The following is a 55,653-nucleotide window of genomic DNA, read 5'->3' as shown; positions in this document are numbered from 1 at the left end:
GCGGTCCACCTGGTCCGGGTCGGCGACCTTGCCGAGCAGGAACATATTGCCCTCGTCGGGCGCGGCGCAGTTCATCGCGACCGGGCCGAGCGTCGACCAGCCCGCGGCCTCGTAGACCACCGCCTGCTCGACATGGGACAGGCCGAGCCCGCCGTATTCGACCGGGGCCTGGACGGTCAGCAGCTTCTCGGCCCTGGCCAGGTCGACGAGTTCGGCGCGCAGGTCGTCGGTCGGACCGTGCGCGGTGAGGCGCGGATCGCGTTCGAACGGCACGATCTGTTCGGCGACGAAGGCGCGAACTCGATCCCGCAGGGCGGCCAGATCTTCCGGGACGGCGAAGTCGATCATGCTGTGTAGTCTGCTCGCCCGCGCCCCGGTTCGGGCAATTTCGGCCCCAAGTGGCACCAAATTTCAGCGCGCGGTGGCCAGCCGCCGATTGCGGTGGCCGACGAACCGGCACACCAGATAGATGGTGAACGAGATTCCGGTGACGAACGTCGACACCGGCACCCCGGGCGCCAGCGACAACAGCAGTCCGCCCACCGCCGCGACCTCGGCGAAGACCACCGACAGCACCGTCGCCCGCAGCGGGCTCGCGGTCAGCTGCGCCGCCGCGGCGGCCGGGGTGATCAGCAGCGCCAGCACCAGCAGCGCGCCGACGATCTGCACGCCGAAGGCGGCGGTGATGCCGAGCAGCACCGCGAACACCACCGACAGCGCCCGCACCGGCACCCCGCGCGCCACCGCGACCTCGGGGTCGGAGCTGGCGAACAGCAGCGGCCGGTAGATCACCGCGAGCACGGCGAGCACGGCCGCGGTGCAGGTGACCAGCAGCGCGAGCCCGTCGTAGCCGACGCTGGCGACCTGGCCGGTGAGCAGCGAGAACTTCGAGCCGGCCCGGTCCGGTGCCAGCCACAGGAACAACACGGACAGGCCGAGACCGAATGAGAGCACCACCGCGATCACCGAATCACGTTCCCGCGCACGGGAACCGAGCCAGCCGAACAGGACGGCGGCGACCACCGATCCGGCGATCGCGCCGATCCCGACGCCGACACCGGCGAGCAGCGCCGCCGACGCGCCGGTCAGCGAGAGCTCGCTGGTGCCGTGCACGGCGAACGACATCTGCCTGCTGACGATCAGCGGCCCGATCAGTCCGGCGAGCAGCCCGAGCAGCGCGCTGGCGAGCAGCGCCTGCTGGACGAAGTCGTAGGTGAGCAGGTCGGCGGTGGTGCCGAGGTCGAACATCTGGTGCAGCACCTTGTTCAGCTTGTCCATCAGGCGGTACCGCCGAGCGCGTCCATGTCGTCGCCGGTGCCGACGACGACGAGCCGGTCCCGCACCCGCAGCACCTCGACCTCGGTGCCGTAGAGCTCCGAGAGCGTCGCCGAGGTCATCACCTCGTCGGGGGTGCCGATCCGGAATTCGCCGTCGACCAGGTAGAGCACCCGGTCGACCATCGGCAGGATCGGGTTGATCTCGTGGGTCACGAACAGCACGGCCGTGTCGTGTTCGCGGCGGCGCTTGTCGACGAGTTCGGCGACCAGCCGCTGATTGGCCAGGTCCAGGCTGAGCAGCGGTTCGTCGCAGAGCAGCACCGCCGGGTCGCCGACGAGCGCCTGCGCGACCCGCAGCCGCTGCTGCTCGCCGCCGGAGAGGGTGTCCAGCGGGGCGTGCGCGAATCGCTGCGCGCCGACCGCGGCCACAGCGGCCTCGACCTTGCGCGCCCGCTCCCGGCGGCCACGCCAGCCGAGTCCCCACCGGTGCCCGTCGACGCCGAGCCCGACCAGATCGAGGCCGCGCAATTGCACCCCGGCATCGATCGTCTTCTGTTGCGGCACATAGCCGATGCCCGGATTGCCGACCCCGGCCGGCGCCCCCGCGACCTCCGCGGTGCCCGAGCCCAGCTCCAGCAGGCCGAGCAGGACCCGCAGCAGCGAGGTCTTGCCGGAGCCGTTGGGGCCGAGGACGGCGATGAATTCCCCTGGCGCCACATCGAGATCGAGATCGCGCCACAGGGTGCGTTCGCCGAAGGACAGGCTCGCCCCGCGCAGCCGGATGGCCCCGCCGACGGGGTCGGCGGGGGCGATCGGCGCGGCGGGCGGGGCCGCTCCCTCGGTCGTGGACACGGCGATCAGCGCAGCGCCGCGGCGAGCGCCTTGGCGTTCGCGGTCTGCCACTGGATGTAATCGACCCCGGCGGGCAGGGTTTCGGTGACCTCGACGACGTTGACTCCCGAGCTCTGGGCGGCGGCCCGCAGGTCCTGGGTGATCTTGTCCTGGGTCTGGGTGTTGTAGATCAGCGCCTTGACCTGCTTGCCGGTGATCAGGTCGCGGGTGGCGGCGACGGCGGCGGGTGCCGGGTCGGTCTCCTGCTCGATCGCTTCCTGGAACTCGTGCGGGGTCTTGTCCTGCGCGGTCGCGGCCAGCAGCAGGTAGTGCGCGAGCGGCTCGGACTGGGCGACCGGCGCGTTCGGGTGCTGGGTGGCGATGGTGCCGGTGATGGTGCTGACGCCGATCAGCTGGTTCTTGAAGGCGGTCGCACGCTCGGTGTAGGCGGCGGCGTTGGCGGTGTCGACCTCGCCGAGCTGGGCGGCGATCCGGTCGGCGACCGCGGCGACGGTGGTGACGTCGTACCAGACGTGCTCGTTGTCGTCGCTCTTGTCGGTGCGCTGCTCGAACGCGTCGACGGTCCGCTTGTTCTTGCCGGAGATGGCCTTCTCGATGAACTCGTCGTAGTGCCCGCCGTTGAACACCACCAGATCGGCGTCGCTGATCTTGGCGGTGTCGGTCGCCGAGGTCTCGAACGAGTGCGGGTCGGCCGCGGGATCGCTGATGATCGAGGTGACCTGCACGTCCGGCCCGGCGACCGCCGTCGCGATGGAGCCCCACACATTGGTGGAGGCCACGATCGAGAGACCGTCGCTGTCCTTCGAGCTGCCCCCGCAGGCCGTGAGCACGACCGCGGCCGCCACTCCCGCCGTGAGACCGGCACACATGCGGGCGAATCGACTGTTCACGCGGTACTCCTGGCCGTGCTCGATCAGGCACGGCGAGCTGTGCCCTAGATCATAATGGAAATCGTTACCGTTTTACTTTAGCAGGAACGAGTACCCGGTACGAACCACACGGAAAAGCCGGGCTCGGAGTTCGAGCCCGGCTTTGGCGGTGATCCGTCAGACCAGGACGTCGGCGGGCTGGCTGAGCAGTTGGGCGCAGCGCAGCAGGCCGAGGTGGCTGTAGGCCTGGGGGTGGTTGCCGAGGGAGCGTTCGGCGACCGGGTCGTACTCCTCGCTCAGCAGGCCGGTCGGCCCGGCGGCCGCGACGAGCTGGGCGAACAGCGCTTCGGCGTCGGAGCGCCTGCCGATGAGCAGGTAGGCCTCCACCAGCCAGGCGGCGCACAGGTGGAATCCGCCCTCGCCGCCGGGCAGGCCGTCGTCGTGGTGGTAGCGGTAGACCGTCGCGCCGCTGCGCAGCTCGGCCTCGGTCGCGACCACCGTGGCGGCGAAGCGCGGGTCGGCCGGGTCGATCAGCCCGCTCAGGCCGATGTGCAGGGTCGCGGCGTCGAGGTCGGTGCCGTCGTAGGCGGCGGTGTAGGACTGCACCTCCTCGTTCCAGCCCTTCGCCTTCACCTCCTCGGAGATGGTGTCGCGCAGCGTCGCCCACTCGGGATCGACCGGCCGGTCGAAGCGCGCGGCCAGGGTCAGCGCGCGATCGATCGTGAGCCAGCCCATCACCTTCGAGTACACGTGGTGGCGCGGGTTGCCGCGGATCTCCCAGATGCCGTGATCGGGTTCGGTCCAGCGCCGCTGCACCGCCGAGACCATGGCGTGCACCAGTTCCCAGTCGGCGTCGGGCAGCGCCTTGACCGCCTCGACCGCGCCCTGACGTTCCCGCTCGTGCGCCATCGAGGTGATCAGGTCGACGATCGGCCCGAACACGTCGAGCTGCACCTGCATGTTCGCCGCGTTGCCGACGCGCACCGGCCGCGAACCGGCGTAGCCAGGCAGCAGGTCGATGACGGCCTCGGGCGGCAGCGTCTCGCCGTAGATCGTGTACAGCGGGTGCAGGCGCTCCGGGCCGGGCAGGGTGTCGAGGACCCGGTGCACCCAGCCGAGGAACTCCTCGGCCTCGGTCAGCGAGCCCAGCGTCACCAGCGCCTGCGCGGTCAGCGAGGCGTCGCGCAGCCAGCAGTAGCGGTAGTCCCAGTTGCGCACGCCGCCGATGTCCTCGGGCAGCGAGGTGGTGGCCGCCGCCAGGATCGAGCCGGACGGGCGGTGCACGAGCCCGCGCAGGGTCAGTGCGGACCGCTTCATCAGATCCGGCTTGAGCGGCGGCAGCTGCAGCCCGGCCGCCCACTGCGACCAGTACTGCTCGGCCAGCTGACGGCGCTGGTGCTCCGGCGTCATCGAGGGGGCCAGATCGGCGGTGCCGCAGCGCAATTCGAGGATCACCGGCGCGCTGGCCGGATCGACGACAGCGCGTGCCTGCTCGTTGGTGCCGTCGGAGGAGATCTCCCACTCCACGCCGGGCGAGCGCAGCACCATCGGATCGTTGGTGCCGCTGACCCGCAGGCCGTTGGGCACCGCTTCGATGCGCACCGGCACCTGGCCGAATTCCGGTCGCGGCGCGAAGGTCACGACGGCCTTCGCGTCACCGGTGATCACCCGGGTCAGGTCGGTACGGTCGGGGGCGACGTCGTGCGGCAGGTAATCGGTGACCTGCAAACTGGCCCAGCGGGTTTGGACGGTCATCGTGCCGTCCACGTACCGCTGCGACAGCGGCAGGCCCGCCCGCTCCGGCGCCACGGTGAAGTGGCCCGCGCCCGCGCCGCCGAGCAGGTGCGCGAACACCGCCGCGGAATCCGGCTCGGGGTGGCAGAACCAGGTGACCGTCGCGTCGGGGGTGAGCAGCGCGACCGAGCGCGGGCTGGCCAGCATGCTCAGCCGCTCGATCCGGGGCGCGCTGGCGCCGGCCAGCCAGGTCCGGCGCTCCTCCACCAGGAACGCCAGCGCGCGCGCCACGTCCTCGGTCGAGCTCACCCGCAGTTTGGCCAGGCTCTCGCCGTCGCCGACCTTGATGCCGACGTCGGGACCGGACAGCACCCGGAACGCCTTCTCGTCGGTGACGTCGTCACCGAAGAACACTGCGGCCGAGGCGCTTTCCTGATGCCGGATGGTGTCGAGCGCGGTGCCCTTGTCGGTGGGAATCACCGCGAGCTCGATCACCGCCTTACCTTCGGTCACCTGGACGCCGACCCAGCAGGCCGGGCCCTGGCGCACGGAATTCAGTGCGCGCCTGCCGATCTCGGGGCTGGCGTTGCGCACGTGCAGTGCGGCGCTGGCCGGTTTCGACTCGACGGTCACACCGGGGTTCTCGGCCGCGATCTGCGCGAAGGCGGTCTGGATCTCGGCGAGCAGTTGTTTGGCGTCGTTGTCGATCGCGTGCACGAAGCCGACGTCGAACTCCGAACCGTGACTACCGATCAGCTGCACCTCGACCGGCAGGCGCGACAGCGCGGCCAGATCGCGTAGTGCCCGACCGGAAATCACCGCGGCGGTCGTGTTGGCCAACCCCGCCAGCGCGCGTAAGGCGCTGACCGATTCCCGTTGGGGAAACGCTTTCGCGGGGTCGGACACGATCGGGGCAATAGTCCCGTCGTAGTCCGAGGCAACCAAGAGCCGTGGCACGCGCGCAACCGACGCCAGTGCACGGCGGACATCCAAGGGCAGATCCTGTGCGCTCACGCATCCAACCTAGTGATGGGAGGAGTTGATCAGGGGGCGCGAAAAACAATACTGCGTCAATTTTGCCGCGCGAGCGGCGCGGCGGGTTGTGCGCTCGGGTGTCGGCCGGTTGCTCGCGACCGCGCCGCTAATTCCGGGCCTTTCGCCCATCGGGGCGGACCGTGTTCGCCGAGCTCATCGGGCCCGCGGGCCGGTTGGGGAGGCCCGCGGGGCTGGTAGATGCATGGTCCCGCATATGCGACGTCGGCTATGCATCTTCTCAGGGGAAGACGCGCAGCCGACGCGTGTCAACGGGCGTGGGTGATTTGTGGTCTATCCGCGATCGCCCAGCAACAGGTCGACCGTGAGCTCGAGCCGTTCCGTGACGTCGGTCGCCGAAGCGCGGCGGGTGAGCCACGCGACGAGGTTGGACAGCCACACATCGGAGATGACCCTGGCGATGGCGAGCTGACGCTCGTCGGGCTCGCCGTCGCTCATCGCGCGGGCGAAGACCCGGTCCATCACCTTGCCGACCCGGTCGACCTCGGCGGCGGCCGAGGCGTCGGCGAACATGAACGCGCGCGTCATGGCCTCGGTGAGCAGCGGGTCGCGCTGCATCATCCGGGTGATCTGGGTGAGCAGGCCGTGCATGCGCTCGGACGGGCCGTCGCCGGGTAGCGGACGGCGCTTGCCCTCGAACTGCTCGAATTCCCTGGCCAGCGCCGAGACCAGCAGGTGCACCTTGGACGGGAAGTACCGGTACAGGGTGCCGACGGCGACATCGGCCCGCTCGGCCACCGCGCGCATCTGAACAGCGTCGTAGCCGCCCTTGGAGGCCAGCGACAGGGTGGCGTCGAGGATGCGCTTGCGGCGCTCCCGCTGCGCGTTGGAGCTCAGCTCGTCCTCGGACAGTGTCGTCACGGTGGGCGTGGGGGCCGGACTGTCCATCGTGGAAACCCTTTCGCTGCGAGCGCCTGAAAACACGGGCCAAGTGTAGGTCTCTTGACTTACACCCGGCCCGGATATTAGAACATGTTCTAGGAGTGGGAGCCACGCCGGAAGGGCGGTTTTTCTTGTGACCATCGCCACCACTGACGAGCATAAAGCCGCCGCGGAGTCGCTGCGGGGCTGGGCGAGTTCGGTCGCGCCGATTGCAACAATGCGGGCCGGCGGCGCCGGTAGCTGGCGCCAGTACTGGCCCGCGCTGACCGAGTTCGGCCTGTTCGAGGTCGCGCTCGACGAACAGCACGGCGGCCTGGGCGGCACCGTGGCCGACCTGGCCGTGCTGCTGGAACAAACAGCCGATGACCTGGTCGGCGGTCCGGTACTGGCCACCGCGCTGGCCGCGCTGATCACCCGGGGCGCGGTCGCCGAGGGTGCCCCGTGCGGCATCGCCGTGCCGACCGAGGAGCCCACCGCGAAGGCGGTCGGCACCGACGACGGCTGGACCGTCACCGGCACGTGGGACTTCGTCTACGGCGCCGACGCCGACACCCAGGTGCTGCTGCCCGCGAACACCGTCGACGGCGTGCGCTGGCTGCTGATCCCGTCGGCCGATGTGACGATCACCACGCTGGCGAACAGCGATCACACGGTGCCGCTGGCCCGCGTCACCGCCGCCGACGTGACCGTCGCGGCAGCGCGCGGCTTCGAGCCGGCCGCCGATGTCACCGACCTGTTCGTCGCCCTCGCGGTCGCCGAGCTGGCCGGCGTCGCCGGCTGGTGCCTGCGCACCGCGGTCGACTACGCCAAGGTCCGCGAGCAGTTCGGCAAGCCGATCGGCAGCTTCCAGTCGATCAAGCACATCTGCGCCTGGATGCTGTGCCGCACCGAGCTGATCCGCGCCGTCGCCGCCGACGCGGCCGCCGCGATCGACGAAGGCGGCGCCGAACTGCCGATCGCCGCCGCCGTCGCCGCGGCCACCGCGCTCGACGCCGCGGTCGACACCGCCAAGGACGCCATCCAGGTGCTCGGCGGCATCGGCTTCACCTGGGAGCACGACGCGCACTTCTACCTGCGCCGGGCCAGCGCGCTGCGGCAGCTGCTCGGCGGGTCCGCCCGCTGGCGGGCCAGGGTCGCCGAGCTCACCAGGGCCGGGCAGCGCCGCACCACCGGCGCCGAGCGCGTGCTCGGCGACGTGGCCGGCGATACCGCGCTGACCGCCGAGATCGCCGCCATCGCCGCGCTCTCGCTCGAGGAGCAGCAGCGCGCCCTGGTCGATGGCGGCTTCGTGATGCCGCACTGGCCGAAACCGTATGGGCGCGAAGCCGATCCGATGACCTGCCTGCAGATCGGCGAGCAGCTGCGCCGCGCCGACCTGACCACCCCCGACCTCGCGGTGGCCGGCTGGGCGGTGCCGACCCTGCTGCGCTACGGCACCGAGGCGCAGATCGAGCGCTTCGTCTGGCCGACCCTGCGTGGCGAGGTCACCTGGTGCCAGCTGTTCAGCGAACCGGGCGCCGGCTCGGACCTCGCCGCGCTGCGCACCACCGCCGAGAAGGTCGACGGCGGCTGGGTGCTGCGTGGCCAGAAGGTGTGGACCTCGCTGGGATCCGAAGCGAACTGGGGCATCTGCCTGGCGCGCACCGATCCGGCCGCGGCCAAGCACCGCGGGATCAGCTACTTCCTGGTCGACATGCACGCCGCGGGTGTGCAGGTGCGCCCGCTGGTGACGATCACCGGGGAGGCTCGCTTCAGCGAGGTCTTCCTCGACGAGGTCTTCGTCCCCGACGAGGGGCTGGTCGGCGCGCTGAACAACGGCTGGAAGATCGCCAGGACCACCCTGTCTGCCGAACGCGTCGCCATGGGCGGCGGCGGTATCGGCGGCGCGCTGGAGGCGCTGCTCGACCGTTTCCCGGTCGGCGGATGGGGAACCGAACTGCGGGAGGACCGCTTCGGCGAGCTCATCACCTCCTCGATCGCAGGCTCATTGCTGGAGCAGCGCATCGCGGTGGCGACGATGGCGGGCGTCGACGCGGGCGCCCAAGCCAGCGTCCGCAAGCTCGTCGGTGTCCGGCACCGGCAGGACCTGGCGGAGTACGCCCTGGAGCTTTCCGATCGAGAAGGCTCCCTGGAAGACGAAGCCCTGAAAGAATTCTTGCTCACACGCTGTCTCTCCATCGCGGGCGGTACCGAGCAGATCCTGTTGACCGTGGCCGCCGAGCGGATTCTCGGCCTGCCGCGCGATGCGGACAGTTAGCTCGATGAGGGAGGACGCCGTGGACTTCACCCGCGACGAAAGCGCCGACGCCGTAGCCGAGGTGGTCGTGAGCCTGCTCGAACGTGAGCAGGCCCGAGATATGGAATTGTGGCCGAGCCTGATCGACTCCGGCCTGCTCGCGGTCGCCGTGCCCGAGCAGTTCGGTGGCGACGGCATGGGCCTGCTGGAGGTGTCGGCCCTGCTCATGGAGCTGGCCACCGACGCCGTCGCGGTACCGGCGCTGCCGACCTTCGGGTTCGGCGTGCTGCCGCTGCTGCCGTCGCTGTCGGACGAACTGGCAGGCCGCGTGGTCGCCGAGGTCGGCAAGGGCACCGTGCTCACCGCCGCCCTGAGCGAGCCGGGCGCGCCGTTCACCACCACGCCGACCACCAAGGCGGTCCGCGACGGTGACACCGTGCGGATCACCGGCCGCAAGGTCGGCGTGATCTACGCCGAGCAGGCGCGCTGGATCCTGGTGCCCACCGACGCGGGCGTCGCGCTCGTCGAATCGGTCGCGCCGGGGCTCACGCTCCTGCCGGTCGAGGGATCGGCGGGCATCCCCGAGGCGACCGTGGTGCTCGACGACGTCGAGATCCCCGCCGACCAGCTGCTGCCCGCCGACGTGCTGCCCCGGCTGCACCGGTACGCGCTGGCCGCTATCGGCGCGGTCGCCGACGGCCTGCTCAAGGGGGCGCTCGCGCTCACCGCCGAGCACGTGCGCACCCGGGAACAGTTCGGCAGGCCGCTGGCCGAATTCCAGGCCGTGGCCCAGCAGATCGCGGATCTGTACGTGGTCTCGCGCACCCTGCACGTGGCGGCGGAATCGGCGTGCTGGGCCCTGGCTCAGGACGACGCGTCGCCCGAATACCAGCACCGTATCGACGAGGATCTCGAGGTGCTCGCCTACTGGGCGGCCGCCGAAGTTCCGCGCGCCATGCAGAAATGTCATCACCTGCACGGTGGACTGGGTGTGGATATCACCCACCCGATGCACCGCTACTACTCACAGGCCAAGGATCTCGCCCGTCTGCTCGGTGGCGAGGGCCTGCGCCTCGACCTTCTGGGAGCAAGATGTTCATCGATCTGACCGCCGAACAGCGGCGGTTGCGCGAGGAATTGCGTTCCTATTTCGCCGATCTCGTCACGCCCGAGGAACACGCCGAGATGGCGGTCAACCGGCACGGCGACGCCTACCGCGAGGTGGTGCGCCGGATGGGCCGCGACGGCTGGCTCGGCGTCGGCTGGCCGAAGGAATTCGGCGGCCAGGGTTTCGGCCCGATGGAACAGCAGATCTTCTTCAACGAGGCGGTGCGCGCCGATGTGCCGCTGCCCCTGGTGACGCTGCTGACCGTCGGCCCGACGCTGCAGAAGTACGGCACCGACGCGCAGAAGCAGAAGTTCCTGCCCGGCATCCTGTCCGGTGACATCCATTTCGCGATCGGCTATTCCGAACCCGAAGCGGGCACCGACCTGGCCGCGCTGCGCACCACCGCGGTGCGCGACGGCGACGGCGACTGGATCGTCAACGGGCAGAAGATCTTCACCACCGGCGCGCACGAGGCCGACTACGTCTGGCTGGCCTGCCGCACCGGTTCGGTGGAGTCGCGCCACCGCGGCATCACGATCCTGATCGTCGACACCAAGGATCCGGGCTACTCCTGGACCCCGATCATCACCTGCGACGGCGCCCACCACACCAACGCCACCTACTTCGACGACGTGCGGGTGCCCGCGGAGATGCTGGTCGGCGAGGAGAACCGGGGCTGGCGCCTGATCACCACCCAGCTCAATCACGAGCGGGTCAGCCTCGGCCCGTCGGGCAAGATCGAGCAGCTCTACGACCGCCTGCACGACTGGTCGGCGCAGCATCAGCTGCTCGGCGAGCCTGAGGTCCGGCGCGCGCTGGGCCGGGTGCGGACCATGGTGCGGCTCAACGAGTTGCTGAACTGGCAGGTCGCGGCCGCCGACCCGGCCGCGGCGCAGAACACCGTGATCGCCGACGCGTCGGCCACCAAGATCTTCTCCACCGAGTCGCTGCAGGAAGCGGGCCGCGTGGTCGAGGAGATCATCGGCCGCTTCGGCGATCCGGCCGAGCCCGGCACCGCCGAACTGCTGGGCTGGCTGGACCGGCGCACCAAGCAGAACCTCGTCGTCACCTTCGGTGGCGGCGTCAACGAGATCATGCGCGAACTGGTCGCCTCCGCCGGCCTGGAACTGCCGCGCGTCCCCCGATGAACAAGGAGCAGGGCGTGCAGGAAGCACTGTCGAAACTCGCCGCGGCGGGCGAGTCCGCGCCGCGGGCCGGGCGCGACCCGGTGAACCAGCCGATGATCCACAACTGGGTCGAGGCGATCGGCGACACCAACCCGATCTACGTCGACGAGGCCGCCGCCAAGGCCGCCGGTCACCCCGGCATCGTCGCCCCGCCCGCCATGGCCCAGGTGTGGACGATGAACGGTCTGCACGGCGTGCGCACCGCCGACGACCCGCTCGGCCTGGCCACGCAGCTGCTCGACGACGCGGGCTTCACCTCCGTCGTCGGCACCAACTGCGAGCAGACCTACCACCGTTACCTGCGGCCGGGCGAGGAGGTGACCGTCTCGAGCCGGCTCTCGGAGTTCAAGGGCCCCAAGCGCACCGGGCTGGGCGACGGCTGGTTCCTCACCTTCACCACCACCTGGTCGGTCGGTGACGAGGTGGTCACCGAGATGCTGTTCCGCATCCTGAAGTTCGTGCCCGCCGCGAAGGAGGCGCCCGCGGCGTCCGAGATCGCGGTCGCGCCCGCCGAGCGGGTCGGTCCGGTCATCTCCAAGGACACCGAATTCTTCTGGGCCGGTACCGAGATCGGCGAGCTGCGGATCCAGCGCCTGCCCGACGGTTCGCTGCGGCATCCACCGATCCCCGCCCTGTGGCAGGACAAGGCGGAGACCACCGATTACGTCGTCGCCGCAGGCACCGGCACGGTGTTCAGCTTCGTCGTGCACCACGCGCCGAAGGTGCCCGGCCGCGAGCTGCCGTTCGTCGTCGCCCTGGTCGAGCTCGACGAAGGGGTGCGCATGCTCGGTGAGCTGCGCGGCATCGAACCGGGCGAGGTCGCCGTGGGCGTGCCCGTCCGGGTCGCCTTCGAAAAGCTGTCCGACGGAACCGTTCTGCCCTACTGGGAGGCCGCGCAGTGACCGCCACGACCGAACCCACCGCTGTCGCGGTGGGTGACTCGCTACCCGAGCTGGTGATCCACGCCGATCCCACCTTCGTGATCAGCACGGCCCTGGCCACCAGGGATTTCCAGGACGTGCACCACGACCGCGACAAGGCGGTCGAGCGCGGGTCCAGCGACATCTTCGTCAACATCCTCACCGACACCGGTCTGGTGCAGCGCTTCGTCACCGACTGGGCCGGGCCCACCGCCCTGGTGAAGTCGATCGCGCTGCGGCTGGGTGTGCCGCTGTACGCCGGCGACACGCTGACCCTCTCCGGCACCGTCACCGCGGTGTCCGGCGCGCTGGTCACCATCGATGTGCGCGGCCGCGACAGCCTCGGTGAGCACATCACGGCGACCGCGGTGATCGCCCTTCCCTCTCTGGAGAACTCATGACGGGCCTGTCCGGGCATGCCGCCATCGTCGGCATCGGCGCCACCGATTTCTCGAAGGACTCCGGCCGCAGCGAATTGCGGCTGGCCGCCGAGGCGGTCAGCGCGGCACTGGCCGACGCCGGGCTCACGCCCGCCGACGTCGACGGCCTGACCACCTTCACCATGGACACCAACACCCAGGCCGCGGTGGCCAGGGCGGTGGGCATCCCCAGCCTGAAGTTCTTCAGCCACATCGGCTACGGCGGCGGCGCGGCCTGCGCGACCGTGCAGCAGGCCGCGATGGCGGTGGCCACCGGGGTCGCCGACGTGGTGGTCGCCTACCGCGCGTTCAACGAGCGCTCCGGCGCCAGGTTCGGGCAGTTCTCGCCCGCGCTGGCGGCCGCGCCGACGTCCTCGGGCATCGACGCGGGCTGGGCCTACCCGCAGGGGCTGGGTACCCCGGCCGCGCAGGTCGCCATGGTGGCGCGCCGGTACATGCACGTCACCGGCGCGACCAGCGCCGATTTCGGCGCTGTCGCGGTGGCCGATCGCAAGCACGCCGCGGTGAACCCGAACGCCTTCTTCTACGGCAAGCCGATCACCCTGGAACAGCACCAGGATTCGCGCTGGATCGCCGAACCGCTGCACCTGCTCGACTGCTGCCAGGAGTCCGACGGCGGCGTCGCCATCGTGGTCACCAGCGCCGAGCGCGCCCGCGACCTGCCGCAGCGTCCCGCGATCATCGCGGCCGCCGCCCAGGGCAGCGGCGCCGACCAGTACGTGATGACCAGCTACTACCGCGACGCCATGACCGGCCTGCCGGAGATGGGTCTCGTCGGTGACCAGCTGTGGGCCCAGAGCGGCCTGAGCGCGGCCGACATGCAGGCCGCGATCCTCTACGACCACTTCACCCCCTTCGTGCTGATGCAGCTCGAGGAGCTGGGCTTCTGCGGTCGTGGCGAGGCCAAGGACTTCATCGCCGACGGCGCGATCGAGATCGGCGGCAGGCTCCCGCTCAACACCCACGGCGGCCAGCTGGGCGAGGCCTACATCCACGGCATGAACGGCATCGCCGAGGCGGTGCGCCAGATCCGCGGCACCTCGGTCAACCAGGTCGAGGACCTGGAGCGCATCCTGGTCACCGCGGGCACCGGCGTTCCCACCTCGGGGCTCGTGCTCACTTCGTAGGCTCGACCGGGTGACCCCACGCCACCTGGTCGACGTCCACGTGCTGCTGATCCGCGACGGCGCGCTCCTGCTGAGTCTGCGCCGCAGCGGTGACGAGTACGACCACCGCTGGCATCTGCCGTCGGGCAAGGTGGAACTCGGCGAGTCGGTGACGGCCGCCGCAGCCAGGGAGGCCGCGGAGGAGGTCGGGGTGGACATCGACCCCGCCGCGCTGCGGCTGATCCATGTCGCGCACGTGACCGCGCCCGGCCGGGACGCGCGCCTCGGGCTGTTCTTCCGCGCCGATCGGTGGCAGGGCGAGCCTTTCAATCGGGAACCCGATAAATGCTATGCGGTGCAGTGGTTTACACCGCATGAACTCCCCACGGATCTGATCGAGTATTCCGCGCTCGGAATCGCCGCGCTGAATTCGAACGAGCCCTATTCCGAATTCGGTTGGGCAGGCGCCTGATCAGATGCGGCCGAATCGGCGACGCCGGTCAGGAATATCGACAGCGGGCGGGTGAGTTGCTCGACGCTGTCCGGCGTACCCGCCGGTAGGTCGGCGCGGGTGCCCGCGAGCCGATCGAAGACCAGGCCTTCCAGTAGCGCGAGGAAGTCGCCCGCCGAGTCGCGGGGCCGGACCGCGCCGAGGGCGATGAACAACTCGGTGGCCCGGTCCAGTGAGAACAAACTGCCTGCCAGACGGGACCGCACCGGGGGATCGGCGAGCACCTCGACGATCAGCGCTTGCCGGGCGATGAGCTCGTTGCGCCGCTGGTCCAGCAGCTGATCCAGCCAGCCCGCGACCCCGCGCGCGATGTCGTCCGGGTGCCTGCCCTGGCGGCTGAGCCCGGTCCGCGCTGCGTGTTTGCCGAGCGAGCCGGGCCCTTCGCGCATCGCCGCGAAGTCGGCGCGCGAGCGCGCGGTGATGCCGTCGGCGACCGCTTCGATCAGCGCCTGCCTGGTGCGGAAGTAATAGGACGCCGAGCCGAGCGGTAGTCCCAGCCGGGAGTCGAGCGCGCGGTGGGTGAGCGCGCGGATTCCGCTGGTCGCGATGAGGTCGATCGCGCCGGTCACCAGCTGTGCGCGGCGGTCTGTGGACATCGTCACCTTCCCTGGTCGTCGTTCCGTCCGTCCTCTACAACTGTAGAGGACGAGGAGGTCGGCATGACATCAGGAACGGTTGTTCTGGACCCGGCGCAGGTCGCGGCGGCCGACGCGCTCGCGGCGCTGCTCGATCGCCACGGCAGGCCGCGCAGGCGTCATCGCGGCGTCTACCTGCACGGCAGGCCCGGCCGTGGCAAGACGATGGTGATGGACCGCTTCTTCGCGAGCGCGGCGGCGGAACGCAAGCGCCGCTTCCACTTCCACACCTTCTTCGCCGCGCTGCATACGGCCGCGCACACGCTGGGCTCCATCGAACGGGCCGTCGGCGACCTGCTCGGCGACGCCGATCTGGTGTGTTTCGACGAGTTCCACGTCCACGACATCGGTGACGCCATGCTCATCGCCCGCCTGCTGGAGACCCTGTTCGCCGAGCGTCGCACCCTGGTCGTCACCTCGAACTACCCGCCGCGCGAGCTGCTGCCGAACCCGCTGTTCCACGACCGATTCGTGCCGACCATCGAGCGCATCCTGGCCCACCTCGACGTGGTCACCCTCGACGGACCGCTGGACTACCGCACCATCGGCGCCCATCGTGACAGCGGTTTCGTCGCCGGTCGCTACGTGCTGGCGCCGGACGAACCCACCGACGACGGCGTCGATCTCGACCTGGGCGACGGCCGGACCGTGCGGGCGCGCGCCGTCGACGGCGACGCGGTCATCTTCGACTTCGCGCACCTGTGCGGCGCGCCGACCAGCGCCGCCGACTACCTGCGCCTGACCGGCCGATTCCGCCGCTGGACAGTGCGCGCGGTCCCCCCGCTGCGCGAGGTGCCGCCCGACTGGGCGATGCGCCTGGTCAATCTCGTCGATGTCCTCTACGACGCCGACCTGCCCTGCGCGATCCACGCGCCCGAGCCGGTGAGCACGCTGACGGCGGGTGTCCCCGCGGTGCCCGACCTGGCCAGAACCGCGAGCAGACTCGGTGAGTTGCCCCTGGTCGGCGCGGCGATCGTTCGCGGCGCGTAACAAGACACGGAATTCGGGGGGACAATAAATAGGGAGGTCATCCAAACTATCGATTTCCTCCCGAGCGAACCACTCGGCGTGTAACTATGTGGCTGTTTTGTGCAGGCTCTGGGGTTTGGTGGTACAGCTGTGATCGGGGTGAGTCAGCCCATTCCGCGGACGATCGTCGTGATCGCACTGCTCGCCGCTGCGACGATCGCGTTGCAGGGTTACCTCCCCGGCGCCGCACCCGCCGATTCGAACAGCGCGCCCTCGCCGCTGCTGGTCGCGGTGATGCCGGTGCTGCTGCTGGTGTCGGTCGTGATCCTGGTCGCCGGGGTGATCGCCAGTCAGCATCGTCTGCCGCTGGCCATGCCGCAAGCCGAACGTGAAGCGACACCGCGCTTCCGGTGGCGCAGGCTGGCCCTGCTCGGACCGATCGTGCTCGCCGTGATCGCGCTGGTCTTCGCGGGCGGCGTCACCGCCCTGTTCCTGCTGCCGGGAGCGCGTCCGATGCGCCCGGCCTCGGAGACCCTGCCGGAGGGCTCGGGTCCCGTCCCGACCCCGACCGACGCGCCCGCACCCGATCCCGGCACCGGCGCCGCCGAACTCACCGGCACCGCGCTCATCATCGCCGCCGTGCTGGCCGTCGTGCTGATCGTGGTGGCCCTGCTCGGACTCGTCGTGGTCGCGATGGCCACCCGCCGCGAGCCCGTGCAAGCCGCCGCGGCCGCACCCGAGGTCACCCCCAGCGCGGTCGACTCGCTCACCAGGGCCGCCGAGATGGGCCTGGCCGCGATGAACGCGCCGGGCCAGGACCCGCGCACCGCGATCATCGCCTGTTACGTGGCCATGGAGCGCGGTCTGTCCAGCGACCGCGCCGCCCGCCCGCAGGCCTCCGACACCCCCATGGAAGTGCTCGCCCGAGCGTTCGAAAGCGGTGTGCTGCACGACGCTTCGGCGCGCGAGCTGGTCGCGCTGTTCGAGGAGGCGCGGTTCAGCCCGCACTCGATGCTCGAATGGCAGCGCATGCGCGCCGAACAGCTGCTGCGCATCGTCCTGTCCGACCTGCAGCGAAGGCTGGTACCCGCATGAGCGCCACAACGCCGGAATCCGGTGCGGCGATAAGCCGTTCGGCCGTCATCGTCATCGCGATCGTGGCGGTGCTGCTGCTGGAGGTCGCGCTGGTGCGGATGGCCCGCGACACCGTACTGCTCGCCGTCGCCCTGCCGGTCGCGATCGCGCTGGCCACGCTGCTGTGGTCGCTGCGCAAGCGCGTGGTGCGCGAGGAACCGCTGACCGAGTACATCGACAACGGCCCGGCCGAGATGCTCGGCCGCTGGCACGCGCGCGCGGAGATGCTGACCGCCCGTGCCGACGGCACCCGCGCCGACTGGGACCGCCACCTGCGGCCCCTGCTGGCCAAGGAATTCGAATTGTCGACCGGATTGCGGGTAGCCAAGAACCGGCGGGCCACCGAGGTGGCCGGGCAACTGCAGTTCGGTCCCGAACTGTGGCGCTGGGTCGACCCGGCGAATTCCGCACTGCGCGACCAGACCGGTCGCGCGCCGGGTAGGGAGGCGCTGGACGAGATCCTGCGCCGATTGCAGACGATGTGAGGGGTTAGAGGCCACCGATGACCATGCCGTTGAACGTGACCGTCCAGCGCTCCGACGCCGTGCTGCGTGAGCTGGGCCGAGTCGTGGTCGGCAAGCGAGATGAGTTGCAGCTCATCATGATCGCCGTGCTGTCCGGAGGACACGTCCTCATCGAGGACCTGCCAGGTCTGGGCAAGACGCTGATCGCGCGGTCCTTCGCGGCCGCGCTCGGCCTGGATTTCACCCGCGTGCAGTTCACGCCCGATTTACTGCCCGCCGACCTGCTCGGCTCGACGATCTACGACATGTCGTCGGGCCGGTTCAACTTCCGTCGCGGTCCGGTCTTCACCAATGTCCTGCTCGCCGACGAGATCAACCGCACACCGCCCAAGACCCAGGCGGCGCTGCTGGAGGCGATGGCCGAGGGACAGGTGAGCATCGACGGCGAAACCTTCCTGCTGCCACAGCCCTTCATCGTGCTGGCCACCGACAACCCGATCGAGTACGAGGGCACCTACCCGCTGCCGGAGGCCCAGCTCGATCGCTTCGCCATCCAGCTGCGGCTGGGGTATCTGTCCGAGCAGGACGAGACGCAGATGATCCGGCGCAGGCTCGAACGCGGATCGACGCCGCCGCAGGTCGGTCAGGTCGTCGACGCGCAGGGCCTGATGGAGATGCGCCAATCGGTCGAGTTCGTCACCGTGCACCCCGATGTCGTGAACTACGTGGTCGCGCTCGCCTCGGCGACGCGCAGCCACCCGCAGGTCGAGGTCGGCGCCAGCCCGCGCGCCGAGCTCGATCTGGTGCAGATGTCGCGGGCTCGTGCCCTGCTGCTCGGCCGCGACTACGTGATCCCCGAGGACGTGAAGGCACTGGCGGTGCCCGCGATGGCCCACCGCATCACGCTGCGGCCGGAGATGTGGGTGCGCCGCATCCGGGGTGAGGACGTCATCTCCGAGCTACTGCGCCGGCTACCGGTGCCCCGCGCCACCAGCACATGAAGCACCGCGACGAATCCAGAACGGTCGAGGTCGACCTGCGCTGGCGGCCCGCCCCGCTGGTGTTCATCCTGGCCGGGTGCGCCGCGGCGGCACTGGTCGTCGCGGTGTTGCGCGGGCAGTGGCAGCTGGTGGTCTTCGCCGCCCCGATGCTCGGCGTGCTCGCCACCGCGCCGTGGCAGCAGAACCCGACCAGGATCCAGGTCGACGGCAGCGGCACGGTGCGCTGTTTCGAGGGCGAGGTGGTCGGCTGCAACGCCGCCGCCTTCGTCGACAGCGGGCACGCGCTGCTGCGGATGACGCCCGTCCCGCTGACCGGCCTCGAGGTGGAGGTCGAGGAATCGCACGATTCCGGCGGCGCCCCCGCCGGCCTCCAGCTGGCGCTCTCGGCGAAGCGCTGGGGCCGATATCCGGTGCAGGTCGAGGTCTCCGCGCTGAGCCCGGCCGGATTGGCGGTGGCCACCGCCGAGCTGCCCGCGGCCGAGCTGTACGTGTACCCGATCGCCGACCCGCAGCGAATGCGCTTGCCGCGCACCGAACTTCCCGACCGGATCGGCACCCACCTCACCCGCAAGCACGGTCCCGGTGTCGAGTACGCCGATATCCGCGCGTACGCGCCCGGCGACCAGTTGCGCACCGTGAACTGGCCGGTGAGCGCGCGCCGCGGCAGGCTCTATGTCACCGAACGCTTCACCAACCGCTCCGCCGACGTGGTCGTCCTGGTCGACACCTCCCAGCAGGCGCCCGGCCCGGCCACCGCCTCGCTGGAGCTGTCGGTGCGCGGCGCGGCGCAGGTGGTGCAGTCCACCCTCCAGGCAGGCGACCGGACCGCGGTGGTGTGCCTGGGTGACACACCGCGCTGGCTGCGTCCCGACATCGGGCGCAGGCAGTTCTACCGGATCGTCGACACGGTGCTCGGCGTCGGTGACGAGCATGTCGAGACCACCGGCACGCTGGCCCCGCACGCCGCGGTGCCGATCGGCGCGATCGTGGTCGCGTTCTCCACGCTGCTCGACACCCAGTTCGCGCTCGCCCTGATCGACCTGCGCAAACGCGGTCACGTGGTGATCGCCGTCGACGTCCTGCGCGGCACCCCGTTCGAGGACGGCCTCGACCCGACCATGGCCAAGATGTGGCAGCTGGAGCGGGCCTCGATGTACCGCGACATGGGCACCGTCGGCGTCGACATCATCGCCTGGCCCGCCGAGACCAGGCTCGATCAGGCCATGCGCCTGCTGCCCGACCATCGCCGAACAGTGCGGGTGCGCCGATGACCAGATTCCTCGCCCTGCTCGCCGGACTGCTGCTGGTGGCCGCGGTCGCGCTGATCAACCCGTTCGCCGGGGTGGCCGCGCTCGCGCTGGTCATCGTGAGCTGGTGGTGGCGGCCCGCCGCCGTCGGCGCGGTGCTGGTGGTGATCGCGGCGCTCGCCTTCGCCGACGTCGGCGTGATCGCCGCGGCCGCGACCGGCCTGGTCGCCACCACCTACCTGCTCAACGCCGCCGTGCTGCACGCCCCGGAAGGCGTTGTGCCGACGACGATTCCGTCGGTCGGCGGCGCGGTGTTGTTCACCATCGCCGCCGCCACCGCGGCCCTGGTCCCGGTGGAATTGAGGTGGGCGCCGCTGGCCGCGCCCATCCTCATCGTCCTCATCTACGCCCTGCTGGTCGGCGGACTCACCCTGCGCCCGCCCGCCGGTTAGCCACGCGCTACCCGATCAGGGCACCCAGCCAGTGTTCGGGCTCCAGCCAGACGGTGACGTGCTCGCCCAACTGCTCGTGCGCGAAGACCAGGTACTGCTCGAGGGCGTCGCCGCTGAGATACCGCGCGGCGATATCGGCGATCTGCGCGCCGGTCGAGGGCTGGACATCGGCCACCGGTCCCTCCACCGACACGTACTTCACTTCGGGCTCGACCGTGTCGACCATCAGGGTGAATCGACCGGCCTCGGTGATCGCCCGCATCTTCGCCGAGGCGGGCAGGGTGGTGATCCACGGCCGGTCACCGGGGGTGTAGGCGTACCAGATGGGGACGGTCAGCGGGCCCCGAGCGGAGCGGGCGACCGACAGCGCGGCCACGTGCGGTCGCGCGAGAAACTCTTGCTTTTCCGTGTGTGTGAGCGCCATCGTCCGATGGTCGCACCGCGCACCGACAGGTCCGCCGGGCGCACACGAATGCCCTGGTGACGAGACCGGCACCGGCCGATCCGCCACCAGGGCAGTGTGTCGATCAGGCGATCTTCAGCGCGATCTCGCCGAGCACCGGCGCGTCCTCGCGTTCGACCACGGTGGCGGCGCCGATCAGCTCGTCGCCCTCGCGCCACACCTTGATCCGCAGCGTCTCGCCCGGGTACAGCACCCCGGCGAACTTGGCGCGGAAGCCGCCGACCCGGCTCGCGTCACCGTCGAGCAGGCCGTCGGTGATCGCCTTGCAGACCACGCCGTAGGTGCACAGGCCGTGCAGGATCGGCGCGGGGAACCCGGCGCCCTTGGCGAACTCCGGGTCCGAGTGCAGCGGGTTGCGGTCACCGCAGAGCCGGTACAGCAGGGCCTGCTGCGGCAGCGTCGGGATGATGAGCTCCGCGTCGGGCGCCCGATCCGGCAGCGCGGCCTTGGCACTCGGGCCGCGCTCGCCGCCGAAACCGCCCTCGCCCCTGGCGAAGATCGAGGAGCGGACGGTCCACAGCGGCTCGCCGTCGGAGCCGACCACGGTGTTCTCCTGGACGATCACCGCGTTGGCGCCCTTGTCCCAGATCTCGCTGATCCGGCCGGTGCTGCTCGCCTTGCCGCTGGCCGGAATCGGCTTGTGCACCACCACTTCCTGGTGGCCGTGCACGACCTTGGCCAGGTCGATCTCGATGCCGGGGAAGCTGACCCGCGGCGCCTCGGTCTCGCGCAGGGTCGGCGCGACCGTGGCGAACGTGGGCAGCACCTGGGGCGCCTGGTCGTCGAGATAGGTCAGCTCGGCCGGGTCCGTCGGGTGCGCGCCCGCGCCGAGGCCGAGGTGGTAGAGCTGCACGTCGGTGGGCGTCCAGCTGAACTCGCGCTCCGGCAGCGGGGCGCCGAGCGCGGTCTGGAGGTCGATGGGCATGGTGCTTACTCCTGCGAGGTCGGGGTCGGTGCGTGCGTCACGCGGTGGCTTTCGCCTTCTCCGCGATGTCGAGCACCGCGAGGTAGGCGAAGGTGATCGCGGGGCCGATGGTCGCGCCGGGGCCCGCGTAGGTGTGGCCCATCACCGGCGCGCTGGTGTTGCCCGCGGCGTAGAGGCCATCGATCACCGAATCGTCTTCGCGCAGGACGCGACCGGCGGTGTCGGTGACCAGGCCGCCCTTGGTGCCCAGGTCGCCGGGGACCATCTTGGCCGCGTAGAACGGGCCCTGGGAGATCTCGGCCAGGCACGGGTTGGGCTTGACGGTGGGGTCGCCGTAGTAGCGGTCGTAGTGGCTGTTGCCGCGACCGTAGTCCTCGTCCTTGCCGGCGGCCGCGAAGCCGTTGAACCGGGTCACCGTGGCGCTGAGGCTCTCGGCGGGCACGCCGATGCGCTCGGCCAGTTCCTCGATGGTGTCGGCCTTGACGATGTAGTCGTTCTCCAGCCAGCGCGAGGGGAAGCGCTGGCCCGGCTGCAGCCCGGCGAAGATGTAGCGGTTGCGGTAGCGCTGGTCGAACACCAGCCAGGCCGGGATGTTCTCGCCCGGGCCCGCGCCCTGGCCGTACTCACCGCCGTACATGGTGTGCACCGCCTCGACATACGGCGCCGACTCGTTGCCGAACCGCTCACCGCGGTCGTTGACCATGATGGTGCCGGGCAGATTGCGCTCGGCGAGGGCGAACCAGGGCTTGCCGCCCTTGAAGATGGTCGGACCCCACCAGGCGTCCTCCATGAATCCGACCGTCGCTCCCGCTGCCATGCCCGCGACGATGCCATCGCCGGTGTTGGCCGCGGCGCCCGTTGTCCACTCAGTGGTTATCGGCTGCCGCTGGTACTTGGCGCGCATGTCGGCGTTGTGCTCGAACCCGCCGCTGCCGAGCACGACGCCGTAGCGCGCGGTGAAGGTGACCGTCTCGCCGTCTACGGTGGCCTTGACCCCGGTGACCTTGCCGTCGGTGACCACCAGGTCGGTGAGCGGGGTGTTCAGCAGCACCGGGACGCCCGCGTCGAGCAGGCCCTTGCGCATCGCGGCGATGATCGCCTGGCCCATGCCGAGCAGGTGCTTGCCGGTGAACTTGGCCAGGTAGGTGCGCGCGCCGACGCGCAGCGCGCGCATCATGCCCTTGGGGTGGCGCTTGATCAGGTTGAGCCGCACGAAGTCGGCCTGCATGACGACCACGTTCAGCGGCGCTTTGGCGTAGGGCGGTTCCAGATTGGCCAGCTCCGCGCCGAGCACCTTGCCGTTGAACGGCGTCGGCTCGCACGAACGCCCGTCGCCGAGGCCGCCCGGAGCCTCCGGGTAGTAGTCGGAGTACCCGGGCACCCACTTCATCTTCAGCGGGGTGTGATCGAGGACGAAGTCGAACGCCTCGGCACCGCGATCGAGGTAGGTGTCGATCTTCTCGGCGGGCACCACGTCGCCGATGATGCTGTGCAGGTAGGTGCGCGCGTCCTCGCGGTCGTCGGGTCGGCCGGAGGCCTTCAGCGCCTTGTTGCCCGGAATCCAGACGCCGCCGCCGGATCGGGCCGTCGACCCGCCGTAGTGCGCGGCCTTCTCCAGCAGCACCACGCTCAGTCCCTTGTGGGCCGCGGCGAGGGCGGCCGTCATCCCGGCGGCGCCGCTACCGACCACCACCACATCGTATTCCCGATCACTCATGTGCAACACGTTATAGAAGGGGTCCGATGTTTGACAGTCCAAACTGGAACTTGTTCCAGTGGGCTCGGCGTTTCCCCTCCACATACTGGAACGTGTTATAGAAATCACCTGAGGTTGCGTTGTATTGTCAGGTGAATGGGCGACGATCGTCCGGGAAACCCGTTACAGTTTTGTGGTCTGGAGGCCTCGCTGTGCGGCCTGCTCCGACCGACGTGTTGCCACAACCATCGACCGTGCTGCCAAGGAGGTCCGCGTGCTGCCTGACGCGGTACGAACTCAACTCGCCGACGAACTGGCCCGTGCCGAAGACGATCGGGTGGCCGTGTCGCCGCTCGTCGACCGGTATCCCGACATCGACGTCGTCGACGCCTACGAGATCCAGCTGCTCAACATCCGGCGTAGGCTGGCCGGTGGCGCGAAGATCGTCGGCCACAAGGTGGGGCTGTCGTCGAAGGCGATGCAGGAGATGATGGGCGTCGACGAGCCCGACTACGGTCATCTGCTCGCCGAGATGGAGGTCTTCGAGGACGTTCCCGTCGACACCTCCAAGTACCTGCTGCCGCGCGTCGAGGTCGAGGTCGGGTTCGTGCTCGGCGCCGACCTGCCCGGCGAGGACTGCACCGAGGCCGACGTGCTGGCCGCGACCGTCGCCTACGCGCCCTCGATCGAGCTCATCGATTCGCGCATCAACGACTGGAAGATCGGTCTGACCGACACCATCTCCGACAACGCCTCCTCGGCCGGTTTCGTGCTCGGCAAGGAGCGCGTCGCGCCCGGCGACATCGACATCAAGGGCATCGACGCCGTGCTCACCCGCAACGGTGAGGTCATCGCCGAGGGCCGCAGCGACGCGGTGCTCGGTGACCCGGTGATCGCGGTCGCGTGGCTGGCCCGCAAGGTCGCGACCTTCGGGGTGCGGTTGAAGAAGGGCGACATCGTGCTGCCCGGTTCCTGCACGCGCGCCATCGACGCTCGCCCCGGTGACGACTTCCACGCCGAGTTCTCCGGACTCGGTTCCGTCCGCCTGCGTTTCAGCTGAACCCAGACTTCCCAAGGAGTACACCGTGACCAGCAAAGTCACCGCCGCGATCGTGGGGTCCGGCAACATCAGCACCGACCTGCTCTACAAGCTGCTGCGCTCGGACAAGATCGAGCCGCGCTGGATGATCGGCATCGACCCCGACTCCGAAGGACTGAAACGGGCACGCGGGCTGGGTCTGGAAACCTCCGCCGAGGGCGCGGACTGGTTGCTGGCCCTCGACGAGAAGCCCGACCTGCTGTTCGAGGCCACCTCCGCCTACGTCCACCGGGCGTACGCGCCGAAGTACGAGGCCGCCGGCATCCGCGCCGTCGACCTCACCCCCGCCGCGGTCGGCCCGGCCGTGATCCCGCCGGTCAACCTGGACTCGCTGCGGGACGCGGCGAACGTCAACATGATCACCTGCGGTGGCCAGGCCACGATTCCGATGGTCAACGCGGTCTCGCGGGTCGTGCCGGTGTCCTACGCCGAGATCGTGGCCTCGGTGTCGTCGGTCTCGGCCGGACCCGGTACCCGCGCCAACATCGACGAGTTCACCAAGACCACCTCCAAGGGCGTGGAGACCATCGGTGGCGCGCAGCGCGGCAAGGCCATCATCATCCTGAACCCGGCCGAGCCGCCGATGATCATGCGCGACACCATCTTCTGCGCCATCCCCGAAGACGCCGACCGCGACGCGATCGCCGAGTCGATCTTCCGGATGGAGAAGTCCATCCAGGAGTACGTGCCCGGCTACCGGCTGCTCAACGACCCGCAGTTCGACGACCCGTCACTGGTGTCCGGTGGCCTGGCGAAGGTGTCGATCTTCGTCGAGGTCGAAGGCGCGGGCGACTTCCTGCCCCCGTACGCGGGCAACCTCGACATCATGACGGCCGCGGCCACCAAGGTCGGCGATGTGCTGGCCGATCAGATCATTTCGGCTCGGGTGTAAGGAGATTCGACCATGAACAACATCCTGCAGCCCTTCTCGGGCGAACTCGATGTGCGCGTCACCGATACCTCGCTGCGTGACGGCTCGCACCACAAGCGTCACCAGTTCACCGTCACCGAGGTGCGCGACATCGTCGGCGCGCTCGACGCGTCCGGTGTGCCGGTCATCGAGGTCACCCACGGTGACGGCCTGGCCGGGTCCTCGTTCAACTACGGGTTCTCCAAAACCCCTGAGCAGGAACTGATCAAGGCCGCCGCGGAAACCGCCAAGCAGGCCAAGATCGCCTTCCTCATGCTGCCCGGCGTCGGCATCAAGGAAGACATCAAGATCTCCCAGGACAACGGCGCGTCCATCTGCCGGATCGCCACCCACTGCACCGAAGCCGACGTCTCCATCCAGCACTTCGGCTACGCCCGTGACCTCGGCCTGGAGACCGTCGGGTTCCTGATGATGGCCCACTCCACCACGCCGGAGAACCTGGCCAAGCAGGCCCGGATCATGGCCGACGCGGGCTGCCAGTGCGTCTACGTCGTCGACTCGGCGGGCGCCCTCGTCCTGGAACAGGTCTCCGATCGCGTCTCGGCCCTGGTCGCCGAGCTCGGTGACGACGCCCAGGTCGGCTTCCACGGCCACGAGAACCTCGGCCTCGCCGTCGCCAACTCGGTCTACGCCGTGCGCGCCGGCGCCACCCAGATCGACGGCTCCGCCCGCCGCTTCGGCGCCGGCGCGGGCAACCTGCCCGTCGAAGCCTTCATCGGCGTCTGCGACAAACTCGGCATCAAGACCGGCGTCGACTTCTTCGCCGTCACCGACGCCGCCGAAGACGTCGTCCGCCCCGCCATGCCGTCGGAATGCCTCCTCGACCGCCAGGCCCTGATGATGGGCTACGCGGGCGTCTACTCCAGCTTCCTGCGCCACGCCGAACGCCAAGCCGAACGCTACGGCGTCTCCGCCGCCGAAATGCTCGTCCGCGCAGGCAAGCGCAAACTCGTCGGCGGCCAGGAAGACCAGCTCATCGACATCGCCCTGGAACTCCAGCGCGAAGCCTCGGCCCCGGCCTGACCCAACCACTCCTGACGGCGTGACCCGAACCCTCGGGTCACGCCGTTCGGCGTCTCGGGACAACCTGATCGCTTCCGCCCGAACAGCCGGGATGCACCGCGTCGGTTATTCCATTTCTGCATGACTTCCTTGCTGTGGATATAGCATCAACGCTATGGGTTGGGGTAGCGTTGAACTGGAACCAGAGGTGCGTGAATGGTTGGAGAAGCTTCCGGCTGACATGTTCGCTCATGCCGCGTTCTACATCGACTTGCTGCAGGATGTCGGTCCGCTGCTGGGCGAGCCGTATACGAGACAGCTCGACCGGAAACTCCGGGAGTTGCGTTTCTATCTGGGATCGGACGCGGTGCGTGTGACGTATTGGATCGCGTCGGGGCGCAGAATCGTCTTGCTGACGGTCTTCGTCAAGACACGGATGGTTGAGCGGCGTGAGGTAGCTCGGGCGCGCGGCGCGATGCGGCGCTGCGATGTCGAGCGGCATGTTCTGGAGGAGGGCAACGATGACGGAGCGTAGTGAGTGGGCTGACCTGCGGGATCAGCGGCTGAAAGAGCCCGGCGCCGCGGAGGCGTACGACGCCGCTCGACTGGCTTTCGAGTTGGGCCGGACCATTCGGGGTATGCGTGAGGACCGCGGCTGGAGCCAGTCCGCCCTCGCGGACGCGGCGGGGATGACCCAGTCGGCGGTCGCTCGCTTCGAAGCCGGCGGAACCGTACCCAGCCTGCCGGTGCTGGAGCGCCTGGCCCGCGCCCTGGACGCCGACCTGGTCGTGCAAGTGCGCCCGCGCGTCGCCTGACAACGACCACGATCGACCTGGTCGATCAGCGCTGGTGGCGAGCGAAATCTGGCGGGAGACTCCAGTGCGAAGCTTCGGCCGCCGCGAGGTAGTCATTGCCGCCGACATAAAACGTCTCACCGTCGGCGGCCGCGTTCGTACCCGCCCGCACGATCACTCGGGCGAAGTCCTCGACCGTAGGCAGCGGGCCTGCCGCGCGGCGTGATTCGACTCTGCTCGGGTCACGCCGTTCCAGCAGGCGGACGATGATGGTGCCGTCGATCATGTCGCCGGATACCACCGTGAAACCGACTCCGTGTGCCCGGAACTCGGGAATCAGGGCGCGCAGCGCGTCCTCGCCCGCTCGCTTGCTGGTGGCGATCGGGATGTAACCCTGTGGCACATCGGTTTTTTCGTGAATGAAGTGCGCTTGATGGCTGGTCACGAAGACGATCCGGCCGCCCGCCGGCAGCAACGGCAGCAACGATGTCGCCAGATTCACCTGGGCATCTCGGTTGAGCCGAAGCGCGTATTCGGGATCGGCATCGCGTTCCAGTCCGCCGGAAGCGTTGAGTACCAAGGTGTCCAGGTGACCGAATGCCCGCCGGATCTCTGCGGCTATCTCCGTGACCTGCTCCGGATCGGACACGTCCGCGCCGAGTGCCGACGCGCTGCCACCAGCGCCGACGATTCGGTCCACCACGCCCTGCGCCCGCTTGCGCTTCTCCCGGAAGTTCACGATCACGTGCGCCCCCGCTGCCCCGAACTGCACGGTCCGAACAGTGGACCCCAAGCGGCGACGGCAACGGACGGATCCCCTGGCGCCCCGCCCGCTAGCCGCGGCCGCCTGGACGGTTGATCACCGCGCTGCGCTGCAAGCGGCCTGTCGGGCGCTGCTCACGGAACACCTCGGTTCGCGAAAAGGGCTGGACAGGGGGGATATAAGTGGTGCATGAGTGATGACTTGGGGACGTTGTTCTGTGGGGGCGCGATGGCGGCTCGGGTCGAGCGGCTGGAGGCGGATGCCATTGTGGGGGCGGCGCGGGTGGCGGCGGGGCGGGGGTCGGGTGGGTTTGTGCGGGAGTTCGCTGGTGGGGCTGCGTGTTTCGCGGAGGTGGGGTCGCCGTTGAACAAGGTGGTGGGGGTCGGGTTCGGTGGGGTGCCTTCGGTGGGGGAGTGGGCGGAGATCGAGGCCGCGTATGCGGCGGTGGGGGTGCCGGTGCAGGTGGAGCTGGCGCAGTTGGGGGATCCGTGGATCGGGGCCGAGTTGACCGGGCGGGGATATCGGTTGGTGTCGTTCGAGAATGTGCTGGGGACGGAGCTGGGTGGGCGACGGTGGGTGGGGTCCGCCGACGTCGAGGTGCGGCGGGACGAGGGGGATGGGCTCGAGCAGTGGCTCGATGTCGTCGTCGACGGGTTCGCGCATCCGGATGACGAGGGTGTCCCGTCGCACGAGGAGTTTCCCCGGGAAGCGCTCGCCGCCGTGATGCGGGATATGGCCGCCACCGGTGACACCCGTCGCTATCTCGCCTATCGGGATGGGGTGCCCGCCGGAGGGGCGAGCATGCGGACCGACGGTGGCGTCGCCGCGCTCGCGGGTGCCGCGGCGCTGCCAGCGCATCGCAGGCGCGGGGTGCAGACCGCGCTGCTGTCGGCGCGCCTGACGGAGGCGGCGGCAGCGGGCTGCGACCTCGCGGTGATCACGACCCAGCCGGGATCCAAGTCGCAGCAGAATGCGCAGGGCAGAGGGTTTTCGCTGCTCTACACCCGCGCGGTATTGGTCAAAGAGGTCTGACGGGTCCGGGCGCATCGCCGTGCGCTACAGGGCGTTGACGGCCTGGGCGACTCGCGTCGCACGTTCGGCGGGGGTCGTCGCCTTGAGGATCGGCAGGAACAGCCGGTACTGATCGGAGCGGCCGAGTGCGGCGTAAGCGGCTTGTGCTGCGGGGGCGTCGGCGAGTGCGGCAACGAGGTCGGCGGGTGTCTCGGCGGTGCGCTGGCGCTCGTACGCGCCCGCCCAGCGTCCGTCGGCGACGGCTTCTTCGATGGCCGCGAATCCGGCGGGCCGCATCCGGCCCGCCGCGATGAGCGCCTCGGCCTTGGCCACATTGACCTGCGACCACGGGCTGCGCGCCCGGCGCGGGGAGTACCGCTGCAGGTAGTGATGGGCGTCGAGGCCGCGGCGATGGCTGTCGATCCAGCCGTAGCAGAGCGCGCCGTCGAGGGTTTCGGTGATCGTCACCGACGGGTCGGGGGCGCCCTTCTTGGCGATCCGCACCCAGACCTCAGCGGCGGTGTCGTGATGGGCGGCCAGCCACGAATCCCAGTCGCTCGCTTCGGCGCAGGTGATGTAGTCGATGGTCATGGAAACCATGATCCGCCGCAAAGTGCTCACCGAATGAGCACTTAAAAGCGAAAGAAACGGGTGCGGCCGCGCATTGTGTGGGCGGCCGCACCCGCGGGACTCACAGCCAGGTGTCGAGGCTGGTGGTCGTGAGGAAATGGTCCAGGTCCGCGCGCCAGGGCGCGGGGGTGGTCTTGTCGGGCTCGATGCCGGTGTACTGGCCCCGGTAGAACAGCAGCGGACGACCGTTGGTGGTCTCCGATTCCGACAGGGCGTGCACCCGGCCGATGACGATGTAGTGGTCACCGCCGTCGACGACGGAGTCGACGGTGCACTCGATGGTGGCCAGCGACTCGTCGAGCACCGGCACCCCCAATTCGGAGGTGTGCCAGGCGACTCCGGCGAATTTGTCGGTCTCCCGCGAGCCGAAGCGCGCGCAGGTCGGCTGCTGCGCCTCGGCGAGCACGTTCACGCAGAACTTGCCCGCCGCCTCGATCGCCGCCCAGGAGCGCGACCCCTTGGTGGGGCAGAACAGCACCAGGGGCGGGTCGAGGGAGAGGGCGGCGAAGGACTGGCAGGCGAAGCCGATCGGCTCGCCCGCCGGATCGAGCGCGGTGATCACGGTGATGCCGGTGCAGAACTGCCCCAGCACATTACGGAATTGCCGGCCGTCGATCGCCGGTGTCTGTTCGGTCATGTCCCTCGCCGCCATTCCTATTGCTGCTTGAATCCGACGGTGAAGTCGTGACCCCACAGGCTGACCGCGGTCGATTCGCGCGCGATCCAGTCGTCGTCGTCGACTTCGAGTCCCTCACAGCCGAATTCGATGTCGAATCCGCCGGGAGTCTTCATGTAGAAGGACAGCATCTTGTCGTTGATGTGGCGGCCGAGGGTGGCCGACATCTTCACCTTCTTGCGGTACGCGCGATCCAGGCAGAGGCCGACGTCGTCGGAGTTCTCCACCTCGACCATCAGGTGCACGATGCCGGTCGGGTTCGGCAGCGGCAGGAACGCCAGCGCGTGATGGCGCGGGTTGCAGCCGTAGAAGCGCAGCCAGGCCGGGTCGCCGTCGGCGGGACGGCCGACCATCTGCGGTGGCAGCCGCATGGAGTCGCGCAGCCGGAAGCCGAGGACGTCCTGGTAGAACGCCTGCGCGGCGGCATCGTCGGTGCAGGTCAGCACCACGTGGCCCAGACCCTGCTCGGCGGTGACGAACTTGTGGCCGTACGGGCTGACGAAGCGGCGGCCCAGGTACTGCGCGCCGTAGAACGCCTCGAGGGTGTTCCCGGACGGATCTTGGAACCGGATCATGCCCTCGACGCGGCGCTCGCCCAGTTCTTCCTTGGTGCCCTCGGTGAAGGCGACCCCGGCCTTGTCCAGGGTCTCCCGCAGCCGCTGCAGGCCGGGACCGTCGGTGACCTCCCAGCCCGAGACCAGCAGCCGGTCCTGCTCACCGGGGACGATCACCAGGCGGGCGGCGAAATCGTCCATGCGCAGGTAGAGCGCGTCGGGGTTCAGCCCGGTGCCCTCCATCATGCCGAGGACCTTCAGGCCGTACTCGCGCCAGGCCGCCATGTCGGTGGCCTCGATGCGCATGTAGCCCAGAGCGCGGATACTCATTGCTTCTCCTCGAGGAAATCGACCGTGAGCCGGTTGAATTCGTCGAACTTCTCCAGCTGCGCCCAGTGGCCGCAGCCACCGAAGACGTGCAGCTGCACGCGCGGGATGACCTTGGTGGCCACCAGCGCGCCGTCGAGCGGGTTCACCCGGTCCTCGCGACCCCAGATGAGCAGCACGGGCTGACGCAGCTTGTACGCGTCACGCCAGAGCATGCCCTTCTCGAAGTCGGCGCCGGCGAAGGACTTGCCCATCGCGCGGACCGCGGCCAGCGATTCGGGCGTGCTCGCCAGGGCGAACCGCTCGTCGATCAGTTCCTCGGTGATCAGCGACTGGTCGAAGACCATGATCCGCAGGAACTTCTCCAGGTTCTCCCTGGTCGGCGCGTAGCTGAAGGCCGAGAGCAGCTTGACGCCCTCGGTCGGGTCGGGCGCGAACAGGTTGGTGCTCAGCCCGCCGGGGCCCATCAGCACGAGCTTGCCCGCGCGCTTGGGGTTGTCCAGGGCGAAGCGCACCGAGGTGCCGCCGCCGAGCGAATTGCCCAGCAGGTGCACGCGATCGGTGATCTGCAGGTGATCCAGCAGCGCGAGCAGCGCGGTGGACGCGTGCACGAAGTACTGCGGGTGGTCGACCGGCTTGTCGGACTTGCCGAAACCGGGCTGGTCGAGCGCGATCACGTGGAAGTTCTCGGCCAGCACCGGGATGTTGCGGGCGAAGTTCGACCACGCCGAGGCGCCGGGCCCGCCGCCGTGCAGCAGCACGATCGTGGGGCCGTTGCCGACGCCCGCCTCGTGGTAGTGCAGCTTCAGTTCGGGGGTGACCTGCGCGTAGCGGGAGGTCGATTCGTAGGTGAGTTCACTCACTGCGGTCATCGATCACACCATCGTGTCGGTGATCGGCAGGCCGAAGGCGTGCGTACCGAACATGGCGTAGGCCCGCTCGGGGTCCTGCGAGGCGTGGACCCGGCCGGCGTGCGCGTCGCGCCAGAAGCGCTGCAGCGGGGTGCCTTCCATCAGCGCCGTGGCGCCGGAAGCCTCGAAGAGACGGTCGATGGAGGCGATCACGCGTCCGGTCGCGCGCACCTGGTCGCGGCGGGCGGCGACGCGAAGGTCGAACGGAACTTCCTTGTCGGCCAGGATGTAGGCGTACTCCTCGGCGATGTTGCCCGACAGCTGACGCCAGGCGGCGTCGATGTCACTGGCGGCTTCGGCGATGCGCACCTTGCCGAACGGATCATCCTTGGCGTTCTCGCCGAAGTAGGCCGCGCGCACCCGCTTGCCCTGATGCTCGACGTGGGCCTCGTAGGCGCCGTAGCCCATGCCGATGATCGGCGTGGTGATGGTGGCGGGGTGGATGCTGCCCCACGGCATCTTGTACAGCGGATCGGTGTTCTGCTCGAGACCGGGCGACTTCAGATCGCTCATGGTCTTCATGCTGAGGAAGCGGTGCTTGGGGACGAACACGTTCTCGACCACGACGGTGTTGGAGCCGGTACCGCGCAGGCCGACCACGTGCCAAACGTCGTTGATCTTGTACTCGCTCCGGGGGATCAGGAACGAGCCGAAGTCGACCGGCTTGCCGTTCTTGATCACCGGGCCGCCGACGAACACCCAGTCCGCGTGGTCGGAGCCGGAGGACCAGGCCCACGAACCGTTGACGATGTAGCCGTCGCCGTCCTCGGACACCACACCCGCGCCCATCGGCGCGTAGGAGGAGGAGATCCGGACCTCGGTGTCGTTGCCCCACACCTCTTCCTGCGCGCGCTGGTCGAACAGCGCCAAGTGCCAGTTGTGGATGCCCAGGATGCCCGCACACCAGCCGGTCGAACCGCACGCGCTGGCGATCTTGCGGACCGTGTCGTAGAAGATCACCGGGTCACAAGCGTAGCCGCCCCACTGCTTGGGCTGGACGAGCCGGAAGAACCCGGTCTCCTGCAGCGCCTTCATGGATTCGTCGGGAATGCGGCGCAGGTCTTCGGCCTCCTGCGCACGTTCACGCAGTGTCGGCAGCAGTGCCTCGACCCGTTCGGTCACTTCTTGCGTCATTTCGGAGCCCGCTCCTGCCTTGTCGGATCGACAACCGGTTCTTGTTCGACTCTGAGATTAGAACAGGTTCTCATTTCTGTCGAGAAGATCGCCCTACCTCGGATATAACAGGGGCTCGGAGCGAAGTTCGCTGGATAGCTGGCGTGAAGCGCCCTCGTTTTGTAACGTGTTCTAGTGAAGAAGGAGGGTTCGGGATGGCAGTCAACCCCAAGGTGAGGGAACTCGATGTCGGTACAACGCCGACCAGGTTTGCGCGTGGCTGGCACTGTGTCGGCCTCACGAAGACCTTCCGCGACGGCAAGCCGCACGCGATCGAGATCTTCGGGACCAAGCTCGTGGTGTGGACCGACACCAACGACGAGATCCGCGTGCTCGACGCCTACTGCAGGCATATGGGCGGCGACCTGAGCATGGGCACGGTCAAGGGCGACGACATCGCCTGCCCGTTCCACGACTGGCGCTGGGGCGCCAGCGGCAAGTGCACGTCGATCCCCTACGCGCGCCGCGTTCCGCCGCTGGCGCGCACCCGGAAGTGGACGACGCTCGAGCGCAACGGCCAGCTGTTCATCTGGCACGACCACGAGGGCAACGAGCCGCCCGCCGACGTCACGATCCCGCACATCGAGGGTCCCTACACGGACTCCGAGGGCAACCCGCGCGAGGATCATGACAGCGGCTGGACGCCGTGGACGTGGAACACGATGCGCATCGAGGGCTCCAACTGCCGCGAGATCATCGACAACGTCGTTGACATGGCGCACTTCTTCTACATCCACTATGCCTTCCCGACGTACTTCAAGAACGTCTTCGAGGGGCATGTGGCGACGCAGTTCCTGGAGACCAAGGGCAGGCCCGACATCGGCATGGCCGCCAAGTACGGCGGCGAGACGCTGCTGAAGTCGGAGGCGTCCTACTTCGGCCCGTCCTACATGATCAATCCGCTGGTCAACATCTACGGCGGGTACGAGATCAAGGTCGTGCTGATCAACTGCCACTACCCGGTCAGCCAGGACGAGTTCGTGCTGCAGTACGGCCTGGCCGTGGAGAAGCCCAAGGGCATCGACGACGCGACCGCCGAGAAGCTCGCGGCCTCGATGACCGAGTTCTTCGGCGACGGCTTCCTCCAGGACGTCGAGATCTGGAAGCACAAGTCCAAGGTCGAGAACCCGCTGCTGTGCGAGGAGGACGGCCCGGTCTACCAGCTGCGCCGCTGGTACGAGCAGTTCTACGTCGATGCCGCCGATGTCACCGAGAAGATGACCCAGCGCTTCGAGTTCGAGGTCGACACCACCAAGGCCAACCAGGCCTGGGAGGCCGAGGTGGCGGAGAACCTGCGCCGCAAGGCCGAGGCAGAAGCCGAAGCGGGCGTGTAACCATGTCACCGACCTGGGCCAAAGCCCCCGATTTCGCCGATCAGCCCGTGCGGCAGGCCGCGGTGCGGGCCCAGACCACGGTCGACAAACAGCACTACCTGGACGACGGCCTGACACCGGTGCGGTGTCAGGCCTGTTCCGCCGAGGTGCTGGTGCGCAAGTCCAGCGCGCACCAGACCTCGGTGCAGTGGACCGAACGACCGGACACGCACTGCCCGGTCTTCGCCCAGCTCAGCGCGCACGGTGCCCGGCCGGGCAGGCCGGAATCGTGCCCGTCGCTGGAGAAGTCCATCAAATGGGCGGTCGACGAGGGTGTGCTCGAGATCCCCGAATGATCAGCTGAACGGGGTGTGCGGCCGGTCCTGCCGGACGCCGTCGAGGTAGATGTCGACCTTCTCGTTGTAGAAGCACGCCAGGCCGGCGATCTTCTGGCTCTCCGGCAGCGGCGTCCGATAGATCCACACGATGTCGCGGTGTTCGGTGCCGTCGATCTCGACGTTCCAGTAGTCGGCGGTGCCCTTGTACGGGCAGCTGGTGTGGGTGTCGGACGGGGTCAGCAGATCCATCCGGACATCCGGCAGCGGCAGGTAATACCGTGCGGGCAGGCCGGTTTCGAACAGGATGCGCGGCGAGGTGGAGTCGGCGACGGTGACGCCGTCGATCTCCACCCGTACGTTCCGTGAGCTGCCGAGGATGTCGACCCGGGAGTACGGGTCGCGCGGGTGTACGAAGATCGGCTCGTCCTCTTCGAACCAGTCGAAGGTGGCGAAATCCAGGCGCACAGCATCTTTCAGGTCGGGGAACGGTGAGTCGAGATACCGGATCGCCGAACCGTCGGCTCGTAAGCCGTCGATGACCAGGTCGTACCCCGTCGCCGTTCCGCGGCCTGTGTGCTGCTCGCTGATTCCGCTCGGTTCCAGGTCAGCGCTGATATCGACGAGTGGCACATAGTAGGTGGGGTAGTGGGGGATCTCCCAGACGAGCAGTGGCCGCAGCGTGTCGGCGACCAATCGTCCGTGCAGGTAGGCCCGCACACGCTTCGGTGAACCCGCGAACTTGGGCCGCCAACGTTTGGCATCAGTCACCTATCCGACGGTACGCGCGTGTCTGGCAGTGCCGCACGCTCGCTGATATAGCACCGCAGTCGATCGCCGGGCTACGTCGAACGCCCCCGCGGCTGTTCGCAACGGGGGCGTTCATCGAGGGGGTGGCTGGTCAGTCGCCGACGGTGATGGCCTGTGCCTCCTCGACGCTGTGCGGCGCCGGGTCGTGCTCGTCGAGGTGGGCCAGCGCCTTGCGGCCTGCGAACAGCGCGCCGACGGCGGCGGCGGTGAAGGCGGCGCCGAGCCAGAACGGCAGCGAGACGCTGTGCTCGCCGAGTTTGCCCGCCACCCACGGCGCCGCGGCGCCACCGGCGAACCGGACGAAGCTGTAGGCCGCCGACGCGGTGGACCGCTCGACCGGCGCGGAGATCATCACGGCCTCGGTGATCAGCGTGTTGTTCACGCCGAGGAACAGGCCGGCGATGACGACGCCGACGACCAGCACGATCTTGTGCTCGGTGAACATGCCCATCACGGCCAGATCGACGGCGAACAGGCCGAGCGACAGGGCCATCATCGGCAGGGTGCCGAAGCGCGCCTGCAGTCTCGGCGCCAGGAACACCGAGGCCAGCGCGAGCAGGATGCCCCAGCCGCAGAAGATGAAGCCGATCGCGTAGGTGCCCATGTCCAGGGGGAACGGGGTGTAGGCGAGCAGGGTGAAGAAGCCGAAGTTGTAGAGCAGCGCGGTGATACTCACGGTCAGCAGGCCCCGGTGCCGCAGCGCCTTGAACGGCGCGGTGATCGAGGTCGGCCTGGCCGGCTTGGGCATCTCGGGCAGCAGTACGACGATCGCGATGAAAGCGACGGCCATCAGCACCGACACCCCGAAGAACGGTCCGCGCCAGCTGATCCCGCCGAGCAGGCCGCCCAGCAGCGGACCGGTCGCGATGCCGATCCCCAGCGCGGCCTCGTAGAGGATGATCGCCTTGGCGACACCGCCGGTGGCCGCGCCGACGATGGTGGCCAGCGCCGTCGCGATGAACAGCGCGTTGCCCAGGCCCCAGCCCGCGCGGAAGCCGATGATCTCGCCGATCGTGCTCGACATGCCCGCCAGCGCGGCGAACACCACGATGATCGCCAGGCCGGACAGCAGCGTCTTCTTGGCGCCGAAGCGGCTGGAGATGACCCCGGTGATCAGCATGGCGACGCCGGTGACGGCCATATAGCTGGTGAACAGCAGCGAGACCTGCGACGGGCTCGCGTTCAGCTGTTCGCCGATCGGCTTGAGGATGGGGTCGACCAGGCCGATGCCCATGAACGCGATCACGCTCGCGAAGGCGACGGCCCAGACGGCCTTGGGCTGTCCGGACGGGGTGGCTGCGGCGGCGGTGTCGTCGGCGCGAGTCAACTCGGAAATGCTCACTGGCGCTCCTGGTTGCATCACTGATGACCGCGGGCAACCGCACGCAGGGCTGTCAGCAGGTCGTTCATGTCGGTGTCGAGCCGGATCAGGCGATCGAGATCGAAGTCGGCGAGTCCGGGAGCCACGGCGGCCGCGAAGGCGCGCCTGGCCTCGACGAGGCGGTTCCGGCCCGCCGGGGTCAGTTCGATGAGAACCGCCCTGGAGTCCTGCGGGTCCCTGCTGCGGGAGGCGAAGCCGTCGGCGACGAGCCGACCGATCAGCGCCGTTGCCGCCGGTTGGGAACATCGATCGATCCGGGCGAAGTCGCTGACCCGCAGACCGCCGTGCTCGTCGAGCACGGCGAGGGCACGCAGGACCGCGCGGGGCAGATCGTCGTCGCTGATCGCCCCGGCGAGCCGGGTGAGCCGACCGGCAGTGACCAACAGGTCGACCACGATGTCGTCCGGGGATGGCTGCTCTGTCTGCTGCACGAACAACATTATTGCATAAGCTAACTATCTAATTCCAGCTGTCGCTCCGGTGACCTCTCGCACAGACGCCGAAAGCCCCGGCCGCGGGGTCGCGACCAGGGCTTTCGATGGGATGCGGTCAGGCGGCCGCGACCGGGCGACGGCCGGTGCCGAAGAGCTCGGCGGTGGCGTGCGCCCGCTTGAAATACAGGTGGGCGTCGTGCTCCCAGGTGATGGCGATGCCGCCGTGCAGCTGGATCGTCTCGGCGGCCACGTGCGAGAAGGTCTCGGTGCAGTGCTTGCGCGCGACGTAGACGTCCTCGGCGGCCGAGGCGCTGTTCTCCGCCACGGCCTGGGCGGCGGCCAGCGCCGTCGACTCGGCCGACTCCACCAGCACGTACATATCGGCCATCCGGTGCTTGAGGGCCTGGAAGCTGCCGATCGGCCTGCCGAACTGCACGCGCGATGCGGTGTACTCCACCGTCATCTCCAGGCAGCGCCTGGCCGCGCCGACCTGCTCGGCGGCCAGCGCCGCCCAGGCGATCTCGCGCAGGCGGGTGCGCAGGGCCGCCGGGTCGGCCGTACCGATCCGCGTCGCCGGGGTGTCGGTGAAGGCGATGACGGCCAGCTCGCGGGTCGGATCGAGGGCGGGCGTCGGGGCGACGACCACGCCCGCCGCGTCCGCCGTCGTCTCGTACAGGCCGTCGTCGGTGAGTACCAGCAGCAGGTCGGCCTGGGCGCCGTGCAGCACGTAGTGCGCCGCGCCGTTGAGCTTGCCGTCGCTCGCGGTGACGTCGGAGGCGTCCCAGCCCGCCGCGTCGGCCCAGCACAGCGCGGCCGTGCGCGAGCCATCGGCGAGGTCGGGCAGCAGCCGGGCGCAGGCCGCCTCGTCGTCCGAGAGCAGGATCGCCTGCACGCCGAGCACGGCGGAACCGAGCATCGGCACACCGGCCAGCGTGCGGGCCAGTTCGCCGACCACCATCAGTGATTCGACCAGGCCCGCGCCCGCGCCGCCCCACTCCTCGGGCACCGCGAGCGCGGCGACCCCGACCTGCTCGCACAGCATGGTCCACAGCTTCGGGTCGTACCCGAGGTCGGTGTCCATGGCGGCGCGCACCGCGGCGGGCGTGGCGTGCTTGGCCAGCAGGGCGCGGACGGAGGTGCGGAATTCGAGCAGTTCATTCGATGACATGAGATTCCTTCGATCAGCCCGCGGCGGGCGCGGCGCGCAGGGCGTCGGCGATGCGGCCGCGGTGGAAATCGGCAGTGCCCCAGGCGGTGCGCAGGGCCGCCACCTTGGTGATCCACAGCGACAGGTCGCATTCGGCGGTGTAGCCGATGGCGCCGTGCACCTGCAGACCGGCGCGCGAGGCGCGGTGGGCGGCATCGCCGCAGGCCACGATGGCCGCCGACACGTCGCGCGCGCGATCGTCGGAGTCCAGCGTGAGGGCGGCGCGGTAGAGCAGCGGCTCGGCCAGATCCAGCGCGATCAGCACGTCCGCGAGCTGCTGCTTCACAGCCTGGAATTCGCCGATCGCGCGGCCGAACTGCTTGCGCTGCTTGGCGTAGGTGGTGGTCTGGTCGAGCAGCGCGCGGCCCGCGCCGAGCAGCATCGCGGCACAGGCGAGGACGCCGAGATCGAAGGCGTGGTCGATGGCGTCGCGCGCGTCGTCGGCCACGGCCTCGTCGGCCTCGACCTGGAACAGCTTGCGCGCCGGGTCGATCGAGGCGAGCGGTCCCGCCGCGGTGCGCCGCCCGACGGCCAGCGCGTCGCCGTCGGCGACCAGCACCAGGTCGGCGGCATCGGCGTCGAGCGCGATGCCGCGCTGCGTGGCACCGAAGCTGACGGTGCCGAGCAGCGCGCCGCCCGCCAGCGCGGGCAGCCAGCGCCGCGCCGGCTCGGCGTTCGGAAGCCGCTGCAGCAGGGCCGGAATCACCGCGGCCGATTCGATCACCGGGCCCGGCGCTGCCGCCCTGCCCAGCTCGACGAGCGCGACGACGAGGTCCACCGGGGTGGCCTCGGCGCCGTCGTACTGCTCGTCGACGATGAGGCCGAAGGCGCCCATCTCGGCCACCTGGCGCAGCAGCGCGGTGCCCTTGGCGGTGTCGCCGGCGGCCCAGGCGCGGGTCGCGGCGGGCACCTGCGCGGCGTCGAGGACCTTGCGCAGTTCGGCGGCGAAATCGAGTTGTTCGGTGCTGAGGGCGAACTTCATCGCAGGCCTCCTGTGCTCGGACGGGCGAAGGCGCCCGGTGCGTCGACGGTCATCGCTTGCTCTCCCGCGGCAGGCCGAGGATGCGCTCGGCGATGATGTTGCGCTGGATCTCGTTGGTGCCCGCGTAGATCGGGCCCGACAGCGAGAACAGGTAGCCGTCGGTCCACTTGCTGGTCAGTTCGGCGGCGGGGCCGAGCAGGTCGAGTCCCGTCTGGTGCATGGCGATGTCGAGCTCGGACCAGAACACCTTGGTGATCGAGGACTCCGCGCCGAGCTGGCCGCCGTCGGTCAGCCGGGTGACGGTGCCGAAGGTGTGCAGCCGGTAGGCCTCGCTGCCGAGCCAGGCGTCCACCACGGCATTGCGCGCGGCGGTGTCGGTGGGCTCGGCGGTCTCGGTCCACAGGTCGATCAGCCGCTGCGCGGTCGCGCTGAACCGGCCGGGGCTGCGCAGCGACAGGCCGCGCTCGTTGCTCGAGGTCGCCATGGCGACCCGCCAGCCCTCGTTCGGCGCGCCGATGACATCGCGGTCGGGGACGAAGACGTCGTCGAGGAAGATCTCGGCGAAGCCGGGCTCGCCGTCGAGCTGCGGGATCGGCCGCACGCTGACGCCGTCGGCGGACAGCGGGAACATCACGTAGGTCAGGCCGTGATGGCGCTGCGCCTCCGGGTCGCTGCGGAACAGGCCGAAGGCCCAGTCGGCGTAGGTGGCGCGCGAGCTCCAGGTCTTCTGGCCGTTGAGGATCCAGCCGCCGTCGGTGCGCCGCGCGGTCGAGCGCAGGCTCGCCAGGTCGCTGCCCGATTCGGGCTCGGACCAGGCCTGTGCCCAGATGTCGTCACCGCGCGCCATCCGCGGCAGGATCCGGGCCAGCTGCTCCTCGGTGCCGTGCTCGAACAGGGTCGGCGCGAGCAGGAAGATGCCGTTCTGGGCGACGCGCCCCGGCGCACCCGCCGCGTAGTACTCCTGCTCGAACAGCACCCACTCGAGGATGGAGGCGTCGCGGCCGCCGTACTCGGTGGGCCACGACACCGCCGACAGGCGGGCCTCGGCCAGCTTCGCTTCCCAGGCGCGGTGGGCTTCGAAACCCTCGGCGGTGTCCATGGACGGCAGCGGTTCGCTGGGGACATTGGCGGCGAGGAACTCGCGCACCTCCAGCTGGAACTCCCGGACTGCCGGGTCGATCTCGAGGTCCACTTACTTCGTCCCGTTCTGTTCGGTCGCGGCGCCCTTCATCGAGCGGGCGGTCATCCCGCCGAGCGAATCGGCGCCGACTTCGGCGTTGTGCGCGTGCGCGAAATGGTGCAGCCCGAAGACCGAGTCCATGCCGGAGCGCATGCCCATCAGGTCTTCGGCCTGGTTGACGGCCTTCTTGGTGAGCGCGAGCCCGAATTGCGGCATGGCGGAGATCTTCTCGGCCAGCGCCAGCACCTCGGACTCCAGGTCCTCGCGCGGCACGACCCGGTTGACCATGCCCCACTCCTTGGCCTGGGCGGCGTCGAACCGGTCACCGGTGAAGAGGAACTCCTTGGCCGCGCGCGGCCCCATCACCCACGGATGCGCGAAGTACTCGACGCCCGGAATGCCCATCCGGACAACGGGGTCGGAGAAGAAGGCGTCGTCGGAGCAGACGATCATGTCGCACACCCAGGCCAGCATCAGCCCGCCGGCGATGCAGGCGCCCTGCACCATCGCGACCATCGGCTTGGGGATCTCCCGCCAGCGGCGGCACATGCCCAGGTACACCTCGGACTCGCGCGCGAAGCGCTGATCGCCGCCGGCGCGGTCGAGGTGGTCCCACCACAGCGCGGCCTTGTTCTCGTAGTGCGCGTCGTGGTCGCGGCCCGGGGTACCGATGTCGTGGCCCGCGCTGAAGTGCTTTCCGTTGCCCGCCAGCACGATCACCTTGACCTCGGGGTCCTCGACGGCCCGCACGAAGGCGGCGTCGAGGGCGTAGGTCATCTTCGAGTTCTGCGCGTTGCGGAACTCGGGCCGGTTCATGGTGACGACGGCGACCGACCCGCGCACCGCATAGGTGACGACCTCGGTCTCGGTTTCGGAACTCACGACTTCTCCTCACGAAGCTCACGCTTGAGCACTTTGCCCGCCGCGCTGTAGGGCAGCTGGTCGCGGAACTCCACGAGCCGGGGCACTTTGAAATTGGCCAATGTGGACGCGGCGAAGGCGATCACCTCGTCCGCGGTCAGCGTCGAGCCGGCCTTGCGGACGACGACGGCCTTGCCGACCTCGCCCATCCGCTCGTCCGGGATGCCGATGACCGCCGACTCGGCGACGCCGTCGAGCCGGGCCAGGGTCTGCTCGATCTCGGCGGGGTACACGTTGAATCCGCCGGTGATGTACATGTCCTTGAGCCGGTCGGTGATCTTCAGGTAGCCGCGCTCGTCGACGACGCCGATGTCGCCGGTGTGCAGCCAGCCGTCGGCGTCGATGGCCTCGGCGGTGGCCTCGGGATCGTCGAGGTAGCCGAGCATCACGTTGGGGCCGCGCAGCAGCACCTCACCGGCCTCGGACAGGCGCAGTTCGAAGTCGGCGATCGGGCCGCCGCAGGTGTTGGCGATGGTGGCGGCGTCGTCCTCGGGGCGGCACATGGTGCCGAATCCAGCCGATTCGGACAGGCCGTAGGCGGTGATGACCACCTCGAAGTCGAGGTCGTCGCGCATCCGCTCGATCAGCACCACCGGCACCGTCGCCGCGCCGGTCACCGCAACGCGCAGCGAGGACAGGTCGCGCGCGTCGCGCTGGGGATGCTCGAGGATGGTCTGGTAGATCGTCGGCGGGCCGGTCAGCACGGTGATCCGCTCGGACTCGATCAGCGCGAGCGCGGCGGGCACGTCGAAGGTGGCCTGCGGGACGATCGTGGCCCCGGTGACCAGGCACGCGAGAATGCCCGCCTTGTAGCCGAAGTTGTGGAAGAACGGCGGGATCATCAGGTAGCGATCGCCCGCGCGCAGGGTCGAGCACTCGACCCAGCCGCGGACCACGCCCAGTGCCTGCCGGTGCGCGACGAGCGTGCCCTTGCTGCGGCCGGTGGTGCCGGAGGTGAACAGGATGTCGGAGATGTCGTCGGGGGAGACGGCGTTCGCCCGCTCCTCGCCCGCCTCGGCGGTGACGGTCGCCGCCAGCTCGAGCAGCGCCGACCAGCTCAGCGACCCGTCGTCGACGGCGGATTCGCCCTCGACCGGGATCACGACGACGGTGCCGATCTTCAGCTCCGGCGCGGTCTCGCGCAGTTCGGCGGCGCGATCGCGGCCGAGGAACGACCCGGCGACGAACAGCGCCTTGGCGTCCACCCGGACCAGCACATCGGCCGCCTCGGCGGCGACATAGCGGGTGTTGAGCGGCACCAGCGCGGCGCCGACCGAGTGCGCGGCCAGCGCGGCCACCACCCAGTGATGGGTATTGGGCGCCCACATCGCGACCCGGTCGCCGCGGTCGATCCCGCGGGCGATCAGGGCGCGCGCCGCGATCCGTACCTGGTCGAGCAGGTCGGACCAGGTCAGGTGGGTCGCGCCGTCGATCAGGGCCGGCTCGTGCGGATGCGCCGCGGCGACGTCTCGCAGAGCCTGCGGGGTGGTCTGTGCAGGGGTTGTCACGGGGTCCTCACCAATCGGCTAACAAAGCAAGTGCTTGGTAGGTTATCCTATCGCCGTGGGCGTGATCCAGACCTCAGATTCCGATACCGCGACCTCCGACGCGGAGTTTTGCGCGGAAATACGCGACTGGCTGGCCGAAAACCTGGCCGGAGAGTTCCGTGACCTGCGCGGCACCGGCGGCCCGGGGCGCGAGCACGAGTTCTTCGAAGAACGGCTGGCCTGGGACCGGCACCTCGCCGCGGCGGGGTGGACCTGCCTCGGCTGGCCGGTCGAGTGGGGCGGCCGCGCTGCCAGCGTGCGCCAGCAGGTCATCTTCCACGAGGAGTACGCGAAGGCCGACGCGCCCGCGCGGGTCTCGCACGTGGGCGAGGAACTGCTCGGCCCGACGCTGCTGGCCTTCGGCACCGAAGAACAGAAGAAGCGATTCCTGCCGGGCGTGCGCTCGGTCGGCGAGCTGTGGTGCCAGGGTTACTCCGAGCCGGGCGCGGGCTCCGACCTGGCCGCGGTGAGCACCACCGCGCGCCTGGACGGCGACCGCTGGGTGATCAACGGCCAGAAGATCTGGACCTCGCTCGCGCACGTCGCCGACTGGTGCTTCGTCATCGCGCGCACCGAGAAGGGGTCGAGCAGGCACAAGGGCCTGTCCTACCTGCTGGTGCCGATGAACCAGCCGGGCATCGAAGTGCGCCCGATCGAACAGCTCACCGGCACCTCCGAATTCAACGAGGTGTTCTTCGACGACGCCGTCACCGAGGCCGGTCTGGTGGTCGGCGAGCCGGGCGACGGCTGGCGCATCGCCATGGGCACGCTGACCTTCGAGCGCGGCATCTCCACGCTCGGTCAGCAGATCCGCTTCGCCCGTGAGCTCGCCGACATCGAGGCGCTGGCCCGGCGGACCGGCGCCGCGGACGACCCGCTGATCGCCGAACGCATCGACAACGCCTGGGTCGGCCTGCGGGTCCTGCGCGCGCACGCGCTGCGCACCATGAGCGAGGACGTCGACGACGCCGGTGGCGCGTCGGTCTCGAAGCTGTTGTGGGGCAACTGGCATCGCGGGCTCGGCGAGCTCGCCATGGCGGTGCAGGGCGCCGCCGGGCTGGTCCTCGGTCCCGACGACATGACCGCATGGCAGCGGCTGTACCTGTTCAGCCGCGCCGACACGATCTATGGAGGTTCGAACGAAGTGCAGCGCAACATCATCGCCGAGCGTGTGCTCGGCCTGCCGCGGGAGGCCCGCCCGTGACCGGTCCGCTCTCCGTCCCGCCCCCGTCCATCCCCGGCCACGGCCTGCTGACCGGCCGCAAGGCCGTCATCACCGCCGCGGCGGGCACCGGCATCGGCTCGGCCACCGCGCGCAGGCTCCTGGAAGAGGGCGCTGACGTCGTCGTCTCCGACTGGCACGAGCGCAGGCTCACCGAGACCGCCGAGCTGCTCGCCAAGGAGTTCCCCGAGCGCAAGGTCGGCGCGGTGGTCTGTGACGTCCGCGACACCGCGCAGGTGAACCAGCTGCTCACCGACGCCGCCGCCGAACTCGGCCGGATCGACATCATGGTCAACAACGCGGGCCTCGGCGGCGAGACCCCGGTGGTCGACATGACCGACGAGCAGTGGGATCAGGTCCTCGACATCACCCTGACCGGCACCTTCCGCTGCACCCGCGCGGCGCTCGGGTACTTCCGGTCGGCGGGCCACGGCGGCGTGATCGTCAACAACGCCAGCGTGCTCGGCTGGCGCGCGCAGCACGGCCAGGCGCACTACGCTGCCGCCAAGGCCGGCGTGATGGCGCTGACCAGGTGCAGTGCGGTCGAGGCCGCCGAGTTCGGGGTGCGGATCAACGCCGTCGCGCCGAGTATCGCGCGGCATCCGTTCCTGGACAAGGTCAGCTCGAGCGAGCTGCTCGACGCCCTGAGCGAGCGGGAGGCCTTCGGCCGCGCCGCCGAGCCGTGGGAGATCGCCGCGACGATCGCCATGCTGGCCAGCGACTACACCTCGTACCTGACCGGCGAGGTGGTCTCGGTGAGCAGTCAGCGCGCATGACGAGCGGGCGCCCGGGTGCGGAGTTTCCAGAAACCAAGCAAGTGCTTGGTTGTAGGATGACGTCGTGACCGCATCCGACACCGTGAAACGTTCTCGCCGCGCCGAACTCCTCGACCTCGCCGCGAACCTGTTCGCCGAGCGCGGGTTGCGCGCCACCACGGTGCGCGACATCGCCGACTCGGCGGGCATCCTGTCCGGCAGTCTCTACCACCATTTCGACTCCAAGGAGTCGATGGTCGACGAGATCCTGCGCGGCTTCCTCGACGACCTGTTCGGCCGCTACCGCGAGATCGCGGCCGCCGGGTTGAGCTCGCGAGCGACCTTGGAAGCCTTGGTGATCGCCTCCTACGAGGCCTTCGACCGGCACCACGCCGCGGTCGCCATCTACCAGGCCGAGGCCAAGAACCTGCGCGACGTCGAGCGGTTCGGCTACATCCGCGACTTCAACACCGAGTTCCGCGAGCTGTGGCACAAGGTGCTGGCCGCCGGTGTGTCCGACGGCAGCTTCCGCCCCGAACTCGACGTCGAACTGGCGTTCCGCTTCCTGCGCGACACCGTGTGGGTCGCGGTCCGCTGGTACACCCCCGGTGGCCCGATCACCGTGCAAAGCCTTGCTCAGCAATATCTCACCATCGTGCTCGACGGGCTGACCGTGCCCGGGAGCACCGCGAAATAGGAGTTCCATCATGACCGCATCCGCCGAGCGCCGCCCCTACGCCCCGTTGCGGGAGGCCTATGTGATCGATGCGGTGCGTACCGCGGTCGGCAAGCGCGGTGGCGCGCTGGCCGAGGTGCACTCCGCCGATCTCGGCGCGGCCGCGCTGCGTGGTCTCGTCGAGCGCACCGGCATCGACCCGGCGATCGTCGACGACGTGATCGTCGGCTGCGTCGACAACCTCGGCCCGCAGGCGGGCAACATCGGCCGCACCATGTGGCTGGTCGCCGGCTACCCCGAGGAGGTGCCCGGCGTCACCGTCGACCGGCAGTGCGGTTCCAGCCAGCAGGCGATCAACTTCGGCGCGCAGGCCATCATGAGCGGCACCGCCGAGGTCATCGTGGCAGGCGGCGTGCAGAACATGAGCGCCATCCCGATCGGCGCCGCCATGCTCGCGGCCAAGCCGTACGGCTTCGAGTCCTCGTTCATCGGCGCGAAGGGCTGGGACTCGCGCTACGGCACCGGCGAGGTCTCCCAGTTCAAGGGCGCCGAGATGATCGCCGAGAAGTGGGACATCAGCCGCGAGGACATGGAGCGCTGGGCGCTGCAGAGCCACGAGCGCGCCAAGGCCGCCATCGCCGAGGGCCGCTTCGACAACGAGATCGTGCCGGTCGGCGACTTCACCGTCGACCAGGGTCCGCGCGAGACCAGCCTGGAGAAGATGGCCTCGCTGCAGCCGCTGTCGGAGGGCAGCCCGCTCACCGCGGCGGTGGCCAGCCAGATCTCCGACGGTGCCAGCGCGACGCTGCTCGCCTCGGAGTGGGCGGTCAAGGAGTACGGCCTCACCCCGCGCGCCCGCATCCATCACGTGAGCGCGCGCGGCGCCGACCCGATCTTCATGCTCAGCGCGCCGATCCCGGCCACCCAGTGGGCGCTGGAGAAGACCGGCCTGACCATCGACGACATCGACGTCATCGAGATCAACGAGGCCTTCGCGCCCGTGGTCCTGGCCTGGATCAAGGAGATCGGCGCCGATCCGGCGAAGGTGAACGTCAACGGCGGCGCCATCGCGCTCGGCCACCCGCTCGGCGCGACCGGCGCCAAGCTGTTCGCCACGCTGCTCAACGAGCTGGAGCGGGTGAACGGTCGCTACGGCCTGCTCACCATCTGCGAGGGTGGCGGCACGGCGAACGTGACGATCATCGAGCGGCTGGACGCGGACAAGTAGTCCCGGACGAAGTCTGGTGGTCCTCGGCGGATTCCGCCGGGGACCACACCTCGTTCACCACCAATAGGTCACGACATCCCAGCGTTGGAGTGTCCCGGGGAAATCGCAATGGGCCCAGGACTGCTGGCCATCCCATGCGATCGGGCCGCGGCGTTCGTAGGTGGCCCAGCTGCTGCCGAACCAGCCCCACCAATGCCTGCATTCGATCCGCACCTGATGCCGGACCGGCCAATAGCACTGTGAGTACGCCGACGTGTTGTTGACCGGATACGCCGAGCATCCCGACGGACCCCATTGCGCCTGTACCGGCGCCGCACCCATCACCACCCCCGCGCCGAGCAGCATCGCCGCCGACGCGCTGACCACCATCTTCTTGCCGAGCTTTATCATCTCCTACCTCCCACCGAGCGTGGGGGCACGACGCCCCGACCTGTGACAGGGCCTCCGCGCATCTCGTGCTCCGATGGCGTCACATCCGTGAAACCACCCTTACGTGACTTACATCACATTCCGGACGGTCGGTGTTACCGCTGCCGGTCACCGGGCGGCTGTCGTACCCCCGGCCTACGATGGATCGGGTGAAGGTGCTCGGTGCGTGCCCGCTCGATTGCCCCGACGCGTGCTCGTGGGTGGTGACCGTCGAGGACGGTGCGGCCACCGCGCTGCGGGGGAACAAGGAGCACCCGGTGACCCGGGGTGCCCTGTGCGTCAAGGTCAATCGCTATCTGGAGCAGGTCGGCTCGCCCGACCGGCTGCGCTACCCGCTGCGCCGCGTCGGGCCCAAGGGCTCGGGCCGCTTCGAGCGGATCAGCTGGGACGACGCGCTCGACGAGATCGCCACCCGGCTCACCGGCATCATCGACGAATTCGGCGGCGAGGCGATCTGGCCGTTCCACGGCACCGGCAGCCTCGGCTACCTCCAGGGCCTCGAGGGCTATCCCGGTCGCCGGATGTTCAACGTGCTCGGTGCCTCGCACCACGCCGCGACGATCTGCTCGGTCGCCGGCGGCGCCGGCCTGCGCTACACGCTCGGTACCTCCGGCGGCATGGATCCCGAGGATTTCGCGAAGTCGGAGCTGATCCTGCTGTGGGGCACCAACCCGCTCACCTCCGGGCACCACCTGTGGAAGTTCGTCCAGGACAGCGGCGCCTACCTGGTGTCGATCGATCCGGTGCGCACCAAGACCTCCGAGCGCTGCGACGAGCACATCGCGCCGCTGCCAGGCACCGACGCCGCGCTCGCGCTCGGGCTGCTGCACGTCATCGTCTCGCTCGGCGCGCAGGACGAGCGCTTCCTCGCCGAGCACACCGAGGGCTGGCCCGAATTCCGCGACCGGGTCCTGGAATTCACCCCGGAGCGCACCGCGGCGATCACCGGCGTGCCGCAGGAGCGGATCGTCGCACTCGGTGAGCGGATCGCACGCACCAGGCCGACCGCCATCCGCGCCTCCCAGGGGATGCAGCGGCACGCGGGCGGCGGCATGGCCCTGCGCGTGCTGGCCTGCCTGCCCGGCGTCACCGGTGACTGGGCGATTCCCGGTGGGGGACTGCACTATTCGACCAGCGGCCACTTCCGGCTCGACGACGCCGCGCTGGTCCGCGACGACCTGCTGCCACACCCGGTCCGCACGCTGTCGATGACCCGGCTCGGCGAAGCCCTGCTCGAGACCGAAAACCCGCCGGTCAAAGCGCTGTTCGTGATCGGCGCGAATCCGGTCGGCTCCAACCCCGACCAGCGCCGGGTGATCGAAGGGCTCGCCCGCGAAGACCTGTTCACCGTCGTGCTCGAGCACTTCGGCACCGACACCGTCGACTACGCCGACATCGTGCTGCCCGCCACCATGCAGCCCGAACACCTCGACGTGATCGCGGGCTACGGCCACCTCTACCTGGTCTGGAACGAACCCGCCGTCGAGCCGCCGGGCGAATGCCTGTCCACCACCGAGACCTTCCGCAGGCTCTCGCGCCGCCTCGGTCTCACCGAACCGGCGCTCTACGACTCCGACGAGGAACTGGCCAGGCAACTGCTGAAGGGCCACGACCTGGACCGGCTCCGCGCCGACGGCTTCCTGAAGATCCAGCCCGGCTCGGTCCCGGCGGGCAAGCTCCAATTCGTCTCCAGCCGAGCCGAACTCGCGGGCGAGTCACCGCTGCCCGGCTACACTCCACCGGCCGACCCCGGCGACGGTCTGGTGCTCATCTCGGCCGCCTCCCACTACTTCCTGAACACCACGTTCGGCAGCAACCCCGAACTCCGCCGCCGCGCAGGCGAATCCACCGTCACCCTGCACCCCGACGACGCCACCGCCCGCGCCATCACCGACGGCACCCCCGTCCTGGTCACCAACACCCGCGGCTCCTTCGAAGCCGTCGCCGAGGTCTCCGACCGTGTGCGCCCCGGCGTCGCCGCCACCACCAAAGGGCGCTGGGCCAAATTCACCGGGGGCGCCACCGTCAACGCCACCATCGCCGAACGAGACGCCGACTACGCGGGCGGCGCGGTCTTCCACGACAACCGCGTCGAGATCCGTCCCCGCTAGGCCGGCGCTGCCGCGGGGGCGCTCAGCGAGTCGAAGACCCGCGCGGTGGGAGAGCCCGGTTCGGCGCAGTAGACGATCATGCGCTGGTCGGTATCGGCTATCCGCATCTCCTGGCAGGTGAATTCGAGCTCGCCGTGGACCGGGTGGGTGAGGTGTTTGGTGTGGCAGCGGCGGATCGCGACGTCGTGGTCGGCCCACATCCGCGCGAATCGTGGTGCGGTGCCGAGCAGTTCGGTGACGAGGGCGGCCAGGTCCGGGTTGCCGGGATAGCGCGCGTACGTGGCGCGCAGCTCGGCCACGGTGGAGCGGACGTAGCGCAGGGTCTCCGGGTCGGTCCAGTGCGGATCGTCGGCGGGCATCCGGAACATCCAGCGCACCAGATTGCGTTCGTGCCCTGGCACGGTCGCGAGATCGCCGATGAACGCGGTGGCCGCGGTGTTCCAGACCAGGATCTCGAAGGCGGCGTCCACGACGTAGGCCGGTGCGCGCAGGTTGTCCAGCATGATCCGCACGGCGCCGGACACCTCGCGATTCGGCCCGACGACCGGCGGCGGAGTCTCCCCGCTGATCCGGAAGAGATAGTCGCGCTCGTCGACGGTCAGCATGAGCGCGCGGGCCAGCGCGGTCAGTACCTGCCGGGACGGCTGCGCGCCACGCGCCTGCTCGACCCGGATGTAGTAGTCGACGGAGATGCCTGCCAGCTGCGCGACCTCCTGACGCCGCAGCCCGGGGGTGCGCCGCGGCCCGATGTCGGGCAGTCCCACGTCGGCGGGACGCAGTGCCGCCCGCCGTGTCCGCAGGAAGGCCGCCAGTTCCTCGCGTTTCGCCACGTCTTCCAGTGTGGCGCAGCGAGGCCGTCGCAGGGTGGTACAGCTTGGTCCTCCCTGGGCGGGGCGGTCGCTGCCACGCTCGTCGACATGACCACCACAGCACTGATCACCGGCGCCAACAAGGGCATCGGCTACGAGACCGCGCGGGCGCTGGCAGCGCGGGGGATGACCGTTCTGGTCGGCGCGCGCGACGCGGGCCGAGGGGCCGCCGCCGTCGAGAAGCTGCGTGCCGAGGGCGCCGACGCGCGGCTGATCCGGCTCGACGTCACCGACGCCGCGTCCATCGCCGCCGCCGCCGCGCACATCGACGAAACCTGCGGCGTGCTGGACGTTCTCGTCAACAACGCGGGCATCGCGGGCAGCTTCGGCGCGCCATCGGCGACCGACCCGGCGATGATGCGCGAGGTCTTCGAGACCAACGTCTACGGTGTCGTCGCGGTCACCAACGCGATGCTGCCGCTGCTGCGCCGGGCGAAGGCCGCCCGCATCGTGAACGTGTCCAGCGAGGTCGGGTCCATCACCCTGATGATGGACCCCGACGGGCCGATGTGGCCAGCCGCCGCGGTCCCGTACCCCGCGTCGAAGACGGCGCTCACCATGCTCACCGCCATGTACGCCAAGGAACTCTGGGAAACCCCGATCAAGGTGAATGCCGCCAACCCGGGCTATTGCGCCACGGACTTCAACGCCGACAGCGGTTTCCGCACCGCCGAGCAGGGGGCCGAGGTCAGCGTCCACCTGGCGACACTGCCCGCGGACGGCCCCACCGGTCAGCTGTGGGGCTACCGGTGGGGCGCCGCCGACGGCGTCGAATACGGCGTCCTGCCGTGGTGAACCGAAAAGAGCACCGGACCCGGGCGCACCTTGTGAGTGCGGCACCGGGTCCGGTGTTCGATCGCCCCATGGTGACCGACGGTTGGCTCTGGGCCGTCGATCGGGGCGAGCTTGTGGTGGGAGCCGGGGTACGGCTCCGGGTCAGTGGGCCTCGGCGGCCGGCTCGGTGGTCAGCGCCGAGACGGCCGCGATCCGGGCGACGGCGTCGGCGACGATTCCGTCGATCAGCTCGGCCACGGTCGGCAGGCTGTCGATGATGCCGGTGACCTGGCCCGCGGGCAGCACGCCCGCGTCGGTGCGGCCCTCGACGAGCCCGGCCTTGGTCAGCATCGCCGAGTTCGCCGCCATCACGACCTGGGACCAGCTGAGGTCCTTGGTCTTGCGCATGGCGAGACCGTCGCGCATGATCGTCGACCACTTCATGCCGGTCATGGACTTGAACTTGGCCGCGTTGCCGACCGCCGCGGACAGTCCGCGCCAGCCACCGGAGTGCTCCAGCTTGTCGACCAGTTCGGTGTTCAGCATCCGGTGCGGCATGCCGTCGACCTTCACCGAGACCACCGTGTCCTGCAGGCCGCGCGCCAGGTACTCCTGCTTCACGGCCTCGGGGACGGTGCTCTCCTGGGTGAGCAGGAAGCGGGTGCCCATCGCGACACCGGCCGCGCCGTAGGACAGCGCGGCGGCCAGGCCACGACCGTCGAAGAAGCCGCCCGCCGCGACCACCGGGATGTCGACGGCGTCGAGCACCGACGGCAGCAGCAGTGTGGTGGCGACCGGGCCGGTGTGCCCACCGCCCTCGCCGCCCTGCACGATCACCGCGTCGGCGCCCCAGGAGGCCACCTTCACCGCGTGCTTGGCGGCGCCGATCGACGGAACCACCACCACACCGGCGTCTTTCAGCTTGGCGATGAGGTCCTTCTTCGGCGCGAGCGCGAAGGAGGCGACCTTGACCTGCTCGCGGATGAGCAGGTCGATGCGCTCGGTGGCGTCGGTCGCGTCGGCGCGGATGTTCACGCCGAACGGCTTGCCGGTGAGCGACTTGGTCTTGGCGATCGCCGCCTCGAGCTCCTCGAAGGTCATCGTGGCCGAGGCCAGGATGCCGAGGCCGCCCGCGTTGGCGGTGGCCGCGACCAGGCGCGGACCGGCGACCCAGCCCATGCCGGTCTGCACGACCGGATGCTCGATGCCGACCAGCTCCGTCAGCGGAGTCCGCAGCCGCGCGCTCACGCTGTCTCCTCTCGGCGTGCTCGGGCGGCCTCCGTGGTCACGCTCCGCTGCCGCCTCCGGCCGCTGACCGCTCACGCCGCCACTTCCTTCTCCCGGAAACCCTTGGGGTCGAGCACCGTACGGATGATCCGCAGCTCTTCCTCGGAGGGCAGCCTGGTCTCGCCCGCGGTTCCCAGCTCGGCGACCTCGAAGGAGGTGTTCTCGGCGACCTCGTCGGCGCTCACGCCCGGGTGCAGCGACAGCGCGCGCAGGGTGTGGTCGGGACCGTTGAAGTCGAACACGCCCAGGTTGGTCACCACGCGGTGCAGGTGGTGGAAGCGGTAGGCCGGGTTCTCGGGATCGATGCGGTCGTAACCGATGCCGGAGATGATGTCGACCTGATCGACGAACACCCGCTTGTTGTGCCGGGGCACGAAGTAGCTGGTGGCGTGGTTGATGGTGTTGCCCGGCGCGCCGCGCACACCGAACATCTGCCGGGTCGGCTGCTGCAGCGGACCGAAGGCCGACAGGTTCTGGTTGCCGAACCGGTCGATCTGGTTGGCACCCATCACCACGTGCCGACGGCCGGAGGCGACCACGTCGAACACCTTGGAGAACGGAATCCAGCCCTCGACCGGGGCTTTCGCGCCGATCGCCGGAACCTCGGCGAAGAACAGCGCCTCGCCGTCGGACAGCAGCAGGTCGGGCTCGAAGGTGAGCCGGGCCAGCCGGGCACCGATGGTGGTGACCGTCGACATCGGGCTCGCCATGATCTCGCCCGCTCCGCGGAAGATCTCCGCGGCGGCGACGACGCAGATCTCAGCACGGGTAATGCTCATAGCTTCTGCTCCTCGGCAAAGGCGGTGACAGCGGCCTGGTACTCGTCCTCGGAGACATCCAGGTAGCGAGCCTTGAACTCGGCCCACGACTCGGGAGTCGCCGCGGCGGCCACATAGTGCTTCTGGAACTTCTCGTCGCGGCCGTAGCTGCCGGAGAAGGTGAAGTGCGCGCCGCCGGGCGATTCGACGACGCCGTCGACCAGCATGCGGTTGAGGATGATCGACTGCTGCGGAACGGCTTTCACCAGTTCCTCGGTCTCGACGATGCGATCCACCGAGACGTAGCGCCGTTCGGCGGCCAGGCAGTAGAGGTCGTCGAAATACGGGTCGACGCCGGTGTAGGCGGCGTTGCCGTGCTTGTCGGCCAGATCCAGGTGCACGAAGGCGGCGTCGAGGTTCAGCGCCGGCATGGCGACGAGCGTCTCGGTCCGGCCGTCGGCGGCCGGGTACGGCGACTGGACCGTCGCCAGCTCGCCGTCCCAGAAGTCGATGACCGAGGAGCCCAGACCGGCCCGGATCGGCAGGAACGGCAGCCGGGCGGCCGCGGCCTGCAGACCGCACTTGACCATGCCCTCGTCCATCTCGCGCACGGTGATCGCGCCCTCGGTGCGCGCCTTGGCGAACCACGGATCGTAGAAGGGCGCCGAATCCAGCGAGACGAAGCCGTAGTACGCCTTGCGCACCTTGCCCGCCGAGCACAGCAGGCCCAGGTCGGGGCCGCCGTAGGTGACCACGGTCAGATCGGTGACGTCCGAGCGCAGCAGCGCGCGGACCAGCGCCATCGGCTTGCGCCGGGAACCCCAGCCGCCGATGCCGATGGTCATGCCGCTGCGCAGCTCGCCGACGACCTCGTCGAGCGTCATTCTCTTGTCGCGCATGGCGTCTACTTCTCCTTCTTCTGCGCGGCGAGATCGTCGTCGAAACGCGCCCGGATCTCATCGGCGACGCCGGCGAGGTTGAGCTCCATGGTGAAGCCCTGCTCGTAGCGGTAGGAGCGGTGCACGTCCTGCACGTCGATGCCGTTGAGCGCGCGCTTGGCGGCCCGGATCACGCGGCCGTCCTTGTTCGCGATGTTCTTGGCGACTTCCATGGCCGCGGCGTCGAGTTCGGCGCGCGGCACCACCTGGTACACCGAGCCGTAGTGGTGCAGCTGCTGGGCGGTGAGCTTGCCCGCGGTGTAGAACATGGTCCGCATCAGGTGCTGGGGGACCAGCCGGGCCAGGTGGGTGGCCGCGCCGAGCGCGCCACGGTCCACCTCGGGCAGGCCGAAGGTGGCGTCGTCGGAGGCGATGATCACATCCGAGTTGCCGACCAGGCCGATGCCGCCGCCGAGGCAGAAGCCGTTGACGGCGGTCACCACGGGGACCTCGCAGTCGTAGACGGCCGCGAAGGCGTCGAAGCAGCCGTGGTTCGCGCGGATCAGCGCGGTGTGGCCGGTGTCGGCGTTCATCTCCTTGATGTCGACGCCGGCGTTGAAGCCGCGGCCCTCGGCCCGCAGCACGACCACCCGGGTCTCCGGATTACGCCCGGCCGCCCGGACGGCGTCGGCCAGGGCGAACCAACCGTCGGACGGTAGTGCGTTGACCGGCGGGTAGTCGACAGTGACGACTTCGACGCCCTCGGTTTCGGTGTGACGGTTTATCCCCATCGCAAGTCCCATCGTGCGCGCCTCGGCGAACCCGAGACAAAGCAAGCAATTGCTTGGTAGGTTAGCACGGTGGCTGTAGAAATCGACCTTTCCGAGCAGATCGTTCTGGTGACAGGCGGAGTCCGCGGTGTCGGCGCCGGTATCAGCCGGGCCTTCCTCGCCGCGGGCGCGACCGTGCTGACCTGCGCGCGCAGGCCCGCCGACGAACCGATCACGGTGGGGGATCGCGGCACCGAACACCTCACCTGCGATGTGCGTGACCCCGACGCCGTCGCCGCGATGTTCGCCGAGATCGTCGCCAGGCACGGCCGGATCGACCATGTGGTGAACAACGCGGGCGGTGCCCCGTTCGCGATGGCCGACGCCGCGAGCCCCAAGTTCCACGCCAAGATCGTGGAGCTGAATCTGCTCGCGCCGCTGCTCATCTCGCAGCAGGCCAACGCGGTCATGCAGAAGCAGGACGCGGGCGGCTCGATCGTGATGATCACCAGCGTCAGCGGGCACCGGCCGTCGCCGGGCACCGCCGCCTACGGCGCCGCCAAGGCGGGCCTGGACAACCTGGCCACCTCGCTGGCCGTCGAATGGGCGCCCAAGGTGCGGCTCAACTCGGTGGTCGTCGGCCCGGTGGAGACCGAGCTCAGCCACCTGCACTACGGCGACGCCGACGGCGTGGCGGCCGTGGCGCGGACGGTGCCGCTCGGTCGCCTCGCCAACCCCGCCGACGTGGGCAACG

General features: G+C 69.5%; 58 protein-coding genes (2 of these 58 running past the window's edge). 28 read left to right on the top strand and 30 right to left on the bottom strand.

The window, feature by feature from the left end; all coding sequences use genetic code 11:
- The 6 genes from ACFVW6_RS07655 to kstR all read right to left on the bottom strand — a co-directional run.
- On the bottom strand, window positions 1-348 hold the start of the coding sequence (locus tag ACFVW6_RS07655; protein WP_357346203.1) for an acyl-CoA dehydrogenase. It extends 825 nt beyond the left edge of the window; 348 of the gene's 1,173 nt are visible here — the first part of the coding sequence; its start codon is at window positions 346-348; the stop codon falls past the left edge of the window.
- Between the two features lie 63 nt (window positions 349-411).
- On the bottom strand, window positions 412-1,278 hold the full coding sequence (locus ACFVW6_RS07650) for a metal ABC transporter permease (protein ID WP_357346204.1): 867 nt from the start codon (window positions 1,276-1,278) through the stop codon (window positions 412-414).
- Window positions 1,278-2,090, bottom strand: coding sequence for a metal ABC transporter ATP-binding protein (locus ACFVW6_RS07645; RefSeq protein ID WP_378825711.1), 813 nt, complete (start codon window positions 2,088-2,090; stop codon window positions 1,278-1,280). Before ACFVW6_RS07645 ends, ACFVW6_RS07650 begins: the two co-directional genes overlap by 1 nt.
- 44 nt (window positions 2,091-2,134) lie before the next feature.
- Window positions 2,135-2,998: a metal ABC transporter solute-binding protein, Zn/Mn family gene (locus tag ACFVW6_RS07640; protein WP_378825713.1), complete on the bottom strand. Its 864-nt coding sequence runs from the start codon at window positions 2,996-2,998 to the stop codon at window positions 2,135-2,137.
- Window positions 2,999-3,175: 177 nt separating this feature from the next.
- On the bottom strand, window positions 3,176-5,746 hold the full coding sequence (gene otsB / locus ACFVW6_RS07635; protein WP_355270749.1) for a trehalose-phosphatase: 2,571 nt from the start codon (window positions 5,744-5,746) through the stop codon (window positions 3,176-3,178).
- Window positions 5,747-6,058: 312 nt separating this feature from the next.
- Window positions 6,059-6,673, bottom strand: a complete 615-nt coding sequence (gene kstR / locus ACFVW6_RS07630; RefSeq protein WP_218720591.1) for a cholesterol catabolism transcriptional regulator KstR — start codon at window positions 6,671-6,673, stop codon at window positions 6,059-6,061.
- Between the two features lie 127 nt (window positions 6,674-6,800).
- Here kstR and ACFVW6_RS07625 point away from each other — a divergent pair, with 127 nt between their 5' ends.
- From ACFVW6_RS07625 to ACFVW6_RS07595, 7 genes are read left to right on the top strand one after another with little or no spacing between them, the layout of a single operon-like run.
- Window positions 6,801-8,924: an acyl-CoA dehydrogenase family protein gene (locus ACFVW6_RS07625; RefSeq protein ID WP_378825153.1), complete on the top strand. Its 2,124-nt coding sequence runs from the start codon at window positions 6,801-6,803 to the stop codon at window positions 8,922-8,924.
- 4 nt (window positions 8,925-8,928) lie between these two features.
- Complete coding sequence (locus ACFVW6_RS07620) at window positions 8,929-10,011, top strand: acyl-CoA dehydrogenase family protein (protein WP_378825155.1); 1,083 nt, start codon at window positions 8,929-8,931, stop codon at window positions 10,009-10,011.
- A complete protein-coding gene (locus tag ACFVW6_RS07615; protein ID WP_355270755.1) occupies window positions 9,996-11,159 on the top strand; it encodes an acyl-CoA dehydrogenase family protein in 1,164 nt (387 codons plus the stop codon). The genes ACFVW6_RS07620 and ACFVW6_RS07615 overlap by 16 nt, the downstream gene beginning before the upstream one ends.
- A complete protein-coding gene (locus ACFVW6_RS07610; protein ID WP_357346217.1) occupies window positions 11,156-12,100 on the top strand; it encodes a MaoC family dehydratase N-terminal domain-containing protein in 945 nt (314 codons plus the stop codon). The genes ACFVW6_RS07615 and ACFVW6_RS07610 overlap by 4 nt, the downstream gene beginning before the upstream one ends.
- Entirely contained in the window at window positions 12,097-12,519 is a 423-nt protein-coding gene (locus ACFVW6_RS07605; RefSeq protein WP_355270759.1) for a MaoC family dehydratase, read from the top strand. Before ACFVW6_RS07610 ends, ACFVW6_RS07605 begins: the two co-directional genes overlap by 4 nt.
- On the top strand, window positions 12,516-13,685 hold the full coding sequence (locus tag ACFVW6_RS07600; RefSeq protein WP_355270761.1) for a lipid-transfer protein: 1,170 nt from the start codon (window positions 12,516-12,518) through the stop codon (window positions 13,683-13,685). The genes ACFVW6_RS07605 and ACFVW6_RS07600 overlap by 4 nt, the downstream gene beginning before the upstream one ends.
- A 10-nt stretch (window positions 13,686-13,695) precedes the next feature.
- Window positions 13,696-14,136 carry an NUDIX domain-containing protein gene (locus ACFVW6_RS07595; protein ID WP_378825159.1) on the top strand — a complete coding sequence of 147 codons (441 nt, stop codon included), beginning with the start codon at window positions 13,696-13,698 and terminating at the stop codon, window positions 14,134-14,136.
- On the opposite strand, the gene ACFVW6_RS07590 is transcribed toward ACFVW6_RS07595, so the two are convergent.
- The gene (locus ACFVW6_RS07590; RefSeq protein ID WP_378825161.1) at window positions 14,106-14,771 is read right to left on the bottom strand and encodes a TetR/AcrR family transcriptional regulator; all 666 of its coding nucleotides are present in this window, start codon (window positions 14,769-14,771) and stop codon (window positions 14,106-14,108) included. The two genes, ACFVW6_RS07595 and ACFVW6_RS07590, sit on opposite strands and share 31 nt — an antisense overlap.
- A gap of 63 nt (window positions 14,772-14,834) precedes the next feature.
- On the opposite strand from ACFVW6_RS07590, the gene zapE reads away from it, so the two are divergent.
- From zapE to ACFVW6_RS07560, 6 genes are all read left to right on the top strand, one after another.
- A complete protein-coding gene (gene zapE, locus ACFVW6_RS07585; protein WP_378825163.1) occupies window positions 14,835-15,800 on the top strand; it encodes a cell division protein ZapE in 966 nt (321 codons plus the stop codon).
- Between the two features lie 138 nt (window positions 15,801-15,938).
- Window positions 15,939-16,874, top strand: a complete 936-nt coding sequence (locus ACFVW6_RS07580) for a DUF4129 domain-containing protein (protein ID WP_378825166.1) — start codon at window positions 15,939-15,941, stop codon at window positions 16,872-16,874.
- Window positions 16,871-17,398, top strand: coding sequence for a hypothetical protein (locus ACFVW6_RS07575; RefSeq protein WP_378825169.1), 528 nt, complete (start codon window positions 16,871-16,873; stop codon window positions 17,396-17,398). The genes ACFVW6_RS07580 and ACFVW6_RS07575 overlap by 4 nt, the downstream gene beginning before the upstream one ends.
- 17 nt (window positions 17,399-17,415) lie before the next feature.
- Window positions 17,416-18,378: an AAA family ATPase gene (locus ACFVW6_RS07570; RefSeq protein ID WP_378825171.1), complete on the top strand. Its 963-nt coding sequence runs from the start codon at window positions 17,416-17,418 to the stop codon at window positions 18,376-18,378.
- Window positions 18,375-19,649: a DUF58 domain-containing protein gene (locus ACFVW6_RS07565; RefSeq protein WP_355270773.1), complete on the top strand. Its 1,275-nt coding sequence runs from the start codon at window positions 18,375-18,377 to the stop codon at window positions 19,647-19,649. The genes ACFVW6_RS07570 and ACFVW6_RS07565 overlap by 4 nt, the downstream gene beginning before the upstream one ends.
- Complete coding sequence (locus tag ACFVW6_RS07560; protein WP_355270774.1) at window positions 19,646-20,077, top strand: hypothetical protein; 432 nt, start codon at window positions 19,646-19,648, stop codon at window positions 20,075-20,077. The genes ACFVW6_RS07565 and ACFVW6_RS07560 overlap by 4 nt, the downstream gene beginning before the upstream one ends.
- Window positions 20,078-20,084: 7 nt before the next feature.
- On the opposite strand, the gene ACFVW6_RS07555 is transcribed toward ACFVW6_RS07560, so the two are convergent.
- The 3 genes from ACFVW6_RS07555 to kstD form a co-directional block, all read right to left on the bottom strand.
- Window positions 20,085-20,501: a pyridoxamine 5'-phosphate oxidase family protein gene (locus tag ACFVW6_RS07555; protein ID WP_355270775.1), complete on the bottom strand. Its 417-nt coding sequence runs from the start codon at window positions 20,499-20,501 to the stop codon at window positions 20,085-20,087.
- Window positions 20,502-20,604: 103 nt separating this feature from the next.
- On the bottom strand, window positions 20,605-21,465 hold the full coding sequence (locus ACFVW6_RS07550) for a MaoC/PaaZ C-terminal domain-containing protein (RefSeq protein WP_378825175.1): 861 nt from the start codon (window positions 21,463-21,465) through the stop codon (window positions 20,605-20,607).
- A 37-nt stretch (window positions 21,466-21,502) separates the two neighbouring features.
- Window positions 21,503-23,182 (bottom strand): 3-oxosteroid 1-dehydrogenase, encoded by a 1,680-nt coding sequence (kstD, locus tag ACFVW6_RS07545; protein WP_357346236.1) that lies wholly within the window; start codon window positions 23,180-23,182, stop codon window positions 21,503-21,505.
- A 253-nt stretch (window positions 23,183-23,435) separates the two neighbouring features.
- On the opposite strand from kstD, the gene ACFVW6_RS07540 reads away from it, so the two are divergent.
- The 5 genes from ACFVW6_RS07540 (at window position 23,436) to ACFVW6_RS07520 (ending at window position 27,008) form a co-directional block, all read left to right on the top strand.
- Window positions 23,436-24,221: a 2-keto-4-pentenoate hydratase gene (locus ACFVW6_RS07540; protein ID WP_355270780.1), complete on the top strand. Its 786-nt coding sequence runs from the start codon at window positions 23,436-23,438 to the stop codon at window positions 24,219-24,221.
- Window positions 24,222-24,246: 25 nt separating this feature from the next.
- The gene (locus ACFVW6_RS07535; protein WP_378825178.1) at window positions 24,247-25,152 is read left to right on the top strand and encodes an acetaldehyde dehydrogenase (acetylating); all 906 of its coding nucleotides are present in this window, start codon (window positions 24,247-24,249) and stop codon (window positions 25,150-25,152) included.
- A gap of 12 nt (window positions 25,153-25,164) precedes the next feature.
- The gene (dmpG, locus tag ACFVW6_RS07530; protein ID WP_355270782.1) at window positions 25,165-26,214 is read left to right on the top strand and encodes a 4-hydroxy-2-oxovalerate aldolase; all 1,050 of its coding nucleotides are present in this window, start codon (window positions 25,165-25,167) and stop codon (window positions 26,212-26,214) included.
- 154 nt (window positions 26,215-26,368) lie between these two features.
- Entirely contained in the window at window positions 26,369-26,728 is a 360-nt protein-coding gene (locus tag ACFVW6_RS07525) for a type II toxin-antitoxin system RelE/ParE family toxin (RefSeq protein WP_357346240.1), read from the top strand.
- On the top strand, window positions 26,715-27,008 hold the full coding sequence (locus tag ACFVW6_RS07520; RefSeq protein ID WP_378825180.1) for a multiprotein-bridging factor 1 family protein: 294 nt from the start codon (window positions 26,715-26,717) through the stop codon (window positions 27,006-27,008). Before ACFVW6_RS07525 ends, ACFVW6_RS07520 begins: the two co-directional genes overlap by 14 nt.
- 25 nt (window positions 27,009-27,033) lie before the next feature.
- Here ACFVW6_RS07520 and ACFVW6_RS07515 read toward each other — a convergent pair whose 3' ends face one another.
- Complete coding sequence (locus tag ACFVW6_RS07515; protein WP_378825183.1) at window positions 27,034-27,759, bottom strand: SDR family oxidoreductase; 726 nt, start codon at window positions 27,757-27,759, stop codon at window positions 27,034-27,036.
- A 180-nt stretch (window positions 27,760-27,939) separates the two neighbouring features.
- Here ACFVW6_RS07515 and ACFVW6_RS07510 point away from each other — a divergent pair, with 180 nt between their 5' ends.
- Window positions 27,940-28,782: a GNAT family N-acetyltransferase gene (locus ACFVW6_RS07510; protein WP_387791077.1), complete on the top strand. Its 843-nt coding sequence runs from the start codon at window positions 27,940-27,942 to the stop codon at window positions 28,780-28,782.
- A gap of 24 nt (window positions 28,783-28,806) precedes the next feature.
- Here the strand turns inward: ACFVW6_RS07510 and ACFVW6_RS07505 are convergent, their stop codons facing one another.
- The 5 genes from ACFVW6_RS07505 to hsaA form a co-directional block, all read right to left on the bottom strand.
- A complete protein-coding gene (locus tag ACFVW6_RS07505; protein WP_378825185.1) occupies window positions 28,807-29,352 on the bottom strand; it encodes a YdeI family protein in 546 nt (181 codons plus the stop codon).
- Window positions 29,353-29,452: 100 nt separating this feature from the next.
- Window positions 29,453-30,028, bottom strand: a complete 576-nt coding sequence (hsaB, locus tag ACFVW6_RS07500) for a 3-hydroxy-9,10-secoandrosta-1,3,5(10)-triene-9,17-dione monooxygenase reductase subunit (protein ID WP_019044727.1) — start codon at window positions 30,026-30,028, stop codon at window positions 29,453-29,455.
- Window positions 30,029-30,045: 17 nt separating this feature from the next.
- Window positions 30,046-30,951 carry an iron-dependent extradiol dioxygenase HsaC gene (gene hsaC / locus ACFVW6_RS07495; protein ID WP_355270786.1) on the bottom strand — a complete coding sequence of 302 codons (906 nt, stop codon included), beginning with the start codon at window positions 30,949-30,951 and terminating at the stop codon, window positions 30,046-30,048.
- Window positions 30,948-31,820, bottom strand: coding sequence for a 4,5:9,10-diseco-3-hydroxy-5,9,17-trioxoandrosta-1(10),2-diene-4-oate hydrolase (gene hsaD, locus ACFVW6_RS07490; protein WP_378825187.1), 873 nt, complete (start codon window positions 31,818-31,820; stop codon window positions 30,948-30,950). Before hsaD ends, hsaC begins: the two co-directional genes overlap by 4 nt.
- A 3-nt stretch (window positions 31,821-31,823) precedes the next feature.
- Entirely contained in the window at window positions 31,824-32,993 is a 1,170-nt protein-coding gene (gene hsaA, locus ACFVW6_RS07485) for a 3-hydroxy-9,10-secoandrosta-1,3,5(10)-triene-9,17-dione monooxygenase oxygenase subunit (protein WP_378825189.1), read from the bottom strand.
- 194 nt (window positions 32,994-33,187) lie between these two features.
- Here hsaA and ACFVW6_RS07480 point away from each other — a divergent pair, with 194 nt between their 5' ends.
- Window positions 33,188-34,366, top strand: a complete 1,179-nt coding sequence (locus ACFVW6_RS07480; RefSeq protein WP_355270792.1) for a Rieske 2Fe-2S domain-containing protein — start codon at window positions 33,188-33,190, stop codon at window positions 34,364-34,366.
- A gap of 2 nt (window positions 34,367-34,368) precedes the next feature.
- Window positions 34,369-34,701: a hypothetical protein gene (locus ACFVW6_RS07475; protein ID WP_357346246.1), complete on the top strand. Its 333-nt coding sequence runs from the start codon at window positions 34,369-34,371 to the stop codon at window positions 34,699-34,701.
- Here ACFVW6_RS07475 and ACFVW6_RS07470 read toward each other — a convergent pair whose 3' ends face one another.
- From ACFVW6_RS07470 to ACFVW6_RS07435, 8 genes are all read right to left on the bottom strand, one after another.
- Window positions 34,702-35,451 carry a DUF427 domain-containing protein gene (locus ACFVW6_RS07470; RefSeq protein WP_378825193.1) on the bottom strand — a complete coding sequence of 250 codons (750 nt, stop codon included), beginning with the start codon at window positions 35,449-35,451 and terminating at the stop codon, window positions 34,702-34,704.
- A 130-nt stretch (window positions 35,452-35,581) separates the two neighbouring features.
- The gene (locus ACFVW6_RS07465) at window positions 35,582-36,850 is read right to left on the bottom strand and encodes an MFS transporter (RefSeq protein ID WP_387791069.1); all 1,269 of its coding nucleotides are present in this window, start codon (window positions 36,848-36,850) and stop codon (window positions 35,582-35,584) included.
- Window positions 36,850-37,311, bottom strand: a complete 462-nt coding sequence (locus ACFVW6_RS07460; protein ID WP_378825197.1) for a MarR family winged helix-turn-helix transcriptional regulator — start codon at window positions 37,309-37,311, stop codon at window positions 36,850-36,852. Before ACFVW6_RS07460 ends, ACFVW6_RS07465 begins: the two co-directional genes overlap by 1 nt.
- Window positions 37,312-37,420: 109 nt before the next feature.
- Window positions 37,421-38,473 carry an acyl-CoA dehydrogenase family protein gene (locus ACFVW6_RS07455; RefSeq protein ID WP_378825199.1) on the bottom strand — a complete coding sequence of 351 codons (1,053 nt, stop codon included), beginning with the start codon at window positions 38,471-38,473 and terminating at the stop codon, window positions 37,421-37,423.
- A gap of 13 nt (window positions 38,474-38,486) precedes the next feature.
- Window positions 38,487-39,494, bottom strand: coding sequence for an acyl-CoA dehydrogenase family protein (locus ACFVW6_RS07450; RefSeq protein ID WP_378825201.1), 1,008 nt, complete (start codon window positions 39,492-39,494; stop codon window positions 38,487-38,489).
- Between the two features lie 49 nt (window positions 39,495-39,543).
- Window positions 39,544-40,686, bottom strand: a complete 1,143-nt coding sequence (locus ACFVW6_RS07445; RefSeq protein WP_378825203.1) for an acyl-CoA dehydrogenase family protein — start codon at window positions 40,684-40,686, stop codon at window positions 39,544-39,546.
- On the bottom strand, window positions 40,687-41,556 hold the full coding sequence (locus tag ACFVW6_RS07440) for an enoyl-CoA hydratase (protein WP_357346251.1): 870 nt from the start codon (window positions 41,554-41,556) through the stop codon (window positions 40,687-40,689).
- Window positions 41,553-43,103: a FadD3 family acyl-CoA ligase gene (locus tag ACFVW6_RS07435; protein ID WP_378825206.1), complete on the bottom strand. Its 1,551-nt coding sequence runs from the start codon at window positions 43,101-43,103 to the stop codon at window positions 41,553-41,555. Before ACFVW6_RS07435 ends, ACFVW6_RS07440 begins: the two co-directional genes overlap by 4 nt.
- Window positions 43,104-43,158: 55 nt before the next feature.
- Here ACFVW6_RS07435 and ACFVW6_RS07430 point away from each other — a divergent pair, with 55 nt between their 5' ends.
- From ACFVW6_RS07430 to ACFVW6_RS07415, 4 genes are all read left to right on the top strand, one after another.
- On the top strand, window positions 43,159-44,346 hold the full coding sequence (locus ACFVW6_RS07430) for an acyl-CoA dehydrogenase family protein (RefSeq protein ID WP_378825208.1): 1,188 nt from the start codon (window positions 43,159-43,161) through the stop codon (window positions 44,344-44,346).
- Window positions 44,343-45,140 carry an SDR family oxidoreductase gene (locus ACFVW6_RS07425; protein ID WP_357346253.1) on the top strand — a complete coding sequence of 266 codons (798 nt, stop codon included), beginning with the start codon at window positions 44,343-44,345 and terminating at the stop codon, window positions 45,138-45,140. Before ACFVW6_RS07430 ends, ACFVW6_RS07425 begins: the two co-directional genes overlap by 4 nt.
- A 64-nt stretch (window positions 45,141-45,204) precedes the next feature.
- Window positions 45,205-45,816 (top strand): TetR/AcrR family transcriptional regulator, encoded by a 612-nt coding sequence (locus ACFVW6_RS07420; RefSeq protein WP_355270812.1) that lies wholly within the window; start codon window positions 45,205-45,207, stop codon window positions 45,814-45,816.
- A 46-nt stretch (window positions 45,817-45,862) separates the two neighbouring features.
- Entirely contained in the window at window positions 45,863-47,023 is a 1,161-nt protein-coding gene (locus tag ACFVW6_RS07415) for an acetyl-CoA C-acetyltransferase (protein ID WP_355271713.1), read from the top strand.
- A gap of 54 nt (window positions 47,024-47,077) precedes the next feature.
- Here the strand turns inward: ACFVW6_RS07415 and ACFVW6_RS07410 are convergent, their stop codons facing one another.
- Entirely contained in the window at window positions 47,078-47,413 is a 336-nt protein-coding gene (locus tag ACFVW6_RS07410; protein ID WP_378825211.1) for a hypothetical protein, read from the bottom strand.
- Between the two features lie 188 nt (window positions 47,414-47,601).
- Between ACFVW6_RS07410 and ACFVW6_RS07405 the strand changes: the two genes are divergently transcribed.
- Window positions 47,602-49,563 (top strand): molybdopterin-dependent oxidoreductase, encoded by a 1,962-nt coding sequence (locus tag ACFVW6_RS07405; protein ID WP_387791061.1) that lies wholly within the window; start codon window positions 47,602-47,604, stop codon window positions 49,561-49,563.
- On the opposite strand, the gene ACFVW6_RS07400 is transcribed toward ACFVW6_RS07405, so the two are convergent.
- Window positions 49,560-50,393 carry a helix-turn-helix transcriptional regulator gene (locus ACFVW6_RS07400; protein WP_378825215.1) on the bottom strand — a complete coding sequence of 278 codons (834 nt, stop codon included), beginning with the start codon at window positions 50,391-50,393 and terminating at the stop codon, window positions 49,560-49,562. The two genes, ACFVW6_RS07405 and ACFVW6_RS07400, sit on opposite strands and share 4 nt — an antisense overlap.
- An 87-nt stretch (window positions 50,394-50,480) precedes the next feature.
- On the opposite strand from ACFVW6_RS07400, the gene ACFVW6_RS07395 reads away from it, so the two are divergent.
- Entirely contained in the window at window positions 50,481-51,227 is a 747-nt protein-coding gene (locus tag ACFVW6_RS07395; RefSeq protein ID WP_378825218.1) for an SDR family oxidoreductase, read from the top strand.
- 141 nt (window positions 51,228-51,368) lie between these two features.
- On the opposite strand, the gene ACFVW6_RS07390 is transcribed toward ACFVW6_RS07395, so the two are convergent.
- The 4 genes from ACFVW6_RS07390 to ACFVW6_RS07375 all read right to left on the bottom strand — a co-directional run bounded on the left by ACFVW6_RS07390 (window position 51,369) and on the right by ACFVW6_RS07375 (window position 54,920).
- Complete coding sequence (locus ACFVW6_RS07390; protein ID WP_378825220.1) at window positions 51,369-52,454, bottom strand: NAD(P)H-dependent flavin oxidoreductase; 1,086 nt, start codon at window positions 52,452-52,454, stop codon at window positions 51,369-51,371.
- A 71-nt stretch (window positions 52,455-52,525) separates the two neighbouring features.
- The gene (locus ACFVW6_RS07385) at window positions 52,526-53,272 is read right to left on the bottom strand and encodes a CoA-transferase subunit beta (RefSeq protein ID WP_378825222.1); all 747 of its coding nucleotides are present in this window, start codon (window positions 53,270-53,272) and stop codon (window positions 52,526-52,528) included.
- Entirely contained in the window at window positions 53,269-54,150 is an 882-nt protein-coding gene (locus ACFVW6_RS07380) for a CoA-transferase (RefSeq protein ID WP_357346260.1), read from the bottom strand. The genes ACFVW6_RS07385 and ACFVW6_RS07380 overlap by 4 nt, the downstream gene beginning before the upstream one ends.
- A 5-nt stretch (window positions 54,151-54,155) precedes the next feature.
- Entirely contained in the window at window positions 54,156-54,920 is a 765-nt protein-coding gene (locus ACFVW6_RS07375) for an enoyl-CoA hydratase family protein (protein ID WP_355270823.1), read from the bottom strand.
- A gap of 69 nt (window positions 54,921-54,989) precedes the next feature.
- Between ACFVW6_RS07375 and ACFVW6_RS07370 the strand changes: the two genes are divergently transcribed.
- Window positions 54,990-55,653: the 5' portion of an SDR family oxidoreductase gene (locus ACFVW6_RS07370; protein WP_355270825.1), read on the top strand. Its footprint extends 113 nt past the window's final position; only the first 664 of its 777 coding nucleotides appear in the window; the start codon lies at window positions 54,990-54,992; the stop codon falls past the right edge of the window.

Source organism: Nocardia sp. NPDC058244 (assembly GCF_042882065.1).
Taxonomy (GTDB): Bacteria; Actinomycetota; Actinomycetes; order Mycobacteriales; family Mycobacteriaceae; genus Nocardia.
The sequence above is the reverse complement of the archived record's forward strand: the minus strand, read 5'-3'. Positions and strand labels throughout refer to the sequence as shown.

Coding starts and splice junctions, on each gene's coding strand:
- ACFVW6_RS07505 (WP_378825185.1), bottom strand. CDS start 29,352: ATGACCATCGACTACATCACCTGCGCCGAAGCGAGCGACTGGGATTCG.
- ACFVW6_RS07395 (WP_378825218.1), top strand. CDS start 50,481: ATGACCACCACAGCACTGATCACCGGCGCCAACAAGGGCATCGGCTAC.
- zapE (WP_378825163.1), top strand. CDS start 14,835: ATGACATCAGGAACGGTTGTTCTGGACCCGGCGCAGGTCGCGGCGGCC.
- kstR (WP_218720591.1), bottom strand. CDS start 6,673: ATGGACAGTCCGGCCCCCACGCCCACCGTGACGACACTGTCCGAGGAC.
- ACFVW6_RS07450 (WP_378825201.1), bottom strand. CDS start 39,494: ATGAAGTTCGCCCTCAGCACCGAACAACTCGATTTCGCCGCCGAACTG.
- ACFVW6_RS07510 (WP_387791077.1), top strand. CDS start 27,940: ATGAGTGATGACTTGGGGACGTTGTTCTGTGGGGGCGCGATGGCGGCT.
- ACFVW6_RS07380 (WP_357346260.1), bottom strand. CDS start 54,150: ATGCGCGACAAGAGAATGACGCTCGACGAGGTCGTCGGCGAGCTGCGC.
- ACFVW6_RS07570 (WP_378825171.1), top strand. CDS start 17,416: ATGACCATGCCGTTGAACGTGACCGTCCAGCGCTCCGACGCCGTGCTG.
- ACFVW6_RS07525 (WP_357346240.1), top strand. CDS start 26,369: ATGGGTTGGGGTAGCGTTGAACTGGAACCAGAGGTGCGTGAATGGTTG.
- ACFVW6_RS07640 (WP_378825713.1), bottom strand. CDS start 2,998: ATGTGTGCCGGTCTCACGGCGGGAGTGGCGGCCGCGGTCGTGCTCACG.
- ACFVW6_RS07650 (WP_357346204.1), bottom strand. CDS start 1,278: ATGGACAAGCTGAACAAGGTGCTGCACCAGATGTTCGACCTCGGCACC.
- ACFVW6_RS07460 (WP_378825197.1), bottom strand. CDS start 37,311: ATGTTGTTCGTGCAGCAGACAGAGCAGCCATCCCCGGACGACATCGTG.
- dmpG (WP_355270782.1), top strand. CDS start 25,165: ATGAACAACATCCTGCAGCCCTTCTCGGGCGAACTCGATGTGCGCGTC.
- ACFVW6_RS07565 (WP_355270773.1), top strand. CDS start 18,375: ATGAAGCACCGCGACGAATCCAGAACGGTCGAGGTCGACCTGCGCTGG.
- ACFVW6_RS07520 (WP_378825180.1), top strand. CDS start 26,715: ATGACGGAGCGTAGTGAGTGGGCTGACCTGCGGGATCAGCGGCTGAAA.
- ACFVW6_RS07475 (WP_357346246.1), top strand. CDS start 34,369: ATGTCACCGACCTGGGCCAAAGCCCCCGATTTCGCCGATCAGCCCGTG.
- ACFVW6_RS07410 (WP_378825211.1), bottom strand. CDS start 47,413: ATGATAAAGCTCGGCAAGAAGATGGTGGTCAGCGCGTCGGCGGCGATG.
- ACFVW6_RS07615 (WP_355270755.1), top strand. CDS start 9,996: ATGTTCATCGATCTGACCGCCGAACAGCGGCGGTTGCGCGAGGAATTG.
- ACFVW6_RS07375 (WP_355270823.1), bottom strand. CDS start 54,920: ATGGGGATAAACCGTCACACCGAAACCGAGGGCGTCGAAGTCGTCACT.
- ACFVW6_RS07385 (WP_378825222.1), bottom strand. CDS start 53,272: ATGAGCATTACCCGTGCTGAGATCTGCGTCGTCGCCGCCGCGGAGATC.
- ACFVW6_RS07480 (WP_355270792.1), top strand. CDS start 33,188: ATGGCAGTCAACCCCAAGGTGAGGGAACTCGATGTCGGTACAACGCCG.
- hsaC (WP_355270786.1), bottom strand. CDS start 30,951: ATGAGTATCCGCGCTCTGGGCTACATGCGCATCGAGGCCACCGACATG.
- ACFVW6_RS07465 (WP_387791069.1), bottom strand. CDS start 36,850: ATGCAACCAGGAGCGCCAGTGAGCATTTCCGAGTTGACTCGCGCCGAC.
- ACFVW6_RS07610 (WP_357346217.1), top strand. CDS start 11,156: ATGAACAAGGAGCAGGGCGTGCAGGAAGCACTGTCGAAACTCGCCGCG.
- ACFVW6_RS07550 (WP_378825175.1), bottom strand. CDS start 21,465: ATGCCCATCGACCTCCAGACCGCGCTCGGCGCCCCGCTGCCGGAGCGC.
- ACFVW6_RS07555 (WP_355270775.1), bottom strand. CDS start 20,501: ATGGCGCTCACACACACGGAAAAGCAAGAGTTTCTCGCGCGACCGCAC.
- hsaB (WP_019044727.1), bottom strand. CDS start 30,028: ATGACCGAACAGACACCGGCGATCGACGGCCGGCAATTCCGTAATGTG.
- hsaA (WP_378825189.1), bottom strand. CDS start 32,993: ATGACGCAAGAAGTGACCGAACGGGTCGAGGCACTGCTGCCGACACTG.
- ACFVW6_RS07590 (WP_378825161.1), bottom strand. CDS start 14,771: ATGTCCACAGACCGCCGCGCACAGCTGGTGACCGGCGCGATCGACCTC.
- hsaD (WP_378825187.1), bottom strand. CDS start 31,820: ATGACCGCAGTGAGTGAACTCACCTACGAATCGACCTCCCGCTACGCG.
- ACFVW6_RS07560 (WP_355270774.1), top strand. CDS start 19,646: ATGACCAGATTCCTCGCCCTGCTCGCCGGACTGCTGCTGGTGGCCGCG.
- ACFVW6_RS07620 (WP_378825155.1), top strand. CDS start 8,929: ATGAGGGAGGACGCCGTGGACTTCACCCGCGACGAAAGCGCCGACGCC.
- ACFVW6_RS07600 (WP_355270761.1), top strand. CDS start 12,516: ATGACGGGCCTGTCCGGGCATGCCGCCATCGTCGGCATCGGCGCCACC.
- kstD (WP_357346236.1), bottom strand. CDS start 23,182: ATGAGTGATCGGGAATACGATGTGGTGGTGGTCGGTAGCGGCGCCGCC.
- ACFVW6_RS07455 (WP_378825199.1), bottom strand. CDS start 38,473: ATGTCATCGAATGAACTGCTCGAATTCCGCACCTCCGTCCGCGCCCTG.
- ACFVW6_RS07575 (WP_378825169.1), top strand. CDS start 16,871: ATGAGCGCCACAACGCCGGAATCCGGTGCGGCGATAAGCCGTTCGGCC.